This is a genomic window from Aurantimonas sp. A2-1-M11 (genome assembly GCF_036549475.1).
Taxonomy (GTDB): Bacteria; Pseudomonadota; Alphaproteobacteria; order Rhizobiales; family Rhizobiaceae; genus Aurantimonas.
In genome coordinates, this window is the sequence record NZ_JAZHLI010000035.1 from 1 (window position 1) to 45,063 (window position 45,063).

The 45,063-nt window shown below is 67.5% G+C and carries 43 protein-coding genes and 4 pseudogenes; 25 read left to right on the plus strand and 22 right to left on the minus strand.

Features of this window, described 5'->3' with window-relative positions; genetic code table 11:
* The 8 genes and pseudogenes from VQ042_RS26010 to VQ042_RS15550 all read right to left on the minus strand — a co-directional run.
* Positions 1 to 149 (minus strand): annotated as a pseudogene (locus VQ042_RS26010) (transposase family protein); the annotation flags it as partial.
* Positions 150 to 690: 541 nt separating this feature from the next.
* Complete coding sequence (locus tag VQ042_RS15520) at positions 691 to 1,080, minus strand: septal ring lytic transglycosylase RlpA family protein (RefSeq protein ID WP_331820951.1); 390 nt, start codon at positions 1,078 to 1,080, stop codon at positions 691 to 693.
* 720 nt (positions 1,081 to 1,800) lie between these two features.
* Positions 1,801 to 2,757 (minus strand): annotated as a pseudogene (locus VQ042_RS15525) (alkaline phosphatase D family protein); the annotation flags it as partial.
* Positions 2,758 to 2,908: 151 nt separating this feature from the next.
* Positions 2,909 to 3,796: a cell wall hydrolase gene (locus tag VQ042_RS15530; protein ID WP_331820880.1), complete on the minus strand. Its 888-nt coding sequence runs from the start codon at positions 3,794 to 3,796 to the stop codon at positions 2,909 to 2,911.
* Between the two features lie 158 nt (positions 3,797 to 3,954).
* The gene (locus VQ042_RS15535) at positions 3,955 to 4,734 is read right to left on the minus strand and encodes a succinate dehydrogenase iron-sulfur subunit (RefSeq protein WP_009207956.1); all 780 of its coding nucleotides are present in this window, start codon (positions 4,732 to 4,734) and stop codon (positions 3,955 to 3,957) included.
* A gap of 162 nt (positions 4,735 to 4,896) precedes the next feature.
* Entirely contained in the window at positions 4,897 to 6,177 is a 1,281-nt protein-coding gene (locus VQ042_RS15540; RefSeq protein WP_331820888.1) for a TRAP transporter large permease, read from the minus strand.
* A 94-nt stretch (positions 6,178 to 6,271) separates the two neighbouring features.
* Entirely contained in the window at positions 6,272 to 6,853 is a 582-nt protein-coding gene (locus VQ042_RS15545; protein ID WP_331820890.1) for a TRAP transporter small permease, read from the minus strand.
* Positions 6,854 to 6,924: 71 nt separating this feature from the next.
* Complete coding sequence (locus tag VQ042_RS15550; RefSeq protein WP_331820892.1) at positions 6,925 to 7,902, minus strand: sialic acid TRAP transporter substrate-binding protein SiaP; 978 nt, start codon at positions 7,900 to 7,902, stop codon at positions 6,925 to 6,927.
* Positions 7,903 to 8,086: 184 nt separating this feature from the next.
* On the opposite strand from VQ042_RS15550, the gene VQ042_RS15555 reads away from it, so the two are divergent.
* Complete coding sequence (locus VQ042_RS15555; protein WP_331820895.1) at positions 8,087 to 9,601, plus strand: UxaA family hydrolase; 1,515 nt, start codon at positions 8,087 to 8,089, stop codon at positions 9,599 to 9,601.
* 60 nt (positions 9,602 to 9,661) lie between these two features.
* On the opposite strand, the gene VQ042_RS15560 is transcribed toward VQ042_RS15555, so the two are convergent.
* The 3 genes from VQ042_RS15560 to VQ042_RS15570 form a co-directional block, all read right to left on the minus strand.
* On the minus strand, positions 9,662 to 10,564 hold the full coding sequence (locus VQ042_RS15560) for a sugar kinase (RefSeq protein WP_331820896.1): 903 nt from the start codon (positions 10,562 to 10,564) through the stop codon (positions 9,662 to 9,664).
* Positions 10,561 to 11,775, minus strand: coding sequence for a mannonate dehydratase (gene uxuA, locus VQ042_RS15565; protein ID WP_331820897.1), 1,215 nt, complete (start codon positions 11,773 to 11,775; stop codon positions 10,561 to 10,563). The genes VQ042_RS15560 and uxuA overlap by 4 nt, the downstream gene beginning before the upstream one ends.
* 70 nt (positions 11,776 to 11,845) lie before the next feature.
* Positions 11,846 to 12,550 (minus strand): GntR family transcriptional regulator, encoded by a 705-nt coding sequence (locus tag VQ042_RS15570; RefSeq protein WP_331820898.1) that lies wholly within the window; start codon positions 12,548 to 12,550, stop codon positions 11,846 to 11,848.
* A gap of 79 nt (positions 12,551 to 12,629) precedes the next feature.
* Here VQ042_RS15570 and uxaC point away from each other — a divergent pair, with 79 nt between their 5' ends.
* The 8 genes from uxaC (at position 12,630) to kduD (ending at position 20,521) form a co-directional block, all read left to right on the plus strand.
* On the plus strand, positions 12,630 to 14,036 hold the full coding sequence (gene uxaC / locus VQ042_RS15575; protein ID WP_331820899.1) for a glucuronate isomerase: 1,407 nt from the start codon (positions 12,630 to 12,632) through the stop codon (positions 14,034 to 14,036).
* A 37-nt stretch (positions 14,037 to 14,073) separates the two neighbouring features.
* The gene (locus tag VQ042_RS15580; RefSeq protein WP_331820901.1) at positions 14,074 to 15,063 is read left to right on the plus strand and encodes a TRAP transporter substrate-binding protein; all 990 of its coding nucleotides are present in this window, start codon (positions 14,074 to 14,076) and stop codon (positions 15,061 to 15,063) included.
* Between the two features lie 132 nt (positions 15,064 to 15,195).
* Complete coding sequence (locus tag VQ042_RS15585; RefSeq protein WP_331820903.1) at positions 15,196 to 15,711, plus strand: TRAP transporter small permease; 516 nt, start codon at positions 15,196 to 15,198, stop codon at positions 15,709 to 15,711.
* Positions 15,712 to 15,719: 8 nt separating this feature from the next.
* Positions 15,720 to 17,000 carry a TRAP transporter large permease gene (locus tag VQ042_RS15590; protein ID WP_331820905.1) on the plus strand — a complete coding sequence of 427 codons (1,281 nt, stop codon included), beginning with the start codon at positions 15,720 to 15,722 and terminating at the stop codon, positions 16,998 to 17,000.
* 5 nt (positions 17,001 to 17,005) lie between these two features.
* A complete protein-coding gene (locus tag VQ042_RS15595; RefSeq protein WP_331820907.1) occupies positions 17,006 to 18,484 on the plus strand; it encodes a mannitol dehydrogenase family protein in 1,479 nt (492 codons plus the stop codon).
* A gap of 45 nt (positions 18,485 to 18,529) precedes the next feature.
* Complete coding sequence (locus VQ042_RS15600; RefSeq protein ID WP_331820909.1) at positions 18,530 to 18,853, plus strand: cupin domain-containing protein; 324 nt, start codon at positions 18,530 to 18,532, stop codon at positions 18,851 to 18,853.
* A gap of 88 nt (positions 18,854 to 18,941) precedes the next feature.
* Complete coding sequence (gene kduI, locus VQ042_RS15605) at positions 18,942 to 19,766, plus strand: 5-dehydro-4-deoxy-D-glucuronate isomerase (RefSeq protein WP_331820911.1); 825 nt, start codon at positions 18,942 to 18,944, stop codon at positions 19,764 to 19,766.
* Complete coding sequence (gene kduD, locus VQ042_RS15610) at positions 19,763 to 20,521, plus strand: 2-dehydro-3-deoxy-D-gluconate 5-dehydrogenase KduD (RefSeq protein ID WP_331820913.1); 759 nt, start codon at positions 19,763 to 19,765, stop codon at positions 20,519 to 20,521. The genes kduI and kduD overlap by 4 nt, the downstream gene beginning before the upstream one ends.
* Before the next feature lie 67 nt (positions 20,522 to 20,588).
* Here the strand turns inward: kduD and VQ042_RS15615 are convergent, their stop codons facing one another.
* On the minus strand, positions 20,589 to 21,266 hold the full coding sequence (locus tag VQ042_RS15615; RefSeq protein ID WP_331820915.1) for a hypothetical protein: 678 nt from the start codon (positions 21,264 to 21,266) through the stop codon (positions 20,589 to 20,591).
* A 128-nt stretch (positions 21,267 to 21,394) separates the two neighbouring features.
* A complete protein-coding gene (locus tag VQ042_RS15620) occupies positions 21,395 to 22,150 on the minus strand; it encodes a sulfite exporter TauE/SafE family protein (RefSeq protein WP_331820917.1) in 756 nt (251 codons plus the stop codon).
* 319 nt (positions 22,151 to 22,469) lie between these two features.
* Here VQ042_RS15620 and rplS point away from each other — a divergent pair, with 319 nt between their 5' ends.
* Positions 22,470 to 22,928: a 50S ribosomal protein L19 gene (gene rplS / locus VQ042_RS15625; RefSeq protein ID WP_331820919.1), complete on the plus strand. Its 459-nt coding sequence runs from the start codon at positions 22,470 to 22,472 to the stop codon at positions 22,926 to 22,928.
* A 98-nt stretch (positions 22,929 to 23,026) separates the two neighbouring features.
* Here the strand turns inward: rplS and VQ042_RS15630 are convergent, their stop codons facing one another.
* Complete coding sequence (locus VQ042_RS15630; RefSeq protein WP_331820921.1) at positions 23,027 to 23,275, minus strand: DUF2061 domain-containing protein; 249 nt, start codon at positions 23,273 to 23,275, stop codon at positions 23,027 to 23,029.
* Between the two features lie 219 nt (positions 23,276 to 23,494).
* On the opposite strand from VQ042_RS15630, the gene VQ042_RS15635 reads away from it, so the two are divergent.
* Positions 23,495 to 24,340 carry a transcriptional regulator gene (locus tag VQ042_RS15635; RefSeq protein ID WP_331820923.1) on the plus strand — a complete coding sequence of 282 codons (846 nt, stop codon included), beginning with the start codon at positions 23,495 to 23,497 and terminating at the stop codon, positions 24,338 to 24,340.
* A 10-nt stretch (positions 24,341 to 24,350) separates the two neighbouring features.
* Here VQ042_RS15635 and VQ042_RS15640 read toward each other — a convergent pair whose 3' ends face one another.
* Positions 24,351 to 24,890, minus strand: coding sequence for a DUF421 domain-containing protein (locus tag VQ042_RS15640; RefSeq protein WP_331820924.1), 540 nt, complete (start codon positions 24,888 to 24,890; stop codon positions 24,351 to 24,353).
* 383 nt (positions 24,891 to 25,273) lie between these two features.
* Between VQ042_RS15640 and leuC the strand changes: the two genes are divergently transcribed.
* From leuC to sdhA, 5 genes are all read left to right on the plus strand, one after another.
* Positions 25,274 to 26,689 (plus strand): 3-isopropylmalate dehydratase large subunit, encoded by a 1,416-nt coding sequence (gene leuC / locus VQ042_RS15645; protein ID WP_331820926.1) that lies wholly within the window; start codon positions 25,274 to 25,276, stop codon positions 26,687 to 26,689.
* A 125-nt stretch (positions 26,690 to 26,814) separates the two neighbouring features.
* A complete protein-coding gene (locus VQ042_RS15650) occupies positions 26,815 to 27,294 on the plus strand; it encodes a GNAT family N-acetyltransferase (RefSeq protein ID WP_331820928.1) in 480 nt (159 codons plus the stop codon).
* A gap of 216 nt (positions 27,295 to 27,510) precedes the next feature.
* Positions 27,511 to 27,903, plus strand: coding sequence for a succinate dehydrogenase, cytochrome b556 subunit (gene sdhC, locus VQ042_RS15655; RefSeq protein ID WP_331820929.1), 393 nt, complete (start codon positions 27,511 to 27,513; stop codon positions 27,901 to 27,903).
* Positions 27,904 to 27,914: 11 nt separating this feature from the next.
* Positions 27,915 to 28,295 (plus strand): succinate dehydrogenase, hydrophobic membrane anchor protein, encoded by a 381-nt coding sequence (gene sdhD / locus VQ042_RS15660; RefSeq protein ID WP_331820930.1) that lies wholly within the window; start codon positions 27,915 to 27,917, stop codon positions 28,293 to 28,295.
* A gap of 2 nt (positions 28,296 to 28,297) precedes the next feature.
* Positions 28,298 to 30,151 (plus strand): succinate dehydrogenase flavoprotein subunit, encoded by a 1,854-nt coding sequence (gene sdhA / locus VQ042_RS15665; protein ID WP_331820931.1) that lies wholly within the window; start codon positions 28,298 to 28,300, stop codon positions 30,149 to 30,151.
* Between the two features lie 39 nt (positions 30,152 to 30,190).
* Here the strand turns inward: sdhA and trmD are convergent, their stop codons facing one another.
* The 6 genes from trmD to ffh all read right to left on the minus strand — a co-directional run bounded on the left by trmD (position 30,191) and on the right by ffh (position 35,755).
* Positions 30,191 to 30,883 carry a tRNA (guanosine(37)-N1)-methyltransferase TrmD gene (gene trmD / locus VQ042_RS15670; RefSeq protein ID WP_331820932.1) on the minus strand — a complete coding sequence of 231 codons (693 nt, stop codon included), beginning with the start codon at positions 30,881 to 30,883 and terminating at the stop codon, positions 30,191 to 30,193.
* 7 nt (positions 30,884 to 30,890) lie between these two features.
* A complete protein-coding gene (locus VQ042_RS15675) occupies positions 30,891 to 31,193 on the minus strand; it encodes a putative quinol monooxygenase (RefSeq protein ID WP_331820933.1) in 303 nt (100 codons plus the stop codon).
* A gap of 104 nt (positions 31,194 to 31,297) precedes the next feature.
* On the minus strand, positions 31,298 to 31,876 hold the full coding sequence (gene rimM, locus VQ042_RS15680) for a ribosome maturation factor RimM (RefSeq protein ID WP_331820934.1): 579 nt from the start codon (positions 31,874 to 31,876) through the stop codon (positions 31,298 to 31,300).
* Between the two features lie 156 nt (positions 31,877 to 32,032).
* Positions 32,033 to 33,547: a sensor domain-containing diguanylate cyclase gene (locus VQ042_RS15685; protein ID WP_442880098.1), complete on the minus strand. Its 1,515-nt coding sequence runs from the start codon at positions 33,545 to 33,547 to the stop codon at positions 32,033 to 32,035.
* 126 nt (positions 33,548 to 33,673) lie between these two features.
* Positions 33,674 to 34,111 carry a 30S ribosomal protein S16 gene (gene rpsP / locus VQ042_RS15690; RefSeq protein WP_331820935.1) on the minus strand — a complete coding sequence of 146 codons (438 nt, stop codon included), beginning with the start codon at positions 34,109 to 34,111 and terminating at the stop codon, positions 33,674 to 33,676.
* An 87-nt stretch (positions 34,112 to 34,198) separates the two neighbouring features.
* Positions 34,199 to 35,755: a signal recognition particle protein gene (gene ffh, locus VQ042_RS15695; protein ID WP_331820936.1), complete on the minus strand. Its 1,557-nt coding sequence runs from the start codon at positions 35,753 to 35,755 to the stop codon at positions 34,199 to 34,201.
* A gap of 377 nt (positions 35,756 to 36,132) precedes the next feature.
* Here ffh and VQ042_RS15700 point away from each other — a divergent pair, with 377 nt between their 5' ends.
* From VQ042_RS15700 to VQ042_RS15740, 9 genes and pseudogenes are all read left to right on the plus strand, one after another.
* Positions 36,133 to 37,284 (plus strand): endonuclease/exonuclease/phosphatase family protein, encoded by a 1,152-nt coding sequence (locus VQ042_RS15700; protein ID WP_331820937.1) that lies wholly within the window; start codon positions 36,133 to 36,135, stop codon positions 37,282 to 37,284.
* 185 nt (positions 37,285 to 37,469) lie between these two features.
* The gene (locus VQ042_RS15705; protein WP_331820938.1) at positions 37,470 to 37,748 is read left to right on the plus strand and encodes a hypothetical protein; all 279 of its coding nucleotides are present in this window, start codon (positions 37,470 to 37,472) and stop codon (positions 37,746 to 37,748) included.
* Positions 37,749 to 37,946: 198 nt separating this feature from the next.
* The gene (locus VQ042_RS15710) at positions 37,947 to 39,101 is read left to right on the plus strand and encodes an NADH:flavin oxidoreductase/NADH oxidase (protein WP_331820939.1); all 1,155 of its coding nucleotides are present in this window, start codon (positions 37,947 to 37,949) and stop codon (positions 39,099 to 39,101) included.
* Positions 39,102 to 39,146: 45 nt separating this feature from the next.
* Positions 39,147 to 40,061, plus strand: coding sequence for a diaminopimelate epimerase (gene dapF / locus VQ042_RS15715; RefSeq protein ID WP_331820941.1), 915 nt, complete (start codon positions 39,147 to 39,149; stop codon positions 40,059 to 40,061).
* Positions 40,061 to 41,383: a tRNA (N(6)-L-threonylcarbamoyladenosine(37)-C(2))-methylthiotransferase MtaB gene (mtaB, locus tag VQ042_RS15720; protein ID WP_331820943.1), complete on the plus strand. Its 1,323-nt coding sequence runs from the start codon at positions 40,061 to 40,063 to the stop codon at positions 41,381 to 41,383. The genes dapF and mtaB overlap by 1 nt, the downstream gene beginning before the upstream one ends.
* A 3-nt stretch (positions 41,384 to 41,386) precedes the next feature.
* Positions 41,387 to 41,683, plus strand: coding sequence for a hypothetical protein (locus tag VQ042_RS15725; protein ID WP_331820945.1), 297 nt, complete (start codon positions 41,387 to 41,389; stop codon positions 41,681 to 41,683).
* A 515-nt stretch (positions 41,684 to 42,198) separates the two neighbouring features.
* Positions 42,199 to 43,116, plus strand: a pseudogene (ftsY, locus tag VQ042_RS15730) (signal recognition particle-docking protein FtsY); the annotation flags it as partial.
* A gap of 85 nt (positions 43,117 to 43,201) precedes the next feature.
* The gene (locus VQ042_RS15735; protein WP_331820947.1) at positions 43,202 to 43,864 is read left to right on the plus strand and encodes a septation protein A; all 663 of its coding nucleotides are present in this window, start codon (positions 43,202 to 43,204) and stop codon (positions 43,862 to 43,864) included.
* Positions 43,865 to 43,964: 100 nt separating this feature from the next.
* Entirely contained in the window at positions 43,965 to 44,768 is an 804-nt protein-coding gene (locus tag VQ042_RS15740; protein WP_331820949.1) for a tellurite resistance TerB family protein, read from the plus strand.
* A 34-nt stretch (positions 44,769 to 44,802) separates the two neighbouring features.
* On the opposite strand, the pseudogene VQ042_RS15745 reads toward VQ042_RS15740, so the two are convergent.
* Positions 44,803 to 45,063 (minus strand): annotated as a pseudogene (locus VQ042_RS15745) (hypothetical protein); the annotation flags it as partial.

Below are 45,063 nucleotides of genomic sequence, written 5' to 3' on the forward strand. Positions count from 1 at the left end.
CTGGGCAGACCCTTCTCGAGCTTGAGGAACTCGCGCAGGAACCCCTCTTTCGCCTGGGCGAACCTTGCCATCGAGACCGCGCCTTGCCCGCCGCACAGCACCGAGCACAGCGCAATCACCAGGAGTTCGTGGAAATCATGCAGTTCGGCATTGCCGGTGCGCGATCATCAAGCCCTTCCCAGCAGGCGACGAATTCTTCCACGACATCCTCCCAACGGCGAAAATCCGCCGTCCAAGCGAAGAATCCATCGCAACCGCAAACGCAAGTGAACAATCAGACTACAAAAATTTCCAAATGCGATTCCCCTGNTCATCAAGCCCTTCCCAGCAGGCGACGAATTCTTCCACGACATCCTCCCAACGGCGAAAATCCGCCGTCCAAGCGAAGAATCCATCGCAACCGCAAACGCAAGTGAACAATCAGACTACAAAAATTTCCAAATGCGATTCCCCTGCCATGGCAGCCGTTCGCAGGCGATGAGGAGAGGAGGAAAGTGTGGTGGACGCATTGGGTTGGCGGTGGAGGCGACGCATTGGCGTCGCGCGATCCCTGCGCCTGTAGAGGACCGGAATGGCCGGTCCAGCGCCCGCGACGGGGGTGTCACGGGCAGGTCCGCGGCGCAGCGGCGCCGCGGGACGCGATCTCGCCCCAAACCGACCAAACGGCCGGATGAGGCGAGGGTAACGAGCCTACAGGATGTCGAGGCTGACCTTGGCGGTGCCCGACTGGATCATGCCGATCTTCGAGGCCGCGGCGCGCGACAGGTCGATGACCCGGCCGCCGTGGAAGGGACCCCGGTCGTTGATGCGCACGACGACGGACTTGCCGTTGCGCCGATTGGTGACGCGCACCTTGGTGCCGAAAGCCAGCGTCTTGTGGGCAGCGGTCATGGAATTCATGTTGAAGCTCTCGCCATTGGCCGTGCGGCGACCGTGGAAGCGCTTTCCGTAATAGGAGGCGGAACCCGAACCGATCGACTTCGTTTCGGCCACGACCGGAGTGATTGCGGCGGAGTACGAACCGACCATCGTTCCCGCGAAAAGCGCGGCCGCCAGAGCGGCCTTCGGCAGAAGCTTCATTATCGTGCTGTCCTTGAATGCGACGTTTGCAACGAAGCCTCCTTCGTCAATTCCTGTGACGAGAACGTGGACGGACTCTGGCAGCAATAGGGTCTTTCTACGATCAGGGAACTTTTTCGACTTTCGCGGAGCGTTCTGGCGGGATTGGAGAATTTTCATCCGAATGCCCGTCTGGATGCGACGGAAATGTCGCGCGCGATCCGCGAGGTGCCGACGGTTCAGACCGCCAGCGGCGGCGTGCGCCCGCTTTCTTCCAGCTCCCATTCCCGCCTGCCAGTCCCGTCCGTCCTGGGACAGCACGAGGTAATTGCGCTCGCTCGCATAGATCGCGCGGCGCGACGGCAGCGGCCGCAGCCGGATGCGGCGTCCGGGCAGGGGACTCTCGCCGAAACGCGCGAGCAGTCCCAGTGCGATCGGATAAGCGCTCCCCGGCGCCGGATGGGAGATGCCCGAGGCGACGAGCTGGTGCAGCAGCGTGCCATCCCGCAGCCGCATCTCGCCGCGCGTCGCCAGATGGATTTCGCCGGACACGACGACGAGGCCGCCCGGCGCACGCTCGCCGCGCTCCGCCAGGCAGTGCAGGAACCGCATCCATTCGCGGCGATGCGCGCGGCTCTGCCACTGGTCGCGCAGATCGTCAGACAGCTTGGCCAGACGCGGCACCACGCCGATCATCAGTTCCGCCAGGCTCAGCCTTGGACCGAGGACGGGCACGCTGGACATCAGGACGATGCGATCCGCTTCCGGCGTCGCCGCCATGGCCGCCTCGAAGGCCGCCCATCCGGCCGGGCCCATGACCCGGTCCGGACGCCGCTCGCTGCGCAGGTCCGGAGCGATGATCGACAGTCCCGGATAACGCAGCGCAACGCCGAGGCTGCGCGCCTGGCGGTCGAGCGCCACCGCCGACAGGTCGGCCTCGTCCGCGGCGAGCTGGAAGATCAGGAACATCTCGCGGGCCGCCTCGAACAGGCCGCGGCCGACCGGGCTGTCGAGCAGCGGCGCCGGATGGCTGCCCCAGCCGTCGATGATGTCGTGGTCGTCCCACATGGAGACCGAGGGCACATGCGCCGACATGGTCTGCAGGGCGGGTCGCGCGAAGCTGGTCAGATAGCGCTCGAAATAGAAGCGCCGGATCGCCACCCGCGCCTCGGCCGTCAGCGGTACCGTCCCACGATCCCGCGGCTTCAGCGTCGTCCAGCGCCGCACGTCCCCGTGGCATGTCAGGACGTCGTCGGCATAGAGCTGGTCGCCCCCCTGCAGCATCAGGGCGAAGGGCGCGCGCCCGTGCTCGGCGATCAGCCGCGTCCACATGGCGTCGCGCTCGGCCAGGTCCCGGGTCAGGTCCCCCTCCTCCTGTCCGTTGCAGGAGACATAGGCGATGCGCGTCGCGCCGCCGTCCGGGCCGACCACCGGAAACTCGGATCCGTCGATGCTGTAGGACGCGGCAACGCCTGCCGGCAGGGTGAAATCGTAGCGCCAGACCGTGCGGCCGAAGAGATTCGCCAGCGCGATCGGTCGCACGGTCTCCCCGTCCGCGACGAGGGTAGGTGCCTCCACGTCCTCTTTCAGCACGAGGAGTGCCGCGAGATGGCCGCGCCGGCCGTCGCCGCCGCGCGCATAAAGGATCGGGCCGATCCGGTCCGGAAGCGGAACGGCGGATTGAGCGGTCTGGATCATCGGTTCCTGTCGGCCTTGCCTGTGACCAAGGCCCTGCCCGGCACCGGTCTCGCCTGCGCCATATAGGACGCCACCGCCGCAGGACCGAATGCCGGCGCGAACATCGCGAAACGGACAGCCAGGCGCGTGGACGCCGGACGCCGGAAAGGAATTAGCGGGAGGCGTCCGGCGCCGGGACGGAAGAAGGAGCGGTCGCGTCGCCGGTCGCGGTCTGGACGCCGGGCAATGGCAGCATCCACTTGTCCAGCGAGGCCGTCTCGTCGGCGGCGGGAGCCGGGGTCGTTTCCGCAGCCGGACGCAGCCGCGCACCCTTGCCGCTGTCGTTCCGGGCGGGTTCCTCGGTCAGGCCCTGCCAGAGCGTCAGGAAGGGATTGGCCGCGTCGGCGGCAGGCTCGCGCGGCGCCATGGCGGTGGCCGTCGCCAGGCCGGCCGGCGCGGCCGACGGCGCCGGGCTTGCCTCGACCGCAGCCTCGCGGACCTCGTCGATCGCTGCTGCGGCGCCTTGCGGCTTGCGCAGATCCGCCTGCGAAGCCATGCGGAAGCCCGCGCTGCGCTGGTCGCGCGAGATCTTCTGGTAGAAGGCGTTGCCGCCGGCGATGACCTTGTAGTGCATGTTGCCGTAGCCGAAGCTCAGCCCGGCCGTATGGAAGAACTTGGCGTCGCCGACCGCGGCGTGGCGCGTGCCCGACAGGACGTCATGGGCGGTCTGCATCGCCAGTTCCCTGCCCGCCCCCATCTCGCGGGTCATGACGCCGGGGGCAAATTGCTTCGGCTGGGCCACCACCTCGCAGACCGAGTCGGGATAGCTCGGCGAGCCGACACGGTTCATCACCACGGTGCCGACGGCGAGCATCCCCTCGCGGCTGGAACGGTTCGATTCGAAGAACATCGCCCGGGCGAGGCATTCCTGGCTCGGGCCGTAGCTCAGGGGCGTGACCACGTCCTCGATCTCCGGCGCACCGACGCAACCGGAGATGACGCCAAGGGACACAAGGGCGGACAGGGCCGGCAGGCGACCACGGATCGACAGCATGTTCATGCCGTAGCCGTGCTCACGAAATGTGTCGTGAAACGGGGCGGGCTGCGCCCCGATCGGCCTTGGCCGGCGTTTCACCGGCCAGTGTTGCCAAAACGCCGCGCCCGGAGCATCCGGGCGGCGGCTTCAAAAGATCGAGCCCGATGCTGCGGGACGATCGGTCAGACCCGGCGTTCGATCATCATCTTGCGGATTTCGGCGATCGCCTTGGCCGGGTTCAGTCCCTTCGGGCAGGACTGGGTGCAGTTCATGATGGTGTGGCAGCGATAGAGCTTGAACGGATCTTCCAGGTCGTCGAGCCTCTCGCCGGTCGCCTCGTCGCGGGAATCGATCAGCCAGCGATAGGCCTGCAGCAGCACGGCCGGGCCGAGATAGCGGTCGCCATTCCACCAGTAGGACGGGCAGGAGGTCTGGCAGCAGAAGCACAGGATGCATTCGTAGAGACCGTCGAGCTTCTCGCGGTCCTCGTGGCTCTGGCGCCACTCGCGCTCGGGCTCCGGCGTGTCGGTCTTCAGCCAGGGCTCGATCGAGCGAAGCTGGGTGTAGGGCACGGTCAGGTCGGGAATCAGGTCCTTGATCACCGGCATGTGCGGCAGCGGATAGACCTTCACGGCGCCGCGGATCTCGTCCATGCCCTTGGTGCAGGCCAGCGTGTTCGACCCGTCGATGTTCATCGCGCAGGAGCCGCAGATGCCCTCGCGGCACGAGCGGCGCAGCGACAGGGTCGAGTCGACCTTGTTCTTGATCCACAACAGCGCGTCGAGAACCATCGGGCCGCAATCGTCGGTATCGACGTAATAGGTGTCGGTCCTCGGGTTTTCCTCGTCGTCCGGCGACCAGCGATAGATTTTGAACTCGCGCACATTCGTCGCGCCCGCCGGCTTGTCCCACACCTTGCCGGGATTGATGGTGGAATTCTTCGGGAGGGCAAGTTCGACCATGAGGATGTATCCGGTGCCTTTCTGGAATCGTTCGCAACATAAAGCGTGCGCTGCAAAACACCAGAGCCGAAACGGCGCGGAAACGCTTCAAATCGTTTGAAGTCCGGCCGTTTTCCGGTGTCTGCGGCGTTGTCTCGCGGCCGTTGCCGGGCGATGCCTGCCTCAGCGATAGATCAGCGTCGGCAGCCACATGGTCAGGGCCGGGATGAAGGTGATCAGGAACAGCACCACGAAGAGCGGCACCAGGAACGGTGCCGTCGCGGACATGCAACGCTCGAACGGAATGCCCGACACCCGCGACAGGACGTAGAGCACCATGCCGATCGGCGGGGTCAGCAGGCCGATCATCAGGTTGAGCACCATGATCACCCCAAAATGCACCGGATCGACGCCCATCTGCATGGCGATCGGCAGCAGCACCGGCGTCAGGATGGTGATCGCCGCCACGGTCTCCATGAAGCAGCCAACGATCAGCAGGATCAGGTTGATCAGCAGCAGCACGACCCACGGATTGTCGGAGATCGACAGGATCAGTGCGGCGAATTGCTCCGGCGCCCGGTTGGAGGTCAGGATCCAGGCGAAGATCGACGCCGCGGCGACGATGAACAGGACCACGGCGGTAGTCTCGATCGTGTCGAAGGAGACCCGCAGGAATCGCTTCAGCGTCAGCGTGCGATAGACCACGAGGCCGAGGATCAGCGCCCAGGCGCAGGCCGCGATCGCCGCCTCCGTCGGCGTGAAGGCGCCGGTCAGGATGCCGCCGACGATGATCACCGGCGTCATCAGCGACAGGAAGGCGCGCTTGAAGGTGAAGCCGAGGATCGACAGCTTGAACGGCTGGTCGACCGGATAATTGCGGCGGCGGGCATAGATCGCGATCATCGCCATCAGCGCGACGGCCATCAAAAGGCCCGGAATGAAGCCGGCGGCGAAGAGCTGGCCGATCGATGCGCCGGCGACGACGCCGTAGATCACCATCGGCAGAGAGGGCGGGATGATCGGCCCGATGGTCGAGGACGCGGCGGTGATGCCGACCGCGAAGCCCGGCTCGTAATTGGCGTCGCGCATCGCCTTGATCTCGATGGCGCCGAGGCCCCCGGCATCGGCGACAGCGGCGCCCGACATGCCGGCGAAGATCACCGAGGCGCCGACATTCACATGGCCGAGACCGCCGCGCATCCAGCCGAAGATCGATTTGGCGAAGTCGAAGATCCGCTCGGTGATGCCGGCCGCGTTCATCAGATTGCCGGCGAGAATGAAGAAGGGGATCGCCAGGAGCGGGAAGGAATCGACGCCGTTGATCATCCGGTGGATGACGACGACGTCGGGCACCCGGCCCTCGACCAGGATGAAGACCGCCGAGGAGCCCGCCAGCGCGATCGCCACGGGCACGCCGAGGACGATCATCCCCAGAAGCAGCACGAACAGCATCGTCAGAAGCATGAGATCCCCGTGGAATGGGTGCGCAGGCGGTCGTCCGGGCGCACCGGCCCGGCGTCGCGGGCGAAGCAATGGATGGCGGCGACGATGATGGCCATCAAAGGCCGGTGCCCGCGAGCGCGAAGCGTTCCGGGTCGATGAGGCGGCTCGTCCCGGTGCGCCAGTGGCGAACGACCGCCGCCAGCGCATAGAGCGTCATCAGTGCGAAGCAGACCGCGACGCCCCAGTAGACCGAGGATTTCGGCACGTCGATCGACACCATCATCTGGTGCGTGCGGCCGGCGAGTTGGGTGCAGAACCAGGCCATCGTGCCATAGAAGGCCAGTGTGATCAGATCGACGGCGATCTGGGCGACGAAGCGCCCCCGCCGCGACAGGTAGCGATAGAACAGCTCGACCGCGATATGGCTTTCCTTGCGGGCCGCCATGATCGAACCGATGAAGGTGACCGCGATCAACAGGAAGCGCGCGATCTCCTCGGTCCAGCCGAGGGAATTGTTGAGCACGTAGCGCGTGAAGAACTGGAGGAAGACCACGAAGGCCAGGAGCCAGAAGACGCCGAACACGACGCCGTCGCTCCAGCGCAGGTCGGACAGGTCGACCGGCTGGTCGGCAAACGGGTTCGGCTCCAGAGGTTGCACGCCCTCTTCTGTGCCGGGATCGATTTCAGGTGACGTCATGGCCGCATCCGGATGTGAAGGCATGCCGGGCGGCCAAGGGGCGCCCGGCATTAATTCGGGTGGCGGGGAGCCTACTTGATCGCCTGCAGGCGGTCGTAGGTCTCCTGGTCCCAGGTGGCGTCGGGGCCGTTGTGGAGCTTCATCGTCGCCTCTCGGAACGGCGTGATGTCGACCTCATGAACATTGACGCCCTGCTCGCGGAACCACTCGGCGAGCTTGGCCTCGTTCTCGCGCACCTGCGTGGTCGCGCATTCGGCGGTCTCCTTGAGCACTTCGGTGAGCGCCGTCCGGTCGGCCTCTTCCATCTGGTCCCAGGTCGGGCCGCCGACGATAGTCAGGAGCGCGTCGTTGATGTGGGCGGTCAGCGAGATGTCCGACTGCACCTCGTGGAACTTCTTGGCCTGGATGGTCGGCAGCGGGTTCTCCTGACCGTCCACCGTGCCCTGCTGCAGGGCGAGATACACTTCGGCGAAGGCAATCGGCGTCGGATTGGCGTTCACCGCCTTCGGGAACATCATGTAGAGTGGGGCATTCGGCACCCGGATCTTCATGCCCTCCATGTCGGCCGGCGTATTGATCGGCTTGTTCGCCGTCACGTGACGCTGACCGTAATAGGTGGTGGCCACGACGTGGTTGCCGGTGGCCTCGTTATAGCCCGCGGCCAGTTCCTCGAAGAGGTCCGAGTTGCGGAACTTGTCCCAGTGGTCGTAGTCGCGGAACATGTAGGGCGCACCGCCGATGGCGATCGGGCCGTAGGCGCGGCCGGCGAAGAGCTGGCCGGTATAGATCACGTCAACGGTGCCGAGGCCGAGGCCCTCATTGATGTCGACTTCCTTGCCGAGCGAGGACGCCGGGAACACCTCGAAGGAGTAGCGATCCTCCGTCGCCGCCTTCAGCTTGTCCGACGCCTCCACCGCACAGGTATGGTACGGCTCGCTGGACTCGTAGACATGGGCAAATTTCAGCGCCGTCTGCGCGGCGGCCGGTTGCGCGGTGAGCGCGATGGCGGTTGCGGCCGAAAGGGCCAGCACGTGCTGTGTGTATTTCATCTTGTTCCTCCCCAATGTATACACTGTTTTCAGGCGATCATATTGATTGCGTCCCATAGCGCAATGGCCCCATCGTCGTTATTGACGATCGCTGCCGCAAGAGCGGTGGCGCGAAGCAAGGCGGGCAGCGGGGCTGCGAGGTATCCGGTCGGTGCGATCGGTCGAGACAGAGGATAGTTCAGACATGTCGACGAATACGGTGCGCCTCGACCCTTCGGACAACGTGGTCACGGCGCTCAAGACGCTGGAAACCGGGGTCGAGGTCGAGCAGACGCGCACGCTCGGACTGGTCCCGCGCGGCCACAAGGTTGCCACCCGGCCGATCCCCAGGGGCGAGCCGGTGATCAAATATGCCCAGGTGATCGGCTATGCCGCCGAGGACATCGCGCCCGGCAGCCACGTCCACACCCAGAATGTCGAGTTCCGCGGCACCGCCCACAATTACGACTTCGCGACCGATCTGCGCCCCGTCGCCATGGTGCCGGAGGCCGAGCGCGACACCTTCATGGGCTATCGCCGCAAGGACGGTCGCGTCGGCACCCGCAACACCATCGCCGTCATCACCTCGGTGAACTGCTCCGCGACGGCGGCGCGCAAGATCGCCGAGGCCTTCGGGCCGGAGGAACTGGCCGCCTATCCCAATGTCGACGGCGTCACCGCCTTCGTCCACGGCACCGGCTGCGGCATGGGCGGCGATGGCGAGGGCTTCGAGGCGCTGCAGCGGATCATGTGGGGCTATGCCCGCCATCCGAACGTCGCGGGCGTCCTGATGGTCGGCCTCGGCTGCGAGGTCAACCAGATCGACTGGCTGCTGGAAGCCTTCGGGATCGAGAAGGGCCCGATGTTCCACGCCATGAACATCCAGGATGTCGCCGGCCTGCGCCGCACGGTCGAGATCGGCGTCGAGAGGGTGCGGGCCATGCTGCCCATCGCCAACGAGGCGCGGCGCGAGCCCTGCCCGGCATCGGAACTGATGGTCGCGCTCCAGTGCGGCGGCTCGGACGCCTGGTCGGGCATCACCGCCAACCCGGCCCTCGGCTATGCCTGCGACCTGCTGGTCGCCCAGGGCGGCACCGGCGTTCTGGCCGAGACGCCGGAGATCTACGGCGCCGAGCACCTTCTGACCCGCCGCGCCAGGGACGAGAAGACCGGCCGCAAGCTGGTCAAGCTGATCGAGTGGTGGGAGGACTACACAGCCCGCAACAAGGGCTCGATGGACAACAACCCCTCGCCCGGCAACAAGAAGGGTGGCCTGACCACGATTCTCGAGAAGTCGCTGGGCGCCGCGGCCAAGGGCGGCACGACGCCGCTGAACGGCGTCTTCCGGTATGGCGAGCGGGTCGACACGCGTGGCTTCGTCTTCATGGATTCGCCCGGCTACGATCCGGCCTCGGTGACCGGCCAGATCGCCTCGGGCTGCAATCTCGTGGCCTTCACCACCGGCCGCGGCTCGGCCGCGGGCTTCAAGCCGTCGCCCTCGATCAAGATCGCCACCAATACCGAGATGTATCGGAAGATGACCGAGGACATGGACATGGACGCCGGCCGGATCGTCTCGGAAGGCCTGTCGATCGAGGCGGCGGGCCGAGAGATCTACCAGCTGCTCCTGCGCATCGCCTCGGGCGAAAAATCGAAATCCGAAGCCCAGGGCCTTGGCGACTATGAATTCGTGCCCTGGCAGATCGGCGCGACGATGTAGGCTGCGGGCCCAAAGGCCTCGGCCACATCGTCCCATGTGCGTCCCGCCGGACTCACAGGGCTAGCGGATCAGCGCGCCGTAATGGCCCACGACCTCGCCGGCCAGCTCATGGCCGCGTTCGGCGGCCCGGGCCGGCTCGATGCCCTCCAGCCGCGCGGCGAGATAGCCGGCGTTGAAGCTGTCGCCCGCGCCGGTTGTGTCGACGACGTCGGCGACCGGGCGGGCAGCGACCTTCTGGACGCTGCCGCCGGCCGCGACCAGCGCCGGATCGGCCCCGTCCTTGACCACCACTTCGCGGGCGCCGCACGCCAGATAGCGCTCGGCCGTCGCTTCGGGCGACGTGTCGCCGAACGCCGCCACCTCGTCGGGAAAGCTCGGCAGGCAGATGCTGGCCACGGCGGCGCCGGCCTCCATGGCGGCCCGCATCTCGTCCGGCTCCGGCCACAGGCGCGGCCGGATATTGGGATCGAAGGCGACGAACTTGCCGGCGGCGCGGGCCGCCCCCAGCATGTCGAGAAGGCGCTGGCGATCCGCCGGCGACAGGATCGCCAGGGTGATGCCGGAACAATAGAAGGCGTCGCCGGCCGCACCGGCCCTGGCGACATGGTCCGGATCGGCCGCCAGCAGCTTCGCCGCGGCGCTGTCGCGCCAATAGGAAAAGCTGCGTTCGGCGCCGTCCAGATGAATCATGTAGAGGCCCGGCATCCGCTCGGGAATCCGCCGGACGAGATCGGTCGCAAGGCCGGCATCGGCGAAGAAGGCCAGCATCTCGTCCGAGGTCGTGTCGGTGCCCAGCGCCGTGTGATAGGCGACGTCCCAACCATCGCCGAGCCCGCGGCGCAGATACCAGGCAGTGTTGAAGGTGTCGCCGGCAAATCCCTTGCGGTAGAGGCCCTCGCCGGCCGACGACAGCTCCACCATGCATTCGCCGATGGAGACGAAGCGCTGCGGCGCCGCGCTCATGCCGGCACCCGGTTTTCGGCTGCGGCGCCGTCGAGTGCCGCCACCGCCGCCATCACGCCGCGCAGTTCCGCCAGCCCGCGCATGCGGCCGATCACCGGATAGCCGGGATGGGTGCCGCGCCCGATGTCGGACAGGAGCTCGTGGCCGTGATCGGGCCGCATGGGGATCGTGGCGTCGGCCCGGCCCTCGGCAAGGCGGCGCCGTTCCTCGGCCATGAGCACGCGCACCAGCGCCACCATGTCGGTATCGCCGGCCAGGTGATCGGCCTCCTCGAAGGAGCCGTCGGGATCCTTCGCGACGTTCCGCAGATGGGCGAAATGGATCTTGTCGGCAAAGCGCGCGGCGATCGCCGGCACGTCGTTCGCCGGATTGGCCCCGAGCGAGCCCGAGCACAGGGTCAGGCCGTTCGCCGGCGACGGTACGGCGTCCAGCACGAAGGCGATGTCGTCGGCGTTGGAGACCACCCGCGGCAGGCCGAAGATCGGGCGGGGCGGATCGTCGGGATGGACGCACAGGCGCATCCCCGCTTCCTCCGCCACCGGCACGACCGCTTCCAGGAACCGCAGGTAGTTGCTGCGCACGTCGTCGCGGGTGATCCCGGCATAGCGCGTCAGGATCTCGCGCAGGCCCGCCACGTCGTAGCGTGCATAGACGCCGGGAAGGCCGGCATTGATGGCGCCGAGCAGCCTGTCGCGATCGGCCTGCGAGGAGGCGTCGAACCAGGCCTTTGCCCGCGCCAGGGTTTCCGGCGCCAACTCGTCTGCCGCCCCCTCGCGCTCCAGCATGAACACGTCGAAGGCGGCGTATTCGTGCATGTTGAAGCGCAGGCTGGTTCCGCCGCCCTCAACCGGCGCGGCCAGCTGGGTGCGCGTCCAGTCGAGCAGCGGCATGAAATTGTAGCAGACGGTCTCGATGCCGCAGGCGGCAAGATTGCACAGCGACTGGCGATAGGTGTCGAACAATGGCTCCAGATCGCCGTCGCCGAGCTTGATGCGCTCGTGTACCGGCAGGCTCTCGACGACGCGCCATTCCAGCCCCAGCGCCGGGTCCGCCCCGATCAGCGCCTGGCGTTCGGCGATCGCCTCGACCGTCCACACCTCGCCATAGGGGATCTCGTGCAGGGCATTGACGATGCCCCGGGCGCCGGTCTGGCGTATCTCCGAAAGCTGGATGCGATCCTGCGGCCCGAACCAGCGCCACGTTTCCTGCATGTCCTGTCCCCACCTGGTCTTGTCGGGCGTCCCCCGCGGGTGCCCCTCGTCCCGCACGTCGGCGCCGGGTTCAGCCCGCGTCGCTGTCGTCGAAATACTGGTCGAACTCGGCCTTCAGGCGAACCAGATGGTCGTTGATCCGGCCGAGATGGATGCGCATCGCCCGGTCCGCCGCTTCGCCGTCCCGGGCCTTGAGGGCGTTGAAGATCGCCACGTGGTCCTCGTAGACCGCCGGCTGGCCGAAGGCCAGCGACAGGAAGCGCATCCGGTCCATCTGCGCCTTCTGCTCGTCGATGAGCTGCCAGGCAAAGCCGCAACCCGCCCCTTGCGCGATGATGCGGTGAAACTCGTCGTCTTCCAGGTGGAAGCTGTGCCGGTCGTCCTTGATCTGGGCGGCGCGCTGCAGCTCGAGATTGGTCTCGAGCCGGCCGATCAGGTCGGTGACGTCGCGCTTGCAGGCCTCGCGCACCACCGCGACCTCCAGCGCCTCGCGGATGAAGCGAGCATTGCGAACCTCGCGCACGGAGATCTTCACCACTTCGGTGCGCCGCTGTGGCTGGATCCGCAGATAGCCGGTCCGGGCGAGTCGGCTGAAGGCCTCGCGCACTGGTTGGCGCGAGACGCCCAGATGCCGCGCCACTTCCGCCTCCGATATGCCGACGCCCGGCAACAGGCGCAGTTCCAGGATCGCCTGGCGCAATTCCGTGAAGACGGCGTCCGCCATTGTGCCCCGTGGCAGGATGGACGCGTCCGGGGACAGGAGGTCGAGAGACATGGGGAACCTTCGTTGACGACGCTCGGATACTAGGATACCAGTTTGATCACAAGCAATGAAATTCGTGGGTGAGGAACGAATGGCGTTACTGGACGAGGATCGGCTGTTTCCGGCGACGCCGAGAGTGCGCGACATCGCTCGCGCAATCTACGAGACGGTCGCCGACCTGCCGATCATCAGTCCGCACGGCCATACCGATCCGCGCTGGTACGCCGAGAACCAGCCCTTTCCCGATCCGGCCCAACTTTTCGTGACGCCCGACCATTACATCTTCCGCATGCTGGTCTCGCAGGGGATCGGGCTGGAAGAGCTCGGCGTGCCCGACGCGAAGGGTGTTGCCAGCCAGACCGACGGCCGGGCCATCTGGCAGCGCTTCGCCAGCCATTATCACCTGTTCCGCGGCACCCCGACCCGGCTGTGGCTCGACCATTCGTTCCAGACCCTGTTCGACATCGACCGGCGGCTTTCCGCCGACACCGCCGACTTCTATTACGACCGCATCTCCGAACGCCTGTCGCAGGAGGCCTATCGGCCGCGGGCGCTGTTCGAGCGCTTCAACATCGAGGCCATCGCCACCACCGAAAGCGCGCTGGACGATCTGGCCCATCACCGCACGATCCGCGACAGCGGCTGGAACGGCCGGGTGATCACCACCTACCGGCCCGACGCCGTCATCGACCCCGACTTCCCCGGCTTTACCGACAATCTCGTGCGGCTCGGCGAGATCACCGGCTGCGACGTCGCCAGCTTCTCCGGCTATCTCGACGCCCACCGCGCCCGCCGCGCCTATTTCCGGGAGTTCGGCGCCACCGCGACCGACCACGGCCATCCGACGGCGCGCACCGCCGACCTGCCGCGCGCCGAGATCGAGGCGCTGTTTGCGAAGATCCGGCAGGGCACGGCCGCCCCGGCCGACCGCGAATTGTTCCGGGCGCAGATGCTGACCGAAATGGCCAGGCTGTCGATCGAGGACGGCATGGTCATGCAGATCCATGCCGGCTCCTGGCGCAGCCATTCGGACGCCATTGCCGCCGGCTTCGGCCGCGACAAGGGCTTCGACATCCCGCAGCCGACCAATTACGTCGCGGCGCTCAAGCCCCTGCTCGACGCGGTCGGGCTGGCGCCCGGCCTGACGGTCATCCTCTTCACGCTCGACGAGACCGTCTATTCGCGCGAACTGGCGCCGCTGGCCGGCGTCTATCCGTGCCTCAAGCTTGGGCCGCCCTGGTGGTTTTTCGATGCACCGGAGGGCATGAAGCGGTTCCGCGAGCAGGTCACCGAGACCGCCGGCTTCTACAACACGGTCGGTTTCAACGACGACACCCGCGCCTTCTGCTCGATCCCCGCCCGGCACGACGTCGCGCGGCGGGTGGACTGCGCCTATCTCGCCGATCTTGTGGTGACCGGACGCCTCGCGGAGGACGAAGCGTTCGAGGTCGCCCACGATCTTGCCTATCGCCTGGCCAAGGAGGCCTACAGGCTCTGACCGGCGGCCGAGCCGCCATTTCTGGGAGGAAGCAGACATGAGCATATTCAGGAAGCTGACGACATCTATCGCACTGGCGACGATGCTGGCGGGGGCGGCCACGGCCGTCTCGGCGCAGGAGATCATGCTGCGCTCGTCGGACACCCATCCCGACGGCTACCCGACCGTCGAGGCGGTCAAGTACATGGGCGAGCTGATCAAGGAACGCACCGACGGCCGGATCGGCATCGAGGTCTATCACTCGGCGCAGCTCGGCGAGGAGAAGGACACGATCGAGCAGACCCAGTTCGGCGTCATCGACCTGAACCGCGTCTCCATGGGCCCCTTCAACAACATCGTCGAGGAGACCCAGGTCGTCTCGCTACCCTACATCTTCCGGTCCATCGACCACATGCACAAGGTGATGGACGGCCCGATCGGCGACGAGATCCTCGCCGCCTTCGAGCCCCACGGCCTGGTGGGCCTCGCCTATTACGACGGCGGCGCCCGCTCCTTCTACAACAGCGAGAAGCCGATCAAGTCGATCGACGACCTCAAGGGCCTGAAGTTCCGGGTCATGCAGTCCGACATCTTCGTGGACATGGTCAACGCGCTCGGCGGCAACGCCACTCCGATGCCCTATGGCGAGGTCTATTCCTCGATCCAGACCGGCGTCATCGAAGGCGCCGAGAACAACTGGCCGAGCTTCGAATCCTCCAAGCACTTCGAGGTCGCCAAGCACTACACGCTCGACGAGCACCTGATCGTGCCGGAAGTCCTCGTCATGTCCAAGCAGAGCTGGGACAAGCTCTCGGCCGAGGACCAGGAGATCGTCCGCACCGCCGCCAAGGAAAGCGTCGCCAAGATGCGCGAACTCTGGGCCGCGCGCGAGGCGGAATCCGAGAAGCTGGTCCGCGAGGCCGGTGTCGAGGTCGTCAAGGACATCGACAAGCAGCCCTTCATCGACGCGATGAAGCCGGTCTACGAGAAATACGTGACCAACGAGAAGCTGCAGGACCTCGTCGCCCGCATCCAGGCGACCGAGTAGCATTCCACGGCACCGGCGGCGCAACGCCGCCGGTGCCGTGGAATGCCTTCGCTGCGTCCCGCCGGCACGGTAGCGGGGAAGCGCCATGCCGGGTCGCACCGGCCCCTTTCCGTCGCAGGCTGATCCCGCTCCATGCGTCACTTTCTCCTGACGATCGAACCGTTCGTGCGCCGGCTGGCGCGGACCGCGCTCTGGGGCGCGGGCATCGGTCTCGTCTCCATGACCCTGATCATCTTCTGGCAGGTCTTCGCCCGCTACGTGCTGAACGACAGCCCCAGCTGGACCGAGTCCACCTCCGTGCAGCTGATGGGCTGGTTCATCTTCCTGGGCGCCTGCGTCGGCATCCACGAGGGCTACCATCTCGGCTTCGACGTCCTCGTTTACGTCGTGCCCGACCGCGGCAAGAAGCTGCTGCGCACCATCTCCGACCTGGCCATCCTCGGCTTCTCGCTGGCGATGATGGTCTATGGCACGCAGCTGATGGCCGGCACCTGGAACACCACGATCCCGACCCTCGGCATTCCCGGCGGCACCACCTTCATGCCGCTGATCGTCGGCGCCGTCCTTTCCATCCTGTTCACGGCCAACCGCATCCTGCGCCGCTATTGCGGGCTCGAGAATGCCAACGCCTTCGCGATTACGGACTGAACCCGGCCATGGACCTCGTCATCCTCTTCGGAAGCTTCGTCTTCCTTCTCCTGATCGGCACGCCGATCGCCTTCTGCCTCGGCATCGCGTCGCTGGCGACGGTGATGTACATGGGCATCCCGCCGCTGATCGTCTTCCAGCGGCTGAATTCCGGCCTCAGCGTCTATGCCTTGCTGGCCATTCCCTTCTTCATCTATGCCGGCGACCTGATGGTGCGCGGCGGCATCGCCTCGCGGCTGGTGGCCTTCGCCGGCTCGCTCGTCGGCCATGCCCGCGGCGGCCTCGGCCAGGTCAATGTCGCGGCCTCCACCCTGTTCGGCGGGGTCTCCGGCTCGGCGGTCGCCGACGCCTCGGCGATCGGCGGCCTGATGGTCCCGCAGATGGAAAAGCGCGGCTACAGCACCGACTACGCGGTCAATATCACCGTCGTCTCGTCGATCATCGCGCTGCTGATGCCGCCGTCCCACAACATGATCATCTACTCGATCTCCGCCGGCGGCTCGATCTCCATCGCCGACCTGTTCACGGCGGGTATCGTCCCGGGCCTGCTGCTCGCGGCGGCGCTGATGTTCGTCGCCTGGCGCGTCGCCATCCGGCAGGGTTATCCGACCGAGACCTTCCCGGGATTTCACGCCGTCGGCATCCTGTTCCTGACCGCCATTCCCGGACTCCTGCTGATCGGCATCATCTTCGGCGGCGTGCGCTCCGGCATCTTCACCGCGACCGAGAGCTCCTGCGTCGCCGTGGTCTATGCGGTGGTCGCCACCATCGTCTGCTACCGCACCCTGACCTTCGCGTCGTTCGTCGAGGCCACCCTCGGCGCGGTGCGCACCACGGCGATGGTGCTGCTGATCATCGGGGCGGCCGCCGCCTTCGGCTGGCTGCTCGCCTATCTGCGCGTTCCGGCCGAACTCGTCGCCTTCATGAAGAGCGTCTCGGACAATCCGTTCGTGATCCTCCTGATGGTCAACTTCATGCTCCTCGGCCTCGGCACCTTCATGGACATGTCGCCGCTGATCATCATCACCACGCCGATCTTCCTGCCCGTGGTGACGGCCTATGGCGTCGACCCGGTGCAGTTCGGCGTGATCATGGTGCTCAATCTGGGCATCGGCCTTTGTACCCCGCCGGTCGGGGCGGTGCTCTTCGTCGGCTGTGCCATCGGCCGGATTTCGGTCTGGCAGGCGATGCGCACCATCTGGCCGTTCTACGGCGCCGCGCTGATCGTGCTCGGCCTCGTCACCTACGTCCCGGCGGTGTCCCTCTGGCTGCCGTCGCTGTTCAAGTGAGCCCGATGCAAAGACTGTCCCTCGCCACCCTGCCCACCCTGCCCGATGCCGTCCGCCGGCCGGCCTACGATCCGCGCCGGACCACCACCGGCATCGTGCATCTGGGGGTGGGCGCCTTCCACCGCGCCCACCAGGCCGTCTATCTCGACGAGATCCTGGCCACCGATTCGCAATGGGCGATCGCCGGCGCGTCGCTGCGCCGGCCCGACATGCGCGACGCGCTGGCGCCCCAGGACAATCTCTACACCGTCGCCTTTCGCTCCTGCGAGGGCGCGCAGCTGCGGGTCATCGGCTCGCTGAAGACGATCCACGTCGCCCCGCGGGACCCCGAGTCGCTTCTGGCGCAGATGTGCGATCCGGCCGTGCGCATCGTCTCGCTCACCGTCACCGAGAAGGGCTATTGCCACGACCCGGCGACCGGCGATCTCAATCCCGCCCATCCCGACATCAAGGCCGACCTCGCCGCCCCGCGCGCGCCGACCTCGGCCCCCGGGCTCATCGCCGAGGCGCTGCGGCGCCGGCGCGACGCCAACATCGTGCCCTTCACCGTGATGCCTTGCGACAATCTCCCGTCCAATGGCGCGACCACGCAGCGGATCGTCTCGCAATATGCCGCCCTGCTCGACGGCGCCCTCGCCCGCTTCGTCGAAGGCGACGTCGCCTTTGCCGGCACCATGGTGGACCGCATCGTGCCGGCGACCGGCGACAGCGACATTGCGGAGATCACCCAGGCGCTCGGCGTCGAGGATGCCTGGCCGGTGGTCAGCGAGCCCTTCGGCCAGTGGGTGATCGAGGATCGCTTCCCGACCGGCCGGCCAGATTTCGCCGCCGTGGGCGCCGAGATGGTCTCCGACGTGGAGGGGCACGAGCGCATGAAGCTGCGCATGCTCAACGGCGCCCATTCGACGCTCGCCTATCTCGGCTATCTCGCCGGCTACCAGACCGTATCCCAGACGATGTCGGACCCGGCCTACGAGACGCTGGTGCGCGGCCTGATGAGCGAGGAAGTGATGCCGACGCTGCACATGCCCGGCACCGATCTCGGCGGCTACCGGGAAGCCCTGGTTGCGCGGTTCCACAATCCGGCGCTCCAGCACCGCACCTGGCAGATCGCCATGGACGGCTCGCAGAAGCTGCCCCAGCGCCTGCTCGGCACGGTCCGCGATCGTATCGCTGCGGGTGCGCCGTTCGAGCGCCTGGCGCTCGGCGTCGCGGCCTGGATGCGCTATGTCACCGGCACCGACGAGGCGGGCGCCCCCATCGACGTGAATGACCCGCTGGCCGACCGGCTGCGAGCGATCGGCGATGCCGCCGGCCGCGATCCCGAGCGCCTCGCCAAGGCCTATCTCGGCATCGGCGACGTCTTCGGCCACGATCTGCGTGACCATCCGGGCTTCAACCGCGCGGTGACCGCTGCCCTTGCCTCGCTGCTGACGCGCGGGGCCGCAAGGACCGTGGCGGACTACGCCCATGCGACCCATTAGAGCGCCGTGCGTGCGACACGCGGCACGGGCAAGGAGAGCTGACTGATGAGCACGATCGTTGAAGCGCCGGGCGAATGGACCATTGTCGACGCCAGCACCCGGCGCCGGATCCTGACCCATTCGCCCGAAATGATGGTCGTGGAGGTCGAGTTCCAGCCGGGCGGCTGCGGCGCCGCCCATTCGCACCCGCATCTGCAGGCAACCTATGTCAGGCAGGGCATCTTCGATTTCACGATTGCGGGCAAGACCCGCCGGGTGACCGCCGGCGACAGCCTGCTCGTCCCCTCCGAGGCCGTGCATTCCTGCGAATCGGCGACCGGCGGAACGCTCATCGACATCTTCACCCCGGCCCGCGAGGACTTCCTCTAAGCCGGCTAACATCAAAGGCAACGGCCCGGACTGCGCCTGCCCTCGCGGCGGGCGCGGCGGCGGAGCCATGTCCAGAACGGAGACCACCATGAAGATCGAGACACGACAGGCGATCGATCCGCGCCATGCCCGCGGCTTCGACACCTCCCAGCTGCGCGCCGAATTCCTGATCGAACAGCCCTTCGTGCCCGGCGAGATCAACCTGGTCTACAGCCATTACGACCGGATGATCGTCGGCGGCGCGGTGCCATCCCGTGGCGACCTCGTCCTCGACAGCGCGAAGGAGACCGGCACGCCGGGCTTCCTCGACCGCCGCGAGGCGGTGATCGTCAATATCGGCGACGCCGGAACCGTGCGCACCGGCAGCCGCAGCCACGAACTCGGCCACCGCGACATGCTCTATGTCGGGCTCGGCGACGGCCCGGTGACCTTTTCCGGCGCCACGTCGCGCTTCTACATCCTCAGCGCGCCGGCGCATCGCCGGTTCGACACGCGGCTGGTCACCATGGATACCGCCAAGCGCGTCGATCTCGGCGCGGCCGCCACGTCCAACGACCGCTCGATCTTCCAGTTCGTCCATCCCGACGTCATGGAGAGCTGCCAGCTCGTGGCGGGCATGACCACGCTGCACGAGGGTTCGGTCTGGAACACCATGCCGGCCCATGTCCACGACCGCCGCTCCGAGGCCTATCTCTATTTCGACCTGCCCGAGGATGCGCGGGTGTTCCACATGATGGGCGAGCCGTCCGAGACCCGCCACCTGGTGGTGAAGAACGAGCAGGCGATCCTGTCGCCGCCCTGGTCGATCCACAGCGGCGCGGGCACGGCGTCCTACACCTTCATCTGGGCCATGGCCGGCGACAATGTCGACTACAAGGACGTGGACATGGTGGCGATGGGGGATCTGCGATGACCACGCCCTTCGACCTCACCGGCAAGCGCGCCTTCGTCACCGGCGCCAATACCGGCATCGGCCAGGGCATTGCCGTAGCCCTCGCCGGGGCCGGCGCGGCGGTCGCCTGCGCCGGGCGCTCCGCCATGACCGAGACGCGCGCGATGATCGAAGCGGCCGGTGGCACCGCCAGCGAACATCTTGCCGACCTCTCCGACACAGGCGCCGCCGTGGCGCTGTTCGAGGCGGCGTCCGCGAAGGACGGCCCCTTCGACATCCTCGTCAACAATGCCGGCATCATCCGGCGGGCCGATGCCGTCGATTTCACCGAAGCCGACTGGGACGACGTGCTCGACCTCAATCTGAAGACGGCCTTCTTCCTGTCCCAGGCCTTCGGCAAGGCGGCGATGGCCGAGAAGCGCCAAGCGGCGATCGTCAACATCGCCTCGGTGCTGTCCTTCCAGGGCGGCATCCGGGTGGCCAGCTACACGGCTTCCAAGCACGGCATCTGCGGCCTGACCCGGCTGCTCGCCTGCGATTGGGCCGCCCGCAACGTCAACGTCAACGCCATCGCGCCCGGCTACATCGTCAGCAACAACACCGAGGCGCTGCGCAAGGACCCGGACCGCTCCGCCGCGATCCTGGGGCGCATTCCCGCGGGCCGCTGGGGCGAGGCCTCGGACATCGGCGGCGCGGCAGTGTTCCTGGCCTCCGATGCCGCGCGCTACGTCCACGGCGCGGTCCTCCCCGTCGATGGCGGCTGGCTGGTCCGCTGACGCCCACCCACGAAAAAGGGCGGCGCCGATGGCACCGCCCTTCCGATAGCCCATGACGCGGGTTCGGTCAGTTCGCCGGCGTCGTCTCCGTCGCCTCGCCGTCCGGCATGGCTTCGCCGTCCGGGGTGGCTTCAGACGGCGCGCCGTCGGTGCCCGAGGCGGCGGTCTCGGCCGCGCAGGAGACCGACGTCGCCTCCAGGAAGGCGAAGATGATCTTCTGGTCCGGTTCGCCGACGCGTCCGTCGCCCATCATGCGCTCGGCCACCGGCGGCGCCACGACGCTGGCGATCAGATAGTCGCGCTGCGGCGGCGACAATTCCTCCATCGCCGCCTCGCCGAGGCAGGTACAGGCGGCCGGGCTCATCTGCTTCATCTGCACGCCGCACAGCCCTGCGATCATCTCCACCTGGTTGCCCTCCGAAACCCGCGGCAGCTCGAACTTGTCGCCGACGGCGTTGCGGGGCTGCTCCGGGGCATCCTCGGACGCCTCCTCGTCCGTGACAGTCGAACCGGCCGGTCCGCCCGAGGCTGTGGCATCGCTGGCCTCACCACCCGCCGCGGCGGGCGTTTCCGGCGTCTCCGTTGCGGCCGGCTCGGTGGGCGTCGGGGCCCCCTGAGCCGCTTCCGCCGCCGGCCGCGATTCGCTTCCCGAGGCAGCACCGTCCTGGGACTGGGCAAGGGCCGGAGCCGCCCCCAGCGCGAGCAGTGCGATGCCCGCAAGGGCGACGCGTTTCGTTCTGGTCATGAATTCCTCCGCAAATCTGTGTCGGTCCGGCCGTTTCCTCAGCCCGTTCCGCGGTGTCCCGTCAGGCCATCTAGGGTCTCAACCCGATCTGTCAGGAGTGGCGGATTGGCCTCGCCCTGTGCGCCGCCTCAGCCGATCCAGAAATAATAGCCGGCCAGCACCAGGCCGATGGCGATGACGAACAGCCGCACCGCGACCTGCGGGACCCGCTTGGCCGCCCAGACGCCGGCATAGCCGCCCAGCGCCACGCCCGGCACCATGGCCAGCGCGCCGGGCCAGTCGACGACGCCGCCGGAGACGAAGACGATGATGGCGGTGATCGCGATGACGTTGGCCAGGAGGTTCTTGATGGCGTTCAGCCGGTGATAGTCGCCGCCCTCGGTCAGGCCGAGCGTCGCCAGCATCATGATGCCCATGCCCGCGCCGAAGAAGCCGCCATAGATCGAGGTGAAGAACTGTACGATCGGGCTGGAGAGATTGCGCCCCCGCGCCGCGTCGTCCTGGTGCCTGGGCTTGGGCTTCAGCCACGGACCGGCGGCGAACAGCGCCGTTGCGCCGAGCAGCAGCCAGGGCACGACGGCCGAGAACTGGTCGTTGTTCAGATAGAGCAGGAACAGCGCGCCGCCGAGCGAGCCGACGGCCGAGACCAGCGCCAGCACGAGGACGCCGCGCCACATCCTAGCGTAGTCCTTGCGATAGGCGAGTGTCGAGGTGACGTAGCCGGGAAGCTGGGCGATGGACGAGGTGGCGTTGGCCACGATCGAGGGCACGCCGATCAGGGTCAGCGCGCCGAAGGAGATGAAGGTGCCGCCGCCGGCCACGGCATTGATGGCGCCGGAGACGAAGCCCGCGACGAACAGGAGGGCGATGACAAGAACGGACATGCGGAGAGATCCTGGAGAAGCCGGACATTCGCCGGCTGGGCGGACGGCGGCCTGGAGCGGAAGGACGCGCACGGATGCGGGCGCGCGCTGGGAACGGCTTCGCACGATCCCCGGGAGGCGACAAGACTGGTGCCGCCGGCACGCGGCTTTCGCCGGACCCGGTGCGGATTCTGGCCGTTTCCTGGTACACCGGTAGTGACAAGCGCCGCAAAGCGTTGTATGGGCACCACCGATTTCCTCAGAATAACTTGACCGTCCCGGCGGCCATGTCGGCTGAGACAAACCTTATCCGGCATGAAACTAAGATTGAGGCTTTGCCATGAACATCATCTCCGAACTTGAGGCCGCCGAGGCCGAGAGGATCAATGCGATCCGTACCATCCCCGAATTTTCCGCCGGCGATACGCTGCGGGTGAACGTCAAGGTGACGGAAGGCACGCGCACGCGCGTCCAGGCCTATGAAGGCGTCTGCATTGCGCGCTCGGGCGCCGGCATCCAGGAGAACTTCACCGTCCGCAAGATCTCCTATGGCGAGGGCGTCGAGCGCGTCTTTCCGATGTATTCGCCGATGCTCGATTCCGTCGAAGTCGTGCGTCGCGGCAAGGTGCGGCGCGCCAAGCTCTATTACCTGCGCGATCGTCGCGGCAAGTCGGCCCGTATCGTCGAGGCGACCAATGTGCGTGCGCGCAAGCTGAACGACGAAGCTCGCCAGGTCGCCGTCGCCGAGCGCGACCGTGCGAAGGCCGAGAAGCAGGCTGCCAAGGACGCCGCCGAGTAATCGGCAGCGACCCGTTTCGTCAGAATTCAAAGCGGCCTTCGGGCCGCTTTTTTTATGTCGAATGTGACGATGCCGTCCGGGGACCGCCCCTTCCCGCGTCAGGCGCGGCCGGGGCCCCAGCCGTCGTCGCGGCGGCGCTCCTCGACCGGATGCCAGCCCCAGCGTACGCCCGCCCACAGGCGTTCATGGACGAGATAGACGCAGAAACCGACGATGCCCGAAGAGACGGCCAGGATGCCGCCCGATGTCAGCGAACCGGTGAAGACATAGCCAAGAGCCGACATGGTCACGAGCCCCAGCCCCTGCCATGAGGTGGCTTTGGTCAGGCTGCGCATGCGGGTTTCCATGGTGTCGTCAATCCTGCTGGGACCAGGGCCGGATGAACGGCGCCTCTGGTCTCTGGTCGATCTGGGATGGCGGCGAGGCGGCAGATGGCAGGCCGAACGCGCCCGCCCGGTGTTCGCCATGCATAGACCAGCGGCAGGGACACGGGAATTCCGTGAATTTTCATGGGAGAAGTCACGATTGCGGATTTTATTCGCGGAACGTGATATTCGTCACCAATCATGGACAAGCGCCAACGATCTCGTCTCTTCCGCGAACGCCTGACGACGGCGATGACGTCGACCGGCACGACCAAGAGCGCCCTCGCCCGCGCCACCGGGGCGGACCGCTCCACCGTCTCGCTGATCCTGTCGTCGGATGACGGCCGCCTGCCCAACGCGCAATTCGCTGCCGAATCGGCGTATGCCCTCGGCGTCTCGTCCGACTGGCTGCTCGGCCTGACCGACCGGCCGGAGCGGACCGCCGAGATGCTGCAGGCGTCGATGCGGATCGAGAAGGCCGCCCGTGCGCCCTCGGACGAGCTGATCTTCCGCTGGCACCAGGAAGCCCGCGGCTACAAGATCCGCCACGTTCCCGCGACCCTGCCGGACATGCTCAAGTCGGAAGACGTGCTGCGCTTCGAATATGGCGACTTCCTCGGCCGCACCTCGGACCAGGCAATCGCCGACATGCGCGACCGCCTGGCCTATCTGCGGGCGCCCGACACGGACTACGAGATCGCCATGCCGATCGACGCGCTGGAGGGTTTTGCCGCCGGCGAGGGTTACTGGCGCGGCCTGCCCGCTTCCGAGCGTCGCGCACAGCTGGAGCGGATGCGCCATCTCACCGAGGAGCTCTATCCCTCGCTCCGGCTCTATCTCTTCGATCGCAAGAAGGTGTTTTCGGCGCCGGTGACGGTGTTTGGCCCCCTGCAGGCGATCATCTATGTCGGGCGCTTCTACCTTGCCTTCCGCGAACGCCGGCAGGTACTGGAACTGACCCGGCACATTGACGGCCTGATTCGCGAATCCGAATTCGAGGCCCGGCACACCCCCGCCTTCATCGAACGGCTGGCCGTGCCGGACTGACCCGGAATGATCAGGTGGTCGTGGCGGCATCCCGCGCGTCGGCAAAACCATGGACCGAGCGCAGCGTGTCGGCGCGCGAGTCGCCCGCGCCCGAAATCACGCTGAACGAGCCATCCGTCTCCAGGATGACCGCCTCCACGCTGCCAAGCTCGGCCTTGCCTTGGGACCGGACAGCAGCCAGCACCTCGTCCTCGGTCACCCGTTCCTTGTGCAGCGCCGGCGTCAGGAAGCGCCCGCGATAGAACAGCAGCGAGGGCTCGGCCTTGATCAGGTCGCGAAAGCGCGGCGAATGGACCGACGCCGTGGCGACGACATATTGCAGCCCGCACAGGAGGACAAATGCCAGCAGCCCCTCGGTCAGCGTCACGTCCTTGCTCAGCAGCACAGTGGCCAGCGTCGAGCCGAGCGCGACCGTGACGACGAGATCGAAGGCGTTCATCTTCGACAGGGTGCGCTTGCCGGTCACGCGCAGCAGAAGGACGAGCCCGACATAGGCCAAACCCCCGACGATCAGGATGCGGACGAGGTCGTGCCAGCTGTCGAAGAACATGATGGGTCGACTCCTGAAGGGTTCACGCGCGGCGCGCGGCATCGTGCCGGCGCCCGCCAGGTTTCAACCGCCCGCTGGCCCGCATGTTCCGTCGCTTTGGCACCGGGCACGCGCATCCCGGATTGTCACCCGCCCCCGCAATCGCTATTTTACCCGCATGCATCGGATCCGGACCATGAAGGCGCGTCGACGCCTGCCGACCAGCGAGGGCTTCGCCAGGCTCTCCGATCACGCGCGGCTGCCGGGACGCTTCTTCTATCGCCTGTTCGCGGCCGACGGCCTGTAGGCGAGCAGCGGATGCCGGGCCCAGCGCCCGCACGCCACCGATCTTCCCCTTGCGAGAACCGGCCGGAGCCTTGCGCCCGCCGGAGAAGGACCGACCCATGAGCCAGGCCAAACCCCGCACCCTCTACGACAAGATCTGGGACGAGCACCTCGTCGCGCAGCAGCCGGACGGCTCCTGCCTGCTCTATATCGACCGGCATCTGGTGCACGAGGTCACCAGTCCGCAGGCCTTCGAGGGCCTGCGCCTGACCGATCGCAAGGTGCGCCAGCCGGAGCGCACGCTCGCCGTCGTCGACCACAACGTGCCGACGACCGCCGACCGGGTGAACGGAATCAAGAACGAGGAAAGCCGCATCCAGGTCGAGGCGCTTGCGCGGAATGCTGCCGATTTCGGCATCGAATATTACGACGCTGCCGACCGCCGGCAGGGCATCGTCCACATCATCGGCCCCGAGCAGGGCTTCACCCTGCCCGGCATGACCATCGTGTGCGGCGACAGCCACACCTCGACCCATGGCGCCTTCGGCGCACTCGCCCACGGCATCGGCACCTCGGAGGTCGAGCATGTGCTCGCCACCCAGACGCTGATCCAGTCCAAGGCGAAGAACATGCTGGTGCAGGTCGACGGCCAGCTGCCGGAGGGCGTCACCTCCAAGGACATCATCCTGGCCATCATCGGCCAGATCGGCACCGCCGGCGGCACCGGCCACGTCATCGAATATGCCGGCGAGGCGATCCGCGGCCTGTCGATGGAAGGCCGCATGACGGTCTGCAACATGTCGGTCGAGGCCGGTGCCCGCGCCGGCCTGATCGCGCCGGACGAGACCACCTATCGCTACATCGAGGGCCGGCCCCGCGCGCCCAAGGGCGAGGCCTTCGCGATGGCGGTCGACTACTGGCGCAGCCTCACCTCGGACGAAGGCGCCCATTACGACAAGGTCGTGCATCTGGACGCCGCCAACCTGCCGCCGATCGTCTCCTGGGGCTCATCGCCCGAGGACGTGGTCTCGATCGAGGGCGTCGTGCCCGATCCGGCGGAGATCGAGAACGAGAACAAGCGCAAGTCCAAGGAGCGCGCCCTCGAATATATGGGTCTGACGCCGGGCACGAAGATGACCGACATCAAGGTCGACAAGATCTTCATCGGCTCCTGCACCAACGGCCGCATCGAGGATCTGCGCGCTGCCGCCAAGGTCGTCGAGGGCCGCCGCATCGCCGCGGGCGTGTCCGGCATGATCGTGCCGGGCTCCGGGCTGGTGAAGGCGCAGGCCGAGGAAGAGGGGCTGGACGTCATCTTCAAGGACGCCGGGTTCGAATGGCGCGAGGCGGGCTGCTCCATGTGCCTGGGCATGAACGAGGACCGGCTCGAGGCCGGCGAGCGCTGCGCCTCCACCTCGAACCGCAATTTCGAGGGTCGCCAAGGCTACAGGGGCCGCACCCATCTGGTCTCGCCGTCCATGGCGGCGGCGGCGGCCATCGCCGGTCACTTCGTCGACATCCGCGACTGGCGCTGACGCGCAGAAGCGATGCCAAGGCAGCAATCAGGGGCGGGACCGGCAAAGGCTCCATCCTTTTTTGCTTGGGTCCATCGGCGGCGCGCAGGCTTGACGCCCGCCGCGTTCCAGCCGACACAGACCGCATGGACATACCGGCCCCCGATATCGACATCCGGCGCCTGCGCCTGGGCGATGCGCGCGACCTCGCGCCGCTGATCTCCGCCTATAACCAGTCGCTGTTCCGCGGCCCCCCGGGCGCGCCGGACACCTACTACGCCGAACAATTGCTGCAGGACCGGACCGCCGAGGTGCTGGGCGCGCGGCTCGACGGCCGCCTCGTCGCCTTCGTGATCTTCTACGACCTGCCGGACGTGTGGACCGGCATGCGTTCGGGGCTCGCCGACCATATCTATGTGGACCACCAGCATCGCCGCAAAGGCATCGCCAAGGCGATGGTCGATGTCCTGGCCGAGGAAGCCGACGGGCGCGGATGGTCCAAGCTGGTGCTGCACGCGCCCCGCACGCCCGGAACCGGACGCGGTCTCTACGAGAAGGTCGCCGATCCCGCCGACTGGGCGAGCTATGTCATACGCTTCCGCGACCGTGACCCGTCGGATCGCTGATTCGACGCGGCGGACCGGCGTACGAAAGCCGCGCGTCGGACGCGCGCTCTTGCCGCGCCTAATCGATTAAGCCGGGCGGGGCCCGCCGCTCCTGCGCCGAAAGGGTTGCTTTCGCAGTTGCGATAAGCCTTTTAGAACCGTTCCGATCGCTGTAGGGGATGGGCGACCCGGCCCCCGCGCACAGCGCCAGGCCAATGCGAGGACAAGAAGGCACCCATGTCCGACCTCAAGACTGCGCGGCCGCTGTCGCCGCATCTTTCGATCTACCGATTCCGTCCGACCATGGCGATGTCGATCCTGCACCGCATCACCGGCTCGGCGCTCTATGTGGGCACGCTGCTGTTCGTCTGGTGGCTCGTCGCCGCCGCGAGCGGACCGGAGGCCTTCTCCTACGCCTCGGCCTTCTTCGGCTCGATCATCGGCCGGCTGATCCTGTTCGGCTACACCTGGGCGCTGCTCCACCACATGTTCGGCGGTATTCGCCACCTGGTCTGGGACACCGGCATCGGGCTCGGCAAGGAGACGTCGACGATGCTGGCACAGGCCACGCTGGTCGCCTCGCTCGTCTTCACGCTGGTCCTGTGGATCGGCCTCGTGGTCTTCGGCTGAGGGATAGATCCATGACCGATATGAGAACCCCCCTTCGCCGTGTCCGCGGCCTCGGCTCCGCACGGGAAGGCACGGGCCATTTCTGGCAGCAGCGCCTGTCGGCGATTTCCAACGTCGTCCTGATCACCGCCTTCGTGATCCTGCTCATCGCCCTGCACGACGAGCCCTATGCCGAAGTCCGCATGGCCCTCGCCCATCCGCTGGTGGGACTGCTGGTCGCACTCACCGTGATCTCCTTCACGTACCATATGCGTCTCGGCATGCAGGTGATCATCGAGGACTACATCCACGGCACGACGAAGCTGCCGCTGCTGATCCTCAACAATTTCTTTGCCATCGCCATCGCCGTCGCGTGCCTCTTCGCGATCGCCCGGATGAGCTTCGGAGTCTGACCATGGCCATCAATGGCACCAACGCAAACGGCCAGCCGCACCGCACCGCGCCGTCCCAGAACGGCAAGGCCTACGAATTCACCGACCACACCTTCGACGTCGTGGTCGTCGGCGCCGGTGGCGCCGGTCTGCGCGCCACCCTCGGCGCGGCCCAGGCGGGCCTAAAGACCGCCTGCATCACCAAGGTCTTCCCGACCCGGTCCCATACCGTCGCGGCCCAGGGCGGCGTTGCCGCCTCGCTCGGCAACATGGGCAAGGACGACTGGCGCTGGCACATGTACGACACCGTCAAGGGGTCGGACTGGCTGGGCGACCAGGACGCAATCGAGTATCTGGTCCGCAACGCGCCGGCCGCCGTCTACGAGTTGGAGCATTTCGGCGTGCCCTTCTCGCGCACCGAGGACGGCAGGATCTACCAGCGGCCCTTCGGCGGCATGACCACCGAGTTCGGCCAAGGCCCCGCCGCGCAGCGCACCTGCGCCGCCGCCGACCGGACCGGCCACGCCATCCTGCATACGCTCTATGGCCAGTCGCTGCGCCATTCGTCCGAGTTCTTCATCGAGTATTTCGCCATCGACCTGATCATGGACGAGGAAGGCGTATGCCGCGGCGTCGTGGCGCTCTGCCTCGATGACGGCACCCTGCACCGCTTCCGCGCCAAGAAGACGATCCTGGCCACCGGCGGCTATGGCCGCGCCTATTTCTCCGCCACCTCGGCCCATACCTGCACCGGCGACGGCGGCGGCATGGTGCTGCGCGCCGGCCTGCCCCTGCAGGACATGGAATTCGTGCAGTTCCACCCGACCGGCATCTACGGCGCCGGCTGCCTGATCACCGAGGGCTCGCGCGGCGAAGGCGGCTATCTGACCAATTCCGAGGGCGAGCGCTTCATGGAGCGCTACGCCCCCTCGGCCAAGGATCTCGCCTCGCGCGACGTGGTCTCGCGTTCGATGACGATGGAGATCCGCGAGGGTCGCGGCGTCGGCAAGAACAAGGACCACATCCACCTGCACCTCGATCATCTCGATCCGGCGGTGCTGCACGAGCGGCTTCCGGGCATCTCGGAATCGGCGCGGATCTTCGCCGGCGTCGACGTCACCAAGGAGCCGATCCCGGTGCTGCCGACGGTCCATTACAACATGGGCGGCATCCCGACGAACTTCCACGGCGAGGTCCTGACCAAGAAGAACGGCGATGCCGACACGGTCGTGCCCGGCCTGATGGCCGTCGGCGAGGCCGGCTGCGTGTCGGTCCACGGCGCCAACCGGCTCGGCTCGAACTCGCTAATCGATCTCGTCGTCTTCGGCCGTGCTGCGGGCATCCGCTGTGCCGAGACGGTCAGCGCATCGGAAGAGCAGCCCGATCTGCCGGCCGGCGCGGGTGACAACGCCCTCGCCCGGCTCGACCGCTTCCGCTACGCCGACGGCGCGACGCCGACCGCAGAGCTGCGCAGCAACATGCAGAACACCATGCAGTCGAACTGCGCCGTGTTCCGCACCGGCGAGATCCTCGACGAAGGCCACACCAAGATCCACGAGGTCTGGGCGGCGTCCGACGACATTCGCGTCACCGACCGCTCGATGATCTGGAACACCGACCTGATCGAGACGCTGGAATACGACAATCTCATCGCCCAGGCCGTGGTGACCATGGATTCGGCGCGCAACCGCACCGAGTCCCGCGGCGCCCATGCCCGCGAGGATTTCCCCGATCGCGACGACGCCAACTGGATGAAGCACACCCTGTCCTTCTGCGACACGGCCGCCAAGACCGTGATGCTCGACGACCGGCCGGTGCACACCTACACGCTGTCGAACCAGATCGACTATATCGAGCCGAAGAAGCGGGTTTACTGAAGACCGGCCGGCGGGCCCTGCCCGCCGGCTCGTGCCTTGCTAGACGGGCTTGGCCGGCAGCAGGTCGGGACGCCGCGCGCGGGTGATCCGCTCGGCCTGCTCATGGCGCCAGCGCGCCACCGCGCCATGATCGCCCGAGGTCAGCACCGCGGGGATGGTCTGCCCCTCCCATTCGGCCGGCCGCGTGTAGTGGGGATGCTCCAGGAGCCCCCCTTCGAAGCTTTCCGCATCGCCCGAAACCGCATTCCCCATGACGCCGGGCAAAAGCCGCACAACGGCGTCCAGCAGCACCAGCGCGCCGATCTCGCCGCCCGACAGGATGTAGTCGCCGATCGAGATCTCCTCGAGCCCGCGGCCGGCGATCACCCGCTCGTCGACGCCCTCGAAGCGGCCGCAGACGATCACTGCCCCTTCGCCCGACGCCAGCGCGCGCACCCGTTCCTGGGTCAGCGGCCGGCCGCGTGGGCTCATCAGGATGCGCGGCCGGGTGTCGCCCGGCGGCGCTGCATGGTCGATCGCCTCGGCCAGGACGTCGCTGCGCATCACCATTCCCGCGCCGCCGCCCGACGGCGTGTCGTCGACCATGCGGTGGCGGCCGACGCCGAAATCGCGGATCTGCACCGTCTCCAGGGAGTAGTCTCCCCGCTCGAGTGCACGGCCGGCCAGCGACACGCCGAGCGGGCCGGGAAACATCTCCGGATAGAGCGTCAGGATGGAGGCGCGAAAGCTCATGAAGCGCTCAGCCGAGTGCCTCGCTGGCGCCGGCCTCGATGATCTTCAGCTCGCGGTGCAGGACCTCGACGGAGGCGAGCGCCGCGCGCCAGGCGGCGACATGGTCCGACTTGGCGTGCCGCTCGAGATCGGCGCGGGTCTCCCATTCCTCGTAGACGCGCAGGAGGCCCGGCTCGACCATGTCCTCGGCGAAGGAATAGACGAGACAGCCCTGTTCCTGGCGGGTCTCGGCGATGACGGCGCGGGCGGCCTCGCGCACGCGGTCGAGATCGGCCGGGTCGAGGCGCTGGATGCCGGAAACGATGATCATGATGGTGTCCTCCCTTGCAGCGGCGTCCGGCCCCCTTGCCGGCGTGCCCTACCGGCAGTTGGTTACGCAATCGCACCGGGCGAGTAAACCGAAACAGGCACTGCCTAACGCTCCGGGCTGCCCGCGTCGTCGCCGCTCTCCGGGGGCGGTTCGTCATCGGCCGCCGCAAGTCCCGCCGGGCCCGGCTCGACGGCCATCAGCCGCCGTTCCGCGTCGATCACCGGGATCGCCGCCTCGGAGAAGGGGATCATCATTGTCTGCCCCTTGGAGGGGCGGATCTCGACGATGTCGCCGGCGCCGAAATCATGGAAGGCGATCACCGTGCCGATCGGTTCGCCGGCGGTGGTCTCCACGGCGTAGCCGACGAGGTCCTGCAGGTAGAATTCGTCCGAATCGGCGGGATCGGGCAGCACCGATCGGTCGACGAACAGCTCGCGGCCGTTCAGCCGTTCGGCATGGTTGCGGTCGGCGACTTCCTTGAAGCGCACCACGACGACATTCTTGGCAAGGCGCGCCGAGGCGACCGTGTAGCGATTGCCGGAGGCGTCGACGAGCGGGCCGTAGGCACCGAGATCGGTGGGATCGGCGGTGAAAGAGCGCACCCGGCATTCGCCCTTGATGCCCTGCGCGCCGCCGATGACGCCGAGAAGAACCGGATGGTCGAGCTTGCCGGTATCAGACATGGGCGATCGTAAGGTTCACGCTTCGGCGCTGCGCGCCGGGGACCGCTTGCTGCATCGAGGACGACTCACTGGTTCAAGGACGCGATGGATGGCCGAGAATAGCCGGCACTGCCCACCTTGGCGACAGCGCTGCCCCCGACCCGAGTGGGGCGTGCGTCAGCTCGACAGGCCGGACCCGTCGCGCCGGCGATCACGGTTCTCGTCCTCGTAATGCTTGCGCTTGGCCTCGTACATCTCGGCATCGGCCCGCTTGACCGTCTCCTCCAGACGTTCGCCGGGACGGGCGGTCGCCACGCCGAGCGAGAAGGACAGGTCCGCTCCCGTGTAGAACTGGTTGTTGACCTCGACCAGCTCGGCAATGCTCTCGGCCAGCTGCAGCCCGTCTTCCTTGCTGCTCGCCGGCATCATGACGACGAATTCGTCGCCGCCGATCCGCGCCACGTGGCAGGGCTCGTGCACCGCCTCGTTGAGCACTTCGCCCGCCCGGCGCAGCAGCGCGTCGCCTGCCGCATGGCCCATCACGTCGTTGACGGTCTTGAGGCCGTTGAGGTCGGCGACGATCAGCGTCACCGGCATCGGCCCCTTGCGCTCCAGCCGGTTCAGCTCGTCGACGAAGAAGGAGCGGTTGTAGAGCTTGGTCAGGATGTCGTGCTTGCCCAGATATTCCAGATAGGCCTCGGCCTTCTTGCGGGCGGTGATGTCGGTCAGCGCCACCTGCACCAGCGACCAGTCGCTTTCGCGCCCCGGAAACACCGAGAACTGCATGTGGACGTGCAGCGGTTCACCGCCGAGGGTGTAATTGACCACCTCGCGCTGCTGGAACAGCTTGCCCTGCCACAGATCGACGAGCTGCTCGCGGAAATGCTGCTCCATGGCGCCGCGGAACACCTCCCCCAGCCGGCTCAGGAGATCCTCGCGGCTGTCCGCGCCGAACAGCTCCAGCGTATGCCGGTTGACGTCGATCACCCGGATTTCCGACAGGCAGCGGCTGACGAAGTCGGGATGCACGTCGACGAAGGTGCGGAAATCGGTGATCCCGCGCAGCCGCGCGTCGTCGATCAGCACCTTCACCGCGGAAAAGTCCTCGACCCAGAGCGAGACCGGCGAATGCTCGAACAGCCCGCGGGCGAAGGCTTCGCTGACGGCGAGTTCGCGGCGCCTGTCCTCGCGCTCGGTGACGTCCTCGGTGGAGATCAGCAGTCGCTTCCAGTCGCTCTCGTGACCGGGCAGAAGCCGCGCCTTGAGCTGCACGTCGAGGCGCTTGCCGGTGAGCGTGTAATTGACGGCGTAGCTCTCGAACTCGGTCTGCCCGTCCCAGAGCTGGATCAGCTCTTCCTTGTGGCTGTCCAGCATGTCGCCGGAGAAGACCGTGTCGAGATTGGCGGAAATGTCTTCGAAGCTCTTCGCCTCGAACAGGGCCAGCGTGCACTGGTTCACATCGATCAGCCGGATCCGGCGGGCGGCCGCAGCGACACGCGAGGGATCGGCGTCGAGAAATTCGCGGATGCAGATCACGCCCTCGGCGCGCCATTCCTCGAACAGCGCATTGACGCCGCTGTAGTCCTCGATCCACAGCGGCACGGGGGCCAGGTCGAAGATCGCGGTCTCCGTCCAGCCGGCAGGGTCTGCACCACCGGTTTTTCCGGTGGTGGATATCATGGCATCAGGCATGGAAAGCAGCATCCCTTGTGGTGGACGATCTGAATCCGGGAAGTCCCGACGCCGCCCCTTACGTAAACGGCGCCTTGAGGCGCCGTTTAGCAAGGAGATGATGCCGCGCCAAGCTTGCTCGACGCTTTACTCGGCGGAAGCAGGTGCCTCGTCGGCCGGCGCTTCCTCGGCCGGCGCGTTCTTGGCGGCTTCCGCCTCGGCTGCAGCGGTTGCGGCTGCGGTCGCTGCGTCTTCCTCGCGCTGCTTGCGCTCGGCCTCGCGCTCCTGCGCCTTCTTGCCCGGGAGGCCCTTGGTCGGGTTCGCGCGGGTCGGGCGGCTCATGATGCCGGCCTGGTCCAGGAAGCGCAGGACGCGGTCGGTCGGCTGCGCGCCCTCCGAGAGCCAATGCTTGATCCGCTCCTCGTTGAGCGTGACGCGCTGGGCGTCCTTCGGCAGCATCGGGTTCCACGAACCGAGCTGCTCGACGAAGCGGCCGTCGCGGGGCGCGCGGGCGTCGGCGACGACGACGTGGTAGTAGGGCCGCTTCTTGGAGCCGGCACGGGCGAGACGCATCTTCAGGGGCATGGGTATGTCCTTCGGGTTCGAGGTCGGCGTCTGTGCGCCGGATCCGGGGTTGTCGTCGTTAGGTGTGTCGGTCGGGCCGCAGGGCCGTCACTTCTTCTTTGCCGGCAGTCCCGGCAGCCCCGGGAGACCGCCGCCGGGCATGCCGCCCGGTCCGCCGATGCCGGGGGGAAGTCCTTTGGGAAGGCCGGGCATGCCGCCGCCTTGCGCGGCCTTGGCCAGGGCTTCCAGTTCCTTGGGGTCCATCTTCGACAGGTCGGGCATACCGCCGGGCATGCCGCCCCCCATCCCGCCAAGGCCCATCTTGCCGGCCAGGCCGCCCATCATCTTGCCCATCATGCCGCCCTTGCCCTTGCCCATGGACTTCATCATGTCGGCCATCTGGCGGTGCATCTTGAGCAGCTTGTTGATCTCGGCGGACGAGGTGCCGGAGCCTGCGGCGATGCGCTTCTTGCGGCTGTGCTTGAGGATGTCGGGATTGCCCCGTTCCTTGGCGGTCATCGAGGAGATGATGGCGAGCTGGCGCTTCAGCATCTTGTCGTCGAGGCCGGCGGCGGACATCTGGTCCTTCATCTTCCCCATGCCGGGCATCAGGCCCATCATGCCGCCCATGCCGCCCATCTTCTGCATCTGGCCGATCTGCTCGGCGAGGTCGTTCAGGTCGAACTTCCCCGACTGCATCTTCTTGGCCATCGCCGCGGCCTTTTCCGCGTCGATGTTCTCGGCGGCCTTCTCGACGAGGCTGACGATGTCGCCCATGCCGAGGATGCGGTCGGCGATGCGCGAGGGATGGAAATCCTCCAGCGCGTCCATCTTCTCGCCGGTACCGATCAGCTTGATCGGCTTGCCGGTGACGGCGCGCATGGAGAGCGCCGCACCGCCGCGGCCGTCGCCGTCGACGCGGGTGAGGACAATGCCGGTGATGCCGACACGCTCGTCGAAGGAGCGCGCCAGGTTGACGGCGTCCTGACCGGTCAGCGAGTCGGCGACGAGCAGGATCTCGTGCGGCTGGGTCGCCCGCTTGATGTCGGCCATCTCGACCATCAACGGCTCGTCGATATGGGTCCGGCCGGCGGTATCGAGAATGACGACGTCGTAGCCGCCAAGCCTGGCCGCCTGCCGGGCACGGGCGGCGATCTCCACCGGGCCCTGGCCGGCGATGATCGGCAGCGTCGCGACGCCGGTCTGCTCGCCCAGAACGCGCAACTGCTCCTGCGCAGCCGGACGGCGCGTGTCGAGCGAGGCCATCAGCACCTTCTTGCGCTGGCGCTCGGTCAGGCGCTTGGCAAGCTTGCCGGTGGTGGTCGTCTTGCCCGAGCCCTGCAGGCCGACCATCATCAGGACGACCGGCGCAGGGGCATTCAGGTCGATCGCGACCTGATCGCTGCCGAGGGTGGCGACCAGCTCGTCATGGACGATCTTGACGACCATCTGGCCGGGCCGGATGGACTTCAGGATTTCCGCGCCGACGGCCTTGGCGCGCACGCGGTCGGTGAAGTCGCGGACCACTTCCAGCGCGACGTCGGCCTCCAGCAGCGCCCGTCGGACCTCGCGCAGCGCGGCCGCCACGTCCTTGTCGGACAGGGCGCCGCGGCCGGTGAGGCCGTTCAGGATGGACCCGAGGCGGTCCTGGAGTGAATCGAACATGCGTGCTTCCTTCCCGTCCTTCCGAACACGTCCGGAAGGTGGTTCGCTTCCATCGGCTCGCGCAACCCCCGAGGCTCCGATCCCTGCCCGTCCGGGCAAGGCTCAAAGCACGATCGCATCCGCGGGCGAAACTCGCTGGCGGATGTTGACCTCCATGCGGCTCTTGCGAGGGGCATGGTCGGCGGGTCGCGGACAGATGTCGCGGATTTGCGTCTGCAGAAATACCACGCGGCCCGGAATGTCAAGCTTCCCGTCCCTTGCGGAACGCCAGGGGTGGACGAATGCCGGCCGGGCGACATCATGGGAGCGCCGCGCCGGGCAGGCCACCACCGCGCCGGCAACACCGTCGCCGCCCAGCGATCGATGTCGAAAGGGCCATGCATGATCCTCTGCCAAGCGTACCGAAGCCAGCGTCGGACCCGATGCCGCGCGGGGTCGCGATGATCGCCCCACTCGCCATCGGCGCGGCGACGGCCTTCCTGGTCTTCGCTGCCATCATTCCTTTCGCCCGGATCTCCCTCGGCATCGTCCGCGTCTTCGGTTTTCCGCGGCTGCAGTTCCTGGTCCTGACCCTGGCGCTGATGCCGGTGACGATCTGGCTGGTCGCCGATCCCTGGATGCGCTGGGGGCTGGTCGCCGCGCAGGCCCTGGCCGCGATCGTCCATCTCGCGACCATCGCCCAGTTCACTCCGCTGCGCCCGCAGCAGTCGAGGCGCTTCGAGGGCGATCCGCGCGGGTCGCAGACGCTGTCGCTGGTCTCCTGCAACGTGAAGATGTCGAACACCGCCTTCGACCGGGCCATCGCCGTCGTCCGCGATGCCGATCCGGATATCGCGATCTTCATGGAGGTCGACGACAAATGGGCGAAGGCGCTGCAGGAGCTGGCGCGCGGCTACCGGGACGTCGTCTGGGAACCGCTCGACAACAGCTACGGCATGATCGTCATGTCCCGGCTGGCGCTGTCGGACTGCCGCGTCGAGCGACTGGTCATGGACGATGTGCCGTCGGTGATCACCGCCGCGACCCTGCCCAATGGCGCACGCTTCCGGCTCTACGCCGTCCATCCCGAGCCGCCGGTGCCGAACGCCGATTCCGCCGGCCGCGATGCCGAACTCCTGATCGTCGCCGACCGCGTGGCCGAGGACCCGTTGCCGGCTGTCGTCTGCGGCGACCTGAACGACGTCGCCTGGTCGCACACGACCCGGCTTTTCCAGCGCCTGTCGCGGCTGCTCGATCCGCGCGTCGGGCGCGGCTTCTACAATACCTTCGATGCGCGCTTCTGGTTCATGCGCTGGCCCCTAGACCACCTGTTCCACGACCCGCGCTTCGAACTGGTGGAGATGGACCGGCTCGACCCCGTGGGGTCGGATCATTTCCCCATCCTGTTCCGACTGGCGCTGACCAGCTCGCCCGACGCGGTGAACAATCCGGCCGGCAGCGACCGGGCCGACCGGCAGGAACGGGCCGACATCATGGACGATGCCGAAGATCTCGACCGGGACGCCATCGGGACCGATTGGGAGAAATAGCCGCCACCTGGAGGAGAGCGCTCGCAGATCGTTAGTCGGAAACGGAACGACTTCGCCCATCCGGCATTCTGTGCCGGAACGACGCACGACGATCCTTGCTGTTGCGGCCTTGAAAGAGGCCGCGGCGGGGGCCGGAGCGCATTCCGGGCGGCCTGCCGCCGAATCCTTCAAGAACGGAGCATCCCATGAGCGACCTGCGTGAGCCCGAGCGCGAGCGAACCGTCATCGTCAACAACGACCGCGGCAGCGGAGGCGGCGGTGGCGGCAGCTGGCTGATCGCCGGCATCCTGATCGTCGTCGTCGTGATCGGCGCCTTCTTCGTCTTCGGCGATGGTCTCCTGGGTGGCGGCGGTGGCTCCGACACCAACATCTCCGTCGATGCCCCGGACGTGAATGTTGAGACCCCGGACGTCGAGGCCCCGGCGGCGGGCGGCGACGCAGCACCGGCGGCTCCGGCAAACTGAAACCGCACCATGCCGGCGGCCAGTAGATCTGGCCGCCGGTTGCGTCTTCTGTCCCGGTGTCTACGCTACGCTCCGCTTCGTCGTTCGTCCCGCACCCGAGGCGGCATCAGGCGAGACGCTGCGTCATCTCTGCGGGGCTTGAACTTCGCGGCATCGCGGCGCATTCGGGGAGCATCATGCTTCAAGGAAGGCCGCCTGATGGATACGCAGACCCCGGAATCGGATACTTCGCAGACCCTCAGCCCCCTCTTCGCGCCGCTCGATCTGGGCGCGCTGCGGCTGGAGAACCGCATCATCATCGCGCCCATGTGCCAGTATTCGGCCGATGACGGATCGGCCACCGACTGGCACATGATGCATCTGGGCCAGCTCGCCATGTCCGGCGCCGGCCTGCTCATCCTGGAAGCGACCGCGGTCTCGCCCGAGGCGCGCATCACCCACAAGGATCTCGGCCTCTACAGCGACGGCAACGAGGCCGCGCTGGCACGGGTCCTGAACGCGCTCGCCGTCCATTCGCAGATGCCCGTGGCGATCCAGCTCGGCCATGCCGGCCGCAAGGCCTCGAGTGCCGAGCCCTGGGCCGGCGGCCAGCAGATCGCCCCCACCGATCCGACCGGCTGGCAATGCGTTGCCCCCTCGGCCATCCCCCACTCTCCCGGCGAGATCGCGCCGACCGCCCTCGACGCGGCCGGCCTGCAGAAGATCCGCGACGATTTCGTCGCCACGGCCCTGCGCGCCGTACGCCTCGGCATCGTCGGCATCGAGCTGCATTCGGCGCACGGCTATCTCCTGCACCAGTTCCTGTCGCCGATCTCGAACCGCCGCGAGGACGAATATGGCGGCAGCGTCGAGAACCGCATGCGCTTCCCGCTCGAGGTCTTCGATGCCGTGCGCGCCGCGGTGCCGGACCATGTGCCCGTCTGGGTCCGCGTCTCGGCCAGCGACTGGGTCGAGGGCGGCTGGGACATCGACGGCACGATCGCCTACGCCAGGGCGCTGGAAGCCCGCGGCGCCGCGGCGATCCACGTCTCGTCCGGCGGCGTCTCGCCCGACCAGACGATCCCGCTGGGACCCGGCTACCAGGTGCATTTCGCCGAAGCCGTGAAGGCGCAAGTGTCGATGCCAGTGATCGGCGTCGGCCTGATCACCGAGGCGCGGCAGGCCGAGACCATCCTCGCCGAGAAGCGCGCCGACGCCATCGCGATCGCCCGCGCCATCCTGTACGAGCCGCACTGGCCGTGGCATGCGGCCGCCGAGCTCGGCGCCTCGGTGCGCGTGCCGAAGCAATATTGGCGGTCCCAGCCGCGCGAGTTCAAGGCGCTGTTCAAGGATGCCGCCTTCGGCCAGCGCTGAGCGCACGATCTTTCAATCCGGCCGCGCATCGGCCATATAGCCGGGATGACGGACAGCGCCGCCCCACCGACGAGCCCCAGCGTGGCCTTTGCCCGGATGAACGGGCTCGGCAACGAGATCGTCGTCGCCGATCTGCGCGGATCGGCGGCGCGGATCTCGGCGGCGGCGGCGCGCGCCCTCGCCGAGGACCCGGCGACCCGGTTCGACCAGATCATGGCGATCCATGATCCCCGGGTCGACGGCACCGACGCCTATGTGCGGATCATCAACCGCGACGGCTCCGAGGCCGAGGCCTGCGGCAACGGCACGCGCTGCGTTGTCCAGGCGCTCGCCGCCGAGACCGGCCGCCGGGAGTTCACCTTCCAGACCCGCGCCGGCATCCTGACCGCCTCCGAACGTGCCGACGGCATGATCGCCGTCGACATGGGTCGGCCGCGCTTTGCCTGGAACGAGATCCCACTGTCGGAAGAATTCAACGATACCCGGGCGATCGAACTGCAGATCGGGCCGATCGACGCGCCGGTGCTGCATTCGCCCTCGGTCGCCTCCATGGGCAATCCGCATGCGATCTTCTGGGTCGACCGCGACGTCTGGAGCTTTGCGCTCGACCGGTTCGGACCGGTCCTCGAGAACCACCCGATGTTTCCCGAGCGGGCCAACATCTCCATCGCCCAGGTGACGGGGCCGGACGCCCTGACGCTGCGGACCTGGGAGCGCGGCGTCGGCCTGACGCTCGCCTGCGGCTCGGCTGCCTGTGCCGCCGCCGTCTCCGCTGCCCGCACCCGGCGCACGGGCCGTACCGTCACGGTGACGGTGCCCGGCGGCGACCTCCTGATCGAATGGCGCGACGACGACCACGTGATCATGACCGGCCCGGCCGAGTGGAACTGGTCGGGACGCCTCGATCCGGCGACCGGCGCCTATCAGCGCGACGAGACGGCGACGCACGAGCCGGCCTGATGGGAGTCGAGATCGTTTCCTTCGGCTGCCGACTCAACACCTACGAGGCGGAGATCATGAAGCGCGAGGCCTCTGCTGCGGGACTCGCCGACGACCCGCGCGGCGCCATCGTCTTCAACACCTGCGCGGTCACGGCGGAAGCCGTGCGCCAGGCGCGCAAGCAGATCCGCCGGGCGCGGCGCGAGAACCCGGAGGCGCGCATCGTCGTCACCGGCTGCGCCGCCCAGACCGAGCCCGGCCGCTTCGCCGAAATGGGCGAGGTCGACGCCGTCATCGGCAATGACGAGAAGCTGTCGGCCACCGCCTATCGCGCCCTGCCGGATTTCGGCGTCGCCGCCGAGGAGAAGGTGCGCGTCAACGACATCATGAGCGTCACCGAGACCGCCGGTCATATGGTCGACGCCATCGAGGGACGCGCCCGCGCCATCGTCCAGGTGCAGAACGGCTGCGACCACCGCTGCACCTTCTGCATCATCCCCTTCGGCCGCGGCAATTCGCGCTCGGTGCCCATGGGTGTGGCGGTCGATCAGGTGAAACGCCTCGTGGCCGCCGGCTACAACGAAGTTGTGCTGTCGGGCGTCGACATGACCTCCTGGGGCGCGGACCTGCCCGGGGCGCCCCGGCTCGGCCAGCTCGTCCAGGCGATCCTGAAGCATGTGCCGGACCTGGCGCGCCTGCGGCTCTCCTCGATCGATTCCGTCGAGGCCGATCCGGCGCTGGTGGAGGCGATCGGCTCCGAGACCCGGCTAATGCCGCATCTGCACCTGTCGTTGCAGGCCGGTGACGACATGATCCTGAAGCGCATGAAGCGGCGCCACACCCGCGACGACGCCATCCGCTTCTGCGCCGAAATGCGCGCCGCCCGGCCCGACATCGTCTACGGCGCCGACATCATCGCCGGCTTCCCGACCGAGACCGACGCGATGTTTCGAAATTCCATGAGGCTCGTCGAGGAATGCGGCCTGACGCATCTCCACGTGTTCCCCTTCTCGCCCCGCGAGGGCACGCCGGCCGCCCGCATGCCGCAATTGCCCCATGATGTGGTCAAGGAGCGCGCCGCGGCCCTGCGGGCCCGGGGCGAGGCCGCCCACAGCGCCCATCTGGCGCGGCTCGTCGGGACGCGGCAGACGGTGCTGGTGGAGCGCAACCGCCGCGGCCGCTGCGCTGATTTCACCCTCTGCGAGATCGACGCAGACCTCCCCGGGGCCCTCCTCGACACTATCATTGAGAGCGAACGTGGTGGCAGGCTCGTCGCCCGTGCCGATATCCTGCGTTCCGGCCCAGCCGGGACCCCCTCCGACCCTGCAAGAGAACTGACGTAAGACATGGCTGAACAAAAAGGCTTCTTCCGCCGCATCTTCTCCTTCGGGTCGGACAGCGAGGCGGACCGCACACCCGAGCATGGCGACACGCCGCGCCCGTCCGACACCGAGATGGGTGCCGCCGATTCGCCCGATCCGGACGTGCGCCCGACGGCCGCCGCAAGTTCCGTTGCCGATTCCGAGGCCGGGGCGGACGCCGGCGTGGACGACGGCGGCGGCATCACCCCGCTGGCAGAGACCGCCCACCATCCCGAAGCGGACCCGGCTCAAAAAAAAACGCCGGACTCCCGCCGGAGCTAGATGACGAGGCCGAAACGGCCGACTTTTCCTGGCTGGAAACACCCGATCCGGTCGAGCCGGCCGACGAGAGCGAGTTTGCCTTCCTCGACGCGGCGCCCGCCGAACGCCTCGGGGAATATGACGAGACGGGCGCAGAGACGCCGGTCGAGCCGCTCGCCGGGGAAACCCGCGCGCCATCCGAGGCCGCCGATGTGGCGGCGCCCGAGATCCCCCCGGCCACCGGCGACGACCACCTCGACGGTCACAATGACGACGGAACCGATGACGGCGAGGAGGCCGATTTCTCCTGGCTCGATGCCGATCTTCCGCCCGAAGACGAGGAGGACGGCGACGCCCCGGTCGCCGAGCGGGTCGACCCCTCCTTCGATGAACTCGATGAAGATGTCCGGCCCGAGCCCGGCATCGCCGGGCCATCGGCGCCTGCGCCACGACCCGCGCCCGATCCGGCCTCCGGCTTCCGGGTCCGCGAACAGGCGCCGTCCGCGCCCGAGCCGGCACCGGCGCCGCGTGTGCCCTGGCTGCAGCGGCTGCGCGAGGGCCTGGCCCGCTCGTCCACCCAGCTCACGGGATCGATCGGATCGATCTTCACCAAGCGCCGGCTGGACGAGGAGACCCTGCAGGATTTCGAGGACGTGCTGATCCAGGCCGATCTCGGCGTCGAGACAGCCCTGAAGATCACCGACCGCCTGTCCGAAGGCCGCTTCGGCCGGGAGGTCACCGGCCAGGAAGTGCGCACCATTCTTGCCGAGGAGATCGAGAAGGCCCTCGAACCGGTGGCGCTGCCGCTGGAGCTCGATCTCGCCAAGAAGCCGCATGTCATCCTGGTGGTCGGCGTCAACGGCACCGGCAAGACCACGACCATCGGCAAGCTGGCCGCCAAGCTGAACCGCGGCGGGCTCAAGGTGACCCTCTGCGCCGGCGACACCTTCCGCGCCGCCGCCGTCGAGCAGCTCAAGATCTGGGGCGAGCGCACCCATTCCGAGGTGGTCGCCAAGGCGATCGGCGCCGACGCCGCGGGCCTGGCCTTCGAGGCCTACGACCGGGCGGTCGAAAACGGCTCCGACGTGCTGATCGTCGACACCGCCGGACGCCTGCAGAACAAGACCGAGCTGATGGCCGAGCTGGAGAAGATCGTGCGCGTGCTGCAGAAGCGCGAGCCGGACGCGCCGCACACGGTGCTCCTGACCCTCGACGCCACCACCGGCCAGAACGCCATGAGCCAGGTCGAGATCTTCCGCAATGTCGCCGGGGTCAACGGTCTGGTGATGACCAAGCTCGACGGCTCGGCACGCGGCGGCATCCTCGTTGCCATCGCCGCCAAGTTCCGCCTCCCGGTCTATTTCGTCGGCGTCGGCGAGGGCATCGACGATCTGGAGCCGTTCAAGGCCAGGGATTTCGCCGCCGCCATCGCGGGCACGACCCCGGCGGCCTGATCGGCGAAATTTTCAATGCGAGGCGGCTCGGCGCCTCGCATTCGTCGATTTCAATCCCGATATGGACGGGCAACAGGGAGATCGCATGGCGCACCACATCCTCGAAGAAGAGCCCAACAGCCCCGGCCGCAAGGAGATGAACCCGCTCCTGAAATTTGCGCTGGAGCTGGGCCCGCTGATGGTCTTCTTCTTCGCCAACTCGCGCGGCGAGCAGCTGTCGGCGACCTTCCCGATCCTGAAGGAATTCGGCGGGCCGCTGTTCATCGCCACGGGCCTGTTCATGGCCGCCATGGCGATCTCGCTGTCGGTCTCCTGGGCCATCACCCGCTCTCTGCCGATCATGCCGCTGGTCACCGGCGCGGTGGTGCTGGTGTTCGGCTCGCTGACGCTGTGGCTGCAGGACGAGACCTTCATCAAGATGAAGCCGACCATCGTCAACGGCCTGTTCGCCGCGGTGCTGCTCGGCGGGCTGCTCTTCGGCAAGTCGCTGCTCGGCTACGTCTTCGACCAGGCGTTCAAGCTGGACTCCGAGGGCTGGCGCAAGATGACCCTGCGCTGGGGCCTGTTCTTCATCTTCCTGGCGGTTATCAACGAAGTCGTCTGGCGCAATTTCTCGACCGATTTCTGGGTCGCCTTCAAGGTCTGGGCGACGATGCCGATCACCATCATCTTCATGCTGACCCAGATCCCGCTGATCAAGCAGCATTCGACCGAACGCCTGGCCGGCGCCAAGGACGGCAACAGCTGAGCCGCCATCCCGCGCAAGCCCTGCCGGCTGCAGGGAATGCGCGGGTTGGCACGCCGCATCAACGCACCCGTCACCACATCCAGATACGAGGCTCATCGCCATGGACATGCAGAAGCTTCTCGGACAGTTCCTCGGTGCCGACGGCCAGAAGGGCCGGCATCCCGGCAGCCAGGGTCAGGGCCAGGGCGGCTCCCTCGTCGACCAGCTCGGCGGCATGCTGCAGGGGCGTGGCGGATCAGGCTCCGGCCTTGGCGGCATGTTGCAGGGCGGCGCCGGCACGGCTCTCGGCGGCGCGCTGATGGGCGGCCTTGCCTCCAGCCTGTTTCGCGGCAAGGGCGTGCGCAAGCTCGGGGGCTCGGCGCTGAAGCTCGGTGGCGCCGCCCTCGTGGCGGGTCTCGCCTACAAGGCCTATCAGAATTACCAGGCCAATCAGGGCAGCGCCCTGCCCAATGCGCAGCCGACCCCGCGCCTGCCCGACGCAGCCAAGGCACCGGCAGAGCTTCCCGCTCCCGAAGGCACGGCCTTCCTGCCGGCGGGCGACGAGGAGAGCCGTGCGCGGCTGATGCTGTCGGCGATGATCGCCGCGGCCAAGGCCGACGGCTACATCGATGCCGGGGAACAGGAAGCGATCTTCGGCCGGATCGGCGATCTCGACCTCGACGCCGAGGAAAAGGGCTTCGTCATCGACGAGATGCGTCATCCGATGAGTATCGACGCCCTGGCCGCCAGTGCCAGGACGCCGGAACTGGCGATGGAGATCTACACGGCTTCGGTGCTGGCGATCGATCCCGACCACCCGGCCGAGCGGGCCTATCTCGACCTCCTGGCTGCCCGTCTCGAACTGCCCTCGGAGCTGACCGCCGAGATCCGCCGCACCGCCGGCGAAGTGCAGGCCGAAGCGTAAGCCACACCCCGGTGGTGCCAGGCTTCCGGTTGGCTCAGAACTCGCCGATCGGCAGCGGCCGCCCGTCGGGCATCGTGTCGCCGATCGCGCCGCCGGGGTTGGCGAAGGGCACAGGCGGGGCGCCCTCCTGCGCCTCGCGGTCGTGGTTCAGCGCCCAGTGCACCGACGGAAAGGCCAGTGCGTCGTGTGCCTCCGGCGTGAGCCGCCTTGCGAACTTTGGATGAGATCGTTGTTTTTGCGGCGTGGTGTGGTGACCACGGTGCAAGCAATGAGGATATCCACGTGACCTACCATC

Excerpts from the sequence above, each read along its gene's own strand:
- VQ042_RS15520 (WP_331820951.1), bottom strand. The coding sequence starts at position 1,080 with ATGAAGCTTCTGCCGAAGGCCGCTCTGGCGGCCGCGCTTTTCGCGGGA.
- VQ042_RS15530 (WP_331820880.1), bottom strand. The coding sequence starts at position 3,796 with ATGAACATGCTGTCGATCCGTGGTCGCCTGCCGGCCCTGTCCGCCCTT.
- VQ042_RS15535 (WP_009207956.1), bottom strand. The coding sequence starts at position 4,734 with ATGGTCGAACTTGCCCTCCCGAAGAATTCCACCATCAATCCCGGCAAG.
- VQ042_RS15540 (WP_331820888.1), bottom strand. The coding sequence starts at position 6,177 with ATGCTTCTGACGATGCTGTTCGTGCTGCTTCTGGGGATGATCGTCCTC.
- VQ042_RS15545 (WP_331820890.1), bottom strand. The coding sequence starts at position 6,853 with ATGACGTCACCTGAAATCGATCCCGGCACAGAAGAGGGCGTGCAACCT.
- VQ042_RS15550 (WP_331820892.1), bottom strand. The coding sequence starts at position 7,902 with ATGAAATACACACAGCACGTGCTGGCCCTTTCGGCCGCAACCGCCATC.
- VQ042_RS15555 (WP_331820895.1), top strand. The coding sequence starts at position 8,087 with ATGTCGACGAATACGGTGCGCCTCGACCCTTCGGACAACGTGGTCACG.
- VQ042_RS15560 (WP_331820896.1), bottom strand. The coding sequence starts at position 10,564 with ATGAGCGCGGCGCCGCAGCGCTTCGTCTCCATCGGCGAATGCATGGTG.
- uxuA (WP_331820897.1), bottom strand. The coding sequence starts at position 11,775 with ATGCAGGAAACGTGGCGCTGGTTCGGGCCGCAGGATCGCATCCAGCTT.
- VQ042_RS15570 (WP_331820898.1), bottom strand. The coding sequence starts at position 12,550 with ATGTCTCTCGACCTCCTGTCCCCGGACGCGTCCATCCTGCCACGGGGC.
- uxaC (WP_331820899.1), top strand. The coding sequence starts at position 12,630 with ATGGCGTTACTGGACGAGGATCGGCTGTTTCCGGCGACGCCGAGAGTG.
- VQ042_RS15580 (WP_331820901.1), top strand. The coding sequence starts at position 14,074 with ATGAGCATATTCAGGAAGCTGACGACATCTATCGCACTGGCGACGATG.
- VQ042_RS15585 (WP_331820903.1), top strand. The coding sequence starts at position 15,196 with ATGCGTCACTTTCTCCTGACGATCGAACCGTTCGTGCGCCGGCTGGCG.
- VQ042_RS15590 (WP_331820905.1), top strand. The coding sequence starts at position 15,720 with ATGGACCTCGTCATCCTCTTCGGAAGCTTCGTCTTCCTTCTCCTGATC.
- VQ042_RS15595 (WP_331820907.1), top strand. The coding sequence starts at position 17,006 with ATGCAAAGACTGTCCCTCGCCACCCTGCCCACCCTGCCCGATGCCGTC.
- VQ042_RS15600 (WP_331820909.1), top strand. The coding sequence starts at position 18,530 with ATGAGCACGATCGTTGAAGCGCCGGGCGAATGGACCATTGTCGACGCC.
- kduI (WP_331820911.1), top strand. The coding sequence starts at position 18,942 with ATGAAGATCGAGACACGACAGGCGATCGATCCGCGCCATGCCCGCGGC.
- kduD (WP_331820913.1), top strand. The coding sequence starts at position 19,763 with ATGACCACGCCCTTCGACCTCACCGGCAAGCGCGCCTTCGTCACCGGC.
- VQ042_RS15615 (WP_331820915.1), bottom strand. The coding sequence starts at position 21,266 with ATGACCAGAACGAAACGCGTCGCCCTTGCGGGCATCGCACTGCTCGCG.
- VQ042_RS15620 (WP_331820917.1), bottom strand. The coding sequence starts at position 22,150 with ATGTCCGTTCTTGTCATCGCCCTCCTGTTCGTCGCGGGCTTCGTCTCC.
- rplS (WP_331820919.1), top strand. The coding sequence starts at position 22,470 with ATGAACATCATCTCCGAACTTGAGGCCGCCGAGGCCGAGAGGATCAAT.
- VQ042_RS15630 (WP_331820921.1), bottom strand. The coding sequence starts at position 23,275 with ATGGAAACCCGCATGCGCAGCCTGACCAAAGCCACCTCATGGCAGGGG.
- VQ042_RS15635 (WP_331820923.1), top strand. The coding sequence starts at position 23,495 with ATGGACAAGCGCCAACGATCTCGTCTCTTCCGCGAACGCCTGACGACG.
- VQ042_RS15640 (WP_331820924.1), bottom strand. The coding sequence starts at position 24,890 with ATGTTCTTCGACAGCTGGCACGACCTCGTCCGCATCCTGATCGTCGGG.
- leuC (WP_331820926.1), top strand. The coding sequence starts at position 25,274 with ATGAGCCAGGCCAAACCCCGCACCCTCTACGACAAGATCTGGGACGAG.
- VQ042_RS15650 (WP_331820928.1), top strand. The coding sequence starts at position 26,815 with ATGGACATACCGGCCCCCGATATCGACATCCGGCGCCTGCGCCTGGGC.
- sdhC (WP_331820929.1), top strand. The coding sequence starts at position 27,511 with ATGTCCGACCTCAAGACTGCGCGGCCGCTGTCGCCGCATCTTTCGATC.
- sdhD (WP_331820930.1), top strand. The coding sequence starts at position 27,915 with ATGACCGATATGAGAACCCCCCTTCGCCGTGTCCGCGGCCTCGGCTCC.
- sdhA (WP_331820931.1), top strand. The coding sequence starts at position 28,298 with ATGGCCATCAATGGCACCAACGCAAACGGCCAGCCGCACCGCACCGCG.
- trmD (WP_331820932.1), bottom strand. The coding sequence starts at position 30,883 with ATGAGCTTTCGCGCCTCCATCCTGACGCTCTATCCGGAGATGTTTCCC.
- VQ042_RS15675 (WP_331820933.1), bottom strand. The coding sequence starts at position 31,193 with ATGATCATCGTTTCCGGCATCCAGCGCCTCGACCCGGCCGATCTCGAC.
- rimM (WP_331820934.1), bottom strand. The coding sequence starts at position 31,876 with ATGTCTGATACCGGCAAGCTCGACCATCCGGTTCTTCTCGGCGTCATC.
- VQ042_RS15685 (WP_442880098.1), bottom strand. The coding sequence starts at position 33,547 with ATGCCTGATGCCATGATATCCACCACCGGAAAAACCGGTGGTGCAGAC.
- rpsP (WP_331820935.1), bottom strand. The coding sequence starts at position 34,111 with ATGCCCCTGAAGATGCGTCTCGCCCGTGCCGGCTCCAAGAAGCGGCCC.
- ffh (WP_331820936.1), bottom strand. The coding sequence starts at position 35,755 with ATGTTCGATTCACTCCAGGACCGCCTCGGGTCCATCCTGAACGGCCTC.
- VQ042_RS15700 (WP_331820937.1), top strand. The coding sequence starts at position 36,133 with ATGCATGATCCTCTGCCAAGCGTACCGAAGCCAGCGTCGGACCCGATG.
- VQ042_RS15705 (WP_331820938.1), top strand. The coding sequence starts at position 37,470 with ATGAGCGACCTGCGTGAGCCCGAGCGCGAGCGAACCGTCATCGTCAAC.
- VQ042_RS15710 (WP_331820939.1), top strand. The coding sequence starts at position 37,947 with ATGGATACGCAGACCCCGGAATCGGATACTTCGCAGACCCTCAGCCCC.
- dapF (WP_331820941.1), top strand. The coding sequence starts at position 39,147 with ATGACGGACAGCGCCGCCCCACCGACGAGCCCCAGCGTGGCCTTTGCC.
- mtaB (WP_331820943.1), top strand. The coding sequence starts at position 40,061 with ATGGGAGTCGAGATCGTTTCCTTCGGCTGCCGACTCAACACCTACGAG.
- VQ042_RS15725 (WP_331820945.1), top strand. The coding sequence starts at position 41,387 with ATGGCTGAACAAAAAGGCTTCTTCCGCCGCATCTTCTCCTTCGGGTCG.
- VQ042_RS15735 (WP_331820947.1), top strand. The coding sequence starts at position 43,202 with ATGGCGCACCACATCCTCGAAGAAGAGCCCAACAGCCCCGGCCGCAAG.
- VQ042_RS15740 (WP_331820949.1), top strand. The coding sequence starts at position 43,965 with ATGGACATGCAGAAGCTTCTCGGACAGTTCCTCGGTGCCGACGGCCAG.